At 64.0% G+C, this 54,164-nt stretch carries 60 protein-coding genes and 1 pseudogene; 34 read left to right on the plus strand and 27 right to left on the minus strand.

The features are described from left to right. Positions 1-91, minus strand: a pseudogene (locus tag NKH06_RS28210) (glyoxalase/bleomycin resistance/extradiol dioxygenase family protein); the annotation flags it as partial. A gap of 182 nt (positions 92-273) precedes the next feature. Next, positions 274-990: a ribonuclease PH gene (gene rph / locus NKH06_RS28215; protein ID WP_352894751.1), complete on the minus strand. Its 717-nt coding sequence runs from the start codon at positions 988-990 to the stop codon at positions 274-276. Between the two features lie 198 nt (positions 991-1,188). Here rph and hrcA point away from each other — a divergent pair, with 198 nt between their 5' ends. From hrcA to NKH06_RS28245, 6 genes are all read left to right on the plus strand, one after another. Next, positions 1,189-2,271 carry a heat-inducible transcriptional repressor HrcA gene (gene hrcA, locus NKH06_RS28220; RefSeq protein WP_023814157.1) on the plus strand — a complete coding sequence of 361 codons (1,083 nt, stop codon included), beginning with the start codon at positions 1,189-1,191 and terminating at the stop codon, positions 2,269-2,271. A gap of 24 nt (positions 2,272-2,295) precedes the next feature. After that, on the plus strand, positions 2,296-2,493 hold the full coding sequence (locus NKH06_RS28225; RefSeq protein ID WP_023814156.1) for a hypothetical protein: 198 nt from the start codon (positions 2,296-2,298) through the stop codon (positions 2,491-2,493). Positions 2,494-2,591: 98 nt separating this feature from the next. Continuing rightward, the gene (locus tag NKH06_RS28230) at positions 2,592-3,944 is read left to right on the plus strand and encodes a PQQ-dependent sugar dehydrogenase (protein ID WP_352894752.1); all 1,353 of its coding nucleotides are present in this window, start codon (positions 2,592-2,594) and stop codon (positions 3,942-3,944) included. A gap of 111 nt (positions 3,945-4,055) precedes the next feature. Beyond that, positions 4,056-4,673, plus strand: coding sequence for a LysE family translocator (locus NKH06_RS28235; protein ID WP_352554338.1), 618 nt, complete (start codon positions 4,056-4,058; stop codon positions 4,671-4,673). Between the two features lie 177 nt (positions 4,674-4,850). Beyond that, positions 4,851-5,831 carry a cysteine synthase A gene (gene cysK / locus NKH06_RS28240; RefSeq protein WP_352774376.1) on the plus strand — a complete coding sequence of 327 codons (981 nt, stop codon included), beginning with the start codon at positions 4,851-4,853 and terminating at the stop codon, positions 5,829-5,831. A 130-nt stretch (positions 5,832-5,961) separates the two neighbouring features. After that, complete coding sequence (locus tag NKH06_RS28245) at positions 5,962-6,588, plus strand: glutathione S-transferase family protein (protein ID WP_128305291.1); 627 nt, start codon at positions 5,962-5,964, stop codon at positions 6,586-6,588. Positions 6,589-6,591: 3 nt separating this feature from the next. Here the strand turns inward: NKH06_RS28245 and NKH06_RS28250 are convergent, their stop codons facing one another. Beyond that, on the minus strand, positions 6,592-7,836 hold the full coding sequence (locus NKH06_RS28250) for an RNA polymerase sigma factor (RefSeq protein ID WP_352894753.1): 1,245 nt from the start codon (positions 7,834-7,836) through the stop codon (positions 6,592-6,594). 5 nt (positions 7,837-7,841) lie between these two features. Further along, positions 7,842-8,210, minus strand: a complete 369-nt coding sequence (locus NKH06_RS28255) for a YciI family protein (protein WP_031213674.1) — start codon at positions 8,208-8,210, stop codon at positions 7,842-7,844. Positions 8,211-8,470: 260 nt separating this feature from the next. On the opposite strand from NKH06_RS28255, the gene NKH06_RS28260 reads away from it, so the two are divergent. From NKH06_RS28260 to NKH06_RS28270, 3 genes are all read left to right on the plus strand, one after another. Beyond that, complete coding sequence (locus NKH06_RS28260) at positions 8,471-9,430, plus strand: TAXI family TRAP transporter solute-binding subunit (protein WP_023813505.1); 960 nt, start codon at positions 8,471-8,473, stop codon at positions 9,428-9,430. A 227-nt stretch (positions 9,431-9,657) separates the two neighbouring features. Next, entirely contained in the window at positions 9,658-11,775 is a 2,118-nt protein-coding gene (locus NKH06_RS28265; RefSeq protein ID WP_352894755.1) for a TRAP transporter permease, read from the plus strand. Continuing rightward, positions 11,772-12,155 (plus strand): DUF1850 domain-containing protein, encoded by a 384-nt coding sequence (locus tag NKH06_RS28270; RefSeq protein WP_352894756.1) that lies wholly within the window; start codon positions 11,772-11,774, stop codon positions 12,153-12,155. Before NKH06_RS28265 ends, NKH06_RS28270 begins: the two co-directional genes overlap by 4 nt. A gap of 152 nt (positions 12,156-12,307) precedes the next feature. On the opposite strand, the gene NKH06_RS28275 is transcribed toward NKH06_RS28270, so the two are convergent. Both NKH06_RS28275 and NKH06_RS28280 read right to left on the minus strand, forming a co-directional pair. Continuing rightward, positions 12,308-12,694, minus strand: a complete 387-nt coding sequence (locus NKH06_RS28275; protein WP_281040490.1) for a thiol-disulfide oxidoreductase DCC family protein — start codon at positions 12,692-12,694, stop codon at positions 12,308-12,310. Positions 12,695-12,949: 255 nt separating this feature from the next. Next, a complete protein-coding gene (locus NKH06_RS28280) occupies positions 12,950-13,090 on the minus strand; it encodes a hypothetical protein (protein ID WP_023813501.1) in 141 nt (46 codons plus the stop codon). 150 nt (positions 13,091-13,240) lie between these two features. On the opposite strand from NKH06_RS28280, the gene NKH06_RS28285 reads away from it, so the two are divergent. From NKH06_RS28285 to ligD, 3 genes are all read left to right on the plus strand, one after another. Beyond that, the gene (locus tag NKH06_RS28285) at positions 13,241-13,405 is read left to right on the plus strand and encodes a hypothetical protein (RefSeq protein ID WP_352894757.1); all 165 of its coding nucleotides are present in this window, start codon (positions 13,241-13,243) and stop codon (positions 13,403-13,405) included. 63 nt (positions 13,406-13,468) lie between these two features. Further along, complete coding sequence (gene ku, locus NKH06_RS28290) at positions 13,469-14,338, plus strand: non-homologous end joining protein Ku (RefSeq protein ID WP_128305295.1); 870 nt, start codon at positions 13,469-13,471, stop codon at positions 14,336-14,338. Between the two features lie 12 nt (positions 14,339-14,350). Then, positions 14,351-16,864 carry a DNA ligase D gene (gene ligD / locus NKH06_RS28295; RefSeq protein ID WP_352894759.1) on the plus strand — a complete coding sequence of 838 codons (2,514 nt, stop codon included), beginning with the start codon at positions 14,351-14,353 and terminating at the stop codon, positions 16,862-16,864. A 33-nt stretch (positions 16,865-16,897) separates the two neighbouring features. Here the strand turns inward: ligD and NKH06_RS28300 are convergent, their stop codons facing one another. Beyond that, complete coding sequence (locus tag NKH06_RS28300; protein WP_352894761.1) at positions 16,898-17,572, minus strand: ArsR/SmtB family transcription factor; 675 nt, start codon at positions 17,570-17,572, stop codon at positions 16,898-16,900. A gap of 68 nt (positions 17,573-17,640) precedes the next feature. Here NKH06_RS28300 and NKH06_RS28305 point away from each other — a divergent pair, with 68 nt between their 5' ends. The 3 genes from NKH06_RS28305 (at position 17,641) to NKH06_RS28315 (ending at position 18,591) form a co-directional block, all read left to right on the plus strand. Continuing rightward, complete coding sequence (locus NKH06_RS28305; protein ID WP_128305298.1) at positions 17,641-17,853, plus strand: DUF1127 domain-containing protein; 213 nt, start codon at positions 17,641-17,643, stop codon at positions 17,851-17,853. A gap of 64 nt (positions 17,854-17,917) precedes the next feature. Beyond that, the gene (locus NKH06_RS28310) at positions 17,918-18,250 is read left to right on the plus strand and encodes an NIPSNAP family protein (protein ID WP_127261220.1); all 333 of its coding nucleotides are present in this window, start codon (positions 17,918-17,920) and stop codon (positions 18,248-18,250) included. Beyond that, positions 18,247-18,591, plus strand: a complete 345-nt coding sequence (locus NKH06_RS28315; RefSeq protein ID WP_128305299.1) for an antibiotic biosynthesis monooxygenase family protein — start codon at positions 18,247-18,249, stop codon at positions 18,589-18,591. Before NKH06_RS28310 ends, NKH06_RS28315 begins: the two co-directional genes overlap by 4 nt. A gap of 10 nt (positions 18,592-18,601) precedes the next feature. Here NKH06_RS28315 and mbfA read toward each other — a convergent pair whose 3' ends face one another. Then, positions 18,602-19,585 (minus strand): iron exporter MbfA, encoded by a 984-nt coding sequence (mbfA, locus tag NKH06_RS28320; RefSeq protein ID WP_352679900.1) that lies wholly within the window; start codon positions 19,583-19,585, stop codon positions 18,602-18,604. Positions 19,586-19,755: 170 nt separating this feature from the next. Here mbfA and NKH06_RS28325 point away from each other — a divergent pair, with 170 nt between their 5' ends. The 3 genes from NKH06_RS28325 (at position 19,756) to NKH06_RS28335 (ending at position 22,063) form a co-directional block, all read left to right on the plus strand. Beyond that, complete coding sequence (locus NKH06_RS28325) at positions 19,756-20,079, plus strand: hypothetical protein (RefSeq protein ID WP_128305301.1); 324 nt, start codon at positions 19,756-19,758, stop codon at positions 20,077-20,079. Positions 20,080-20,388: 309 nt separating this feature from the next. Then, positions 20,389-21,366, plus strand: coding sequence for a threonine ammonia-lyase (locus tag NKH06_RS28330; RefSeq protein WP_352894763.1), 978 nt, complete (start codon positions 20,389-20,391; stop codon positions 21,364-21,366). Between the two features lie 97 nt (positions 21,367-21,463). Continuing rightward, positions 21,464-22,063, plus strand: coding sequence for a DNA-3-methyladenine glycosylase (locus NKH06_RS28335; RefSeq protein ID WP_352894765.1), 600 nt, complete (start codon positions 21,464-21,466; stop codon positions 22,061-22,063). A gap of 26 nt (positions 22,064-22,089) precedes the next feature. Here NKH06_RS28335 and NKH06_RS28340 read toward each other — a convergent pair whose 3' ends face one another. From NKH06_RS28340 to NKH06_RS28355, 4 genes are read right to left on the minus strand one after another with little or no spacing between them, the layout of a single operon-like run. After that, positions 22,090-23,226, minus strand: coding sequence for an ABC transporter permease (locus NKH06_RS28340; RefSeq protein WP_352613459.1), 1,137 nt, complete (start codon positions 23,224-23,226; stop codon positions 22,090-22,092). Continuing rightward, positions 23,223-24,143, minus strand: a complete 921-nt coding sequence (locus NKH06_RS28345) for an ABC transporter ATP-binding protein (RefSeq protein ID WP_352613461.1) — start codon at positions 24,141-24,143, stop codon at positions 23,223-23,225. The genes NKH06_RS28340 and NKH06_RS28345 overlap by 4 nt, the downstream gene beginning before the upstream one ends. Further along, the gene (locus tag NKH06_RS28350) at positions 24,140-25,093 is read right to left on the minus strand and encodes an HlyD family secretion protein (RefSeq protein WP_023813487.1); all 954 of its coding nucleotides are present in this window, start codon (positions 25,091-25,093) and stop codon (positions 24,140-24,142) included. The genes NKH06_RS28345 and NKH06_RS28350 overlap by 4 nt, the downstream gene beginning before the upstream one ends. Before the next feature lie 13 nt (positions 25,094-25,106). Further along, on the minus strand, positions 25,107-25,799 hold the full coding sequence (locus NKH06_RS28355; protein ID WP_352443167.1) for a CerR family C-terminal domain-containing protein: 693 nt from the start codon (positions 25,797-25,799) through the stop codon (positions 25,107-25,109). A gap of 104 nt (positions 25,800-25,903) precedes the next feature. Between NKH06_RS28355 and NKH06_RS28360 the strand changes: the two genes are divergently transcribed. The 3 genes from NKH06_RS28360 to NKH06_RS28370 all read left to right on the plus strand — a co-directional run bounded on the left by NKH06_RS28360 (position 25,904) and on the right by NKH06_RS28370 (position 28,205). Further along, positions 25,904-26,377 carry a CYTH domain-containing protein gene (locus tag NKH06_RS28360; RefSeq protein ID WP_352776358.1) on the plus strand — a complete coding sequence of 158 codons (474 nt, stop codon included), beginning with the start codon at positions 25,904-25,906 and terminating at the stop codon, positions 26,375-26,377. Next, complete coding sequence (locus NKH06_RS28365; RefSeq protein WP_023813484.1) at positions 26,374-27,312, plus strand: CHAD domain-containing protein; 939 nt, start codon at positions 26,374-26,376, stop codon at positions 27,310-27,312. The genes NKH06_RS28360 and NKH06_RS28365 overlap by 4 nt, the downstream gene beginning before the upstream one ends. Before the next feature lie 86 nt (positions 27,313-27,398). Further along, positions 27,399-28,205 (plus strand): C40 family peptidase, encoded by an 807-nt coding sequence (locus NKH06_RS28370; RefSeq protein WP_352894768.1) that lies wholly within the window; start codon positions 27,399-27,401, stop codon positions 28,203-28,205. 58 nt (positions 28,206-28,263) lie between these two features. Here the strand turns inward: NKH06_RS28370 and NKH06_RS28375 are convergent, their stop codons facing one another. Continuing rightward, positions 28,264-29,265 (minus strand): helix-turn-helix transcriptional regulator, encoded by a 1,002-nt coding sequence (locus tag NKH06_RS28375; protein WP_245486339.1) that lies wholly within the window; start codon positions 29,263-29,265, stop codon positions 28,264-28,266. Between the two features lie 146 nt (positions 29,266-29,411). Here NKH06_RS28375 and NKH06_RS28380 point away from each other — a divergent pair, with 146 nt between their 5' ends. The 4 genes from NKH06_RS28380 to NKH06_RS28395 are packed head-to-tail and all read left to right on the plus strand — an operon-like array spanning position 29,412 to position 30,885. Then, positions 29,412-29,555, plus strand: a complete 144-nt coding sequence (locus NKH06_RS28380; protein WP_023813481.1) for a hypothetical protein — start codon at positions 29,412-29,414, stop codon at positions 29,553-29,555. Between the two features lie 11 nt (positions 29,556-29,566). Beyond that, the gene (locus NKH06_RS28385) at positions 29,567-29,911 is read left to right on the plus strand and encodes a hypothetical protein (protein WP_128305307.1); all 345 of its coding nucleotides are present in this window, start codon (positions 29,567-29,569) and stop codon (positions 29,909-29,911) included. Further along, positions 29,904-30,422: a hypothetical protein gene (locus NKH06_RS28390; protein WP_023813479.1), complete on the plus strand. Its 519-nt coding sequence runs from the start codon at positions 29,904-29,906 to the stop codon at positions 30,420-30,422. The genes NKH06_RS28385 and NKH06_RS28390 overlap by 8 nt, the downstream gene beginning before the upstream one ends. A 22-nt stretch (positions 30,423-30,444) precedes the next feature. Then, the gene (locus NKH06_RS28395) at positions 30,445-30,885 is read left to right on the plus strand and encodes a hypothetical protein (protein ID WP_164893054.1); all 441 of its coding nucleotides are present in this window, start codon (positions 30,445-30,447) and stop codon (positions 30,883-30,885) included. Between the two features lie 13 nt (positions 30,886-30,898). Here NKH06_RS28395 and NKH06_RS28400 read toward each other — a convergent pair whose 3' ends face one another. Next, positions 30,899-31,696, minus strand: coding sequence for a helix-turn-helix domain-containing protein (locus NKH06_RS28400; RefSeq protein ID WP_128305308.1), 798 nt, complete (start codon positions 31,694-31,696; stop codon positions 30,899-30,901). A 113-nt stretch (positions 31,697-31,809) separates the two neighbouring features. Here NKH06_RS28400 and NKH06_RS28405 point away from each other — a divergent pair, with 113 nt between their 5' ends. After that, the gene (locus NKH06_RS28405; protein WP_352894772.1) at positions 31,810-32,670 is read left to right on the plus strand and encodes an SMP-30/gluconolactonase/LRE family protein; all 861 of its coding nucleotides are present in this window, start codon (positions 31,810-31,812) and stop codon (positions 32,668-32,670) included. Between the two features lie 354 nt (positions 32,671-33,024). On the opposite strand, the gene NKH06_RS28410 is transcribed toward NKH06_RS28405, so the two are convergent. Then, on the minus strand, positions 33,025-33,918 hold the full coding sequence (locus NKH06_RS28410; RefSeq protein ID WP_352554361.1) for an NAD(P)/FAD-dependent oxidoreductase: 894 nt from the start codon (positions 33,916-33,918) through the stop codon (positions 33,025-33,027). A 106-nt stretch (positions 33,919-34,024) separates the two neighbouring features. On the opposite strand from NKH06_RS28410, the gene NKH06_RS28415 reads away from it, so the two are divergent. Further along, a complete protein-coding gene (locus tag NKH06_RS28415) occupies positions 34,025-34,696 on the plus strand; it encodes a TetR/AcrR family transcriptional regulator (protein ID WP_502902033.1) in 672 nt (223 codons plus the stop codon). A 270-nt stretch (positions 34,697-34,966) separates the two neighbouring features. Here the strand turns inward: NKH06_RS28415 and NKH06_RS28420 are convergent, their stop codons facing one another. The 4 genes from NKH06_RS28420 to NKH06_RS28435 form a co-directional block, all read right to left on the minus strand. Then, positions 34,967-36,688 (minus strand): SulP family inorganic anion transporter, encoded by a 1,722-nt coding sequence (locus NKH06_RS28420; protein WP_023813473.1) that lies wholly within the window; start codon positions 36,686-36,688, stop codon positions 34,967-34,969. A 69-nt stretch (positions 36,689-36,757) separates the two neighbouring features. Beyond that, positions 36,758-37,036 (minus strand): helix-turn-helix domain-containing protein, encoded by a 279-nt coding sequence (locus tag NKH06_RS28425; RefSeq protein WP_023813472.1) that lies wholly within the window; start codon positions 37,034-37,036, stop codon positions 36,758-36,760. Positions 37,037-37,187: 151 nt separating this feature from the next. Beyond that, a complete protein-coding gene (locus NKH06_RS28430; protein ID WP_023813471.1) occupies positions 37,188-37,901 on the minus strand; it encodes a phosphatase PAP2 family protein in 714 nt (237 codons plus the stop codon). Between the two features lie 14 nt (positions 37,902-37,915). After that, positions 37,916-38,257, minus strand: coding sequence for a hypothetical protein (locus NKH06_RS28435; protein WP_013528672.1), 342 nt, complete (start codon positions 38,255-38,257; stop codon positions 37,916-37,918). A 172-nt stretch (positions 38,258-38,429) separates the two neighbouring features. Here NKH06_RS28435 and NKH06_RS28440 point away from each other — a divergent pair, with 172 nt between their 5' ends. After that, on the plus strand, positions 38,430-39,824 hold the full coding sequence (locus NKH06_RS28440) for a sensor histidine kinase (RefSeq protein ID WP_023813469.1): 1,395 nt from the start codon (positions 38,430-38,432) through the stop codon (positions 39,822-39,824). Then, positions 39,821-40,480, plus strand: coding sequence for a response regulator (locus tag NKH06_RS28445; RefSeq protein ID WP_023813468.1), 660 nt, complete (start codon positions 39,821-39,823; stop codon positions 40,478-40,480). The genes NKH06_RS28440 and NKH06_RS28445 overlap by 4 nt, the downstream gene beginning before the upstream one ends. A gap of 279 nt (positions 40,481-40,759) precedes the next feature. On the opposite strand, the gene NKH06_RS28450 is transcribed toward NKH06_RS28445, so the two are convergent. Continuing rightward, the gene (locus NKH06_RS28450; protein WP_023813467.1) at positions 40,760-41,245 is read right to left on the minus strand and encodes a hypothetical protein; all 486 of its coding nucleotides are present in this window, start codon (positions 41,243-41,245) and stop codon (positions 40,760-40,762) included. A gap of 555 nt (positions 41,246-41,800) precedes the next feature. On the opposite strand from NKH06_RS28450, the gene NKH06_RS28455 reads away from it, so the two are divergent. Then, the gene (locus NKH06_RS28455) at positions 41,801-43,804 is read left to right on the plus strand and encodes a PhoX family protein (protein ID WP_023813466.1); all 2,004 of its coding nucleotides are present in this window, start codon (positions 41,801-41,803) and stop codon (positions 43,802-43,804) included. Between the two features lie 225 nt (positions 43,805-44,029). Continuing rightward, entirely contained in the window at positions 44,030-44,254 is a 225-nt protein-coding gene (locus NKH06_RS28460) for a hypothetical protein (protein WP_013528677.1), read from the plus strand. Here NKH06_RS28460 and NKH06_RS28465 read toward each other — a convergent pair. Continuing rightward, positions 44,246-45,436 carry a flavin-containing monooxygenase gene (locus tag NKH06_RS28465; protein WP_352894776.1) on the minus strand — a complete coding sequence of 397 codons (1,191 nt, stop codon included), beginning with the start codon at positions 45,434-45,436 and terminating at the stop codon, positions 44,246-44,248. The two genes, NKH06_RS28460 and NKH06_RS28465, sit on opposite strands and share 9 nt — an antisense overlap. Before the next feature lie 350 nt (positions 45,437-45,786). On the opposite strand from NKH06_RS28465, the gene NKH06_RS28470 reads away from it, so the two are divergent. Continuing rightward, a complete protein-coding gene (locus NKH06_RS28470) occupies positions 45,787-46,824 on the plus strand; it encodes a phosphatidylglycerol lysyltransferase domain-containing protein (RefSeq protein ID WP_127296923.1) in 1,038 nt (345 codons plus the stop codon). Positions 46,825-46,977: 153 nt separating this feature from the next. Here the strand turns inward: NKH06_RS28470 and NKH06_RS28475 are convergent, their stop codons facing one another. Continuing rightward, positions 46,978-47,739: an ABC transporter permease gene (locus NKH06_RS28475; protein WP_128305642.1), complete on the minus strand. Its 762-nt coding sequence runs from the start codon at positions 47,737-47,739 to the stop codon at positions 46,978-46,980. Positions 47,740-47,753: 14 nt separating this feature from the next. Continuing rightward, positions 47,754-48,680: an ABC transporter ATP-binding protein gene (locus tag NKH06_RS28480; protein ID WP_352442945.1), complete on the minus strand. Its 927-nt coding sequence runs from the start codon at positions 48,678-48,680 to the stop codon at positions 47,754-47,756. 260 nt (positions 48,681-48,940) lie between these two features. Between NKH06_RS28480 and NKH06_RS28485 the strand changes: the two genes are divergently transcribed. Together NKH06_RS28485 and NKH06_RS28490 are read left to right on the plus strand one after the other, a co-directional pair. Next, positions 48,941-50,302: a cytochrome ubiquinol oxidase subunit I gene (locus NKH06_RS28485; protein WP_352442944.1), complete on the plus strand. Its 1,362-nt coding sequence runs from the start codon at positions 48,941-48,943 to the stop codon at positions 50,300-50,302. Between the two features lie 9 nt (positions 50,303-50,311). Next, complete coding sequence (locus NKH06_RS28490) at positions 50,312-51,316, plus strand: cytochrome d ubiquinol oxidase subunit II (protein ID WP_352868904.1); 1,005 nt, start codon at positions 50,312-50,314, stop codon at positions 51,314-51,316. A gap of 147 nt (positions 51,317-51,463) precedes the next feature. On the opposite strand, the gene NKH06_RS28495 is transcribed toward NKH06_RS28490, so the two are convergent. The 4 genes from NKH06_RS28495 to NKH06_RS28510 all read right to left on the minus strand — a co-directional run bounded on the left by NKH06_RS28495 (position 51,464) and on the right by NKH06_RS28510 (position 53,877). After that, the gene (locus tag NKH06_RS28495; RefSeq protein ID WP_031213667.1) at positions 51,464-51,751 is read right to left on the minus strand and encodes a GIY-YIG nuclease family protein; all 288 of its coding nucleotides are present in this window, start codon (positions 51,749-51,751) and stop codon (positions 51,464-51,466) included. A gap of 185 nt (positions 51,752-51,936) precedes the next feature. After that, entirely contained in the window at positions 51,937-52,674 is a 738-nt protein-coding gene (gene msrA / locus NKH06_RS28500; RefSeq protein ID WP_352809098.1) for a peptide-methionine (S)-S-oxide reductase MsrA, read from the minus strand. A 142-nt stretch (positions 52,675-52,816) separates the two neighbouring features. After that, positions 52,817-53,074, minus strand: a complete 258-nt coding sequence (locus tag NKH06_RS28505) for a hypothetical protein (protein ID WP_352442941.1) — start codon at positions 53,072-53,074, stop codon at positions 52,817-52,819. A 104-nt stretch (positions 53,075-53,178) separates the two neighbouring features. Further along, positions 53,179-53,877 carry a DUF1223 domain-containing protein gene (locus NKH06_RS28510; RefSeq protein WP_352894779.1) on the minus strand — a complete coding sequence of 233 codons (699 nt, stop codon included), beginning with the start codon at positions 53,875-53,877 and terminating at the stop codon, positions 53,179-53,181. Between the last annotated feature and the right edge of the window lie 287 nt (positions 53,878-54,164).

Consider the following 54,164-nt stretch of genomic DNA (forward strand, 5'->3'; position numbering starts at 1 on the left):
GGGGGAGGCCGAGGATGTCGGTGTAGAAGGTTTCCGCTGCGGTCAGGTCGCTGACGTAGAGAGCTGATTCAAGGATGGCAGAGGGCATCACGAGGCACCCCCCTCTGCCCTGCCGGGCATCTCCCCCGCAAGGGGGGAGATTGGCAGCCTCCGCATCGCCGCGCCCTTTGCAACGTTAGAGATTAGCGAAGCCCGAAACGACATCCGATCTCCCCCCTTGCGGGGGAGATGCCCGGCAGGGCAGAGGGGGGTGTTCAAGCTCGGCATTTAATCCTAAGCCACTGCCATCTGCTGCAAACTCACCAACCGCTGGATGCCTTTCTTGGCCAGGCCCATCAAGTCCGCGAACTGCTCTTCGGAGAAAGGCTCGCCCTCGGCGGTGCCTTGGATCTCGACGATGCCACCCTTGCCGGTCATGACGAAATTGGCGTCGGTGCCGGCCGCGGAATCCTCGATATAGTCGAGGTCGATAACCGGCTGACCGTCATGGATGCCGCAGGAGATCGCAGCGACATGGTCCTTCAGCACCTTGGCGACGCTGGCCATCTGGCGCGCTTCCATCCAGCGCAGGCAGTCATACAGCGCCACCCAGCCGCCGGTGATCGATGCGGTGCGGGTGCCGCCATCGGCCTGGATGACGTCGCAGTCGACGGTGATCTGCTGCTCGCCCAGCGCCTGCAAATCGACCACGGCGCGCAGGGAGCGGCCGATCAGCCGCTGGATTTCCAGCGTGCGGCCGCCCTGCTTGCCGGCCGAAGCCTCGCGGCGCATGCGCTCGCCGGTCGAGCGCGGCAGCATGCCGTATTCGGCCGTCACCCAGCCCTTGCCGGAATTGCGCATCCAGCCAGGCACTTTTTCCTCAAGGCTGGCCGTGCACAGGACATGCGTGTCGCCGAACTTCACCAGGCACGAGCCTTCGGCATGCTTGGAGACGCCGCGCTCGAAGGAGATGGCACGCATTTCGTCCAATTGGCGTTTGGAAGGGCGCATTCAGGCTGCTTTCTTGTCATTTTTCGGAATCTTGGCCGGCTTGTAACCGCATGGGACGCGTGGCGCAAAGGAAAATGGCCTGACGATCTGACGCAGACACCGGGTGATCTCACACAGACACCGGGTGATCTCACAAAGACACCGGGTTGCGCGGGTGCAGTGTAAGTCTATATCGTTGGGCCGGAGGTTTTTGGCCGTATGACCAAGGCAGTCGATCCCGCTTCGCAGTCGCCCGCGCTTCAGTCGCTCGATATGCGTTCCCGCGACATCTTCCGGCGCATTGTCGATTCCTACCTCAGGGACGGTGAACCGGTGGGCTCGCGCAGCCTGTCGCGTATCCTGCCGTCCTCGCTGTCGCCGGCGACCATCCGCAACGTGATGAGCGATCTCGAGCATCTCGGCCTGATCTACGCGCCGCACATCTCGGCCGGCCGGTTGCCGACGCAGGCCGGCCTGCGTTTCTTTGTCGATGCCTTCATGGAGCTTGGCGACCTTTCCGACGAGGAGCGCCGCGCCATCGAGGCACAGGTTCGGGCGTCCGGCTCGGGCGCGACGCTGGAGCACATGCTGACCGAGGCCAGCCAGATGCTGTCGGGCATGTCGCGCGGCGCCGGCCTGGTTCTGGCCGCCAAGAACGAGGTGGCGCTGAAGCACATCGAATTCATCCAGCTCGAACCGACCAAGGCGCTGGCGGTGCTGGTGTCGCAGAATGGCGACGTCGAGAACCGCGTCGTCGAGCTGCCTGCCGGCATCACCGTCTCGCAACTGCACGAGGCCTCAAATTTCCTCAACGCCCATATACGCGGCCGAACGCTTGCCGAGGCGCGGATCGAGATCGCCCGCATCAAGGAAGAGACCAGGGCCGCGCTCGACACGCTGTCGCAGGACCTGGTCGAGAAGGGGCTGGCGGTGTGGGCCGGCGCCGACAGTGGCCTGCCGGCACGGCTCATCGTGCGCGGGCGCGCCAATCTGCTCGAAAACGTCACCGCCCAGGCCGACATCGAACTGCTGCGCCATTTGTTCGAGGACATGGAGACGCAGGACGGGCTTATCCAGTTGCTTGACCTCGCCGAGCAGGGCTCGGGCGTGCGCATCTTCATCGGCTCGGAAAACAAGCTGTTTTCGCTGTCGGGCTCGTCGCTGGTTGTCGCGCCCTATCGCGACAAGGATGCCCGCGTCGTCGGCGCGCTCGGCGTCATCGGCCCGACCCGGCTGAACTACGCGCGCATCGTCCCAATGGTCGACTATACGGCGCAGCTGATTTCCCGCATGCTGCGCTGAGCTGATCCAACCGAGGAGACGACGATGGCGCTCGAAGAATTCAAGGCCCGGATCAGCCTGCTGCTGGAGGAGATGGTCAACCAGCCGGAGGACCAGCACGAGATCCAGGAGCAGTTGCGTGAAAAACTGCAGGAAATGCGCGCCATGGGATTGCCGCTGCCGGCTGACCTCGTCGAGTTGGAAAAACGCCTCGACGACGATTTTTACGCCGCCGGGACCTGAGCCGGGAAACCGGAAGCTTCCTCCACCTCATCGTGTGCCGTGGAACGATCGACGAGACCGCTCGTTCCTGTTCTCACGCCCAAACATTGGAGGACCGAATGATGCGTTTTACCGGCCCCGCAATTTCCGCCGCACTGTTTCTCTCGACCGCTTCATTCGCCCAGCAGGCGGACGATCCGGTGCTCAAAGGCGCGGCCGCATTCGGCGACTGGCGAGCGGACAAGCCGGGCACACGCCGCCTGATCAGACCGGACGATCTGCCTAAGCCCTATGCCACCCGGTCGACCTCGAACAGCGCCGGCGTTGCGGACATGCCGGCAGACGCGAAGCTGCAACTGCCGCCGGGGTTCTCGGCCGAGCTGGTTGCATCGGGCATCGACAATCCACGCGTCGTGCGCGTCGCGCCGAATGGCGACCTGTTCGTCGCCGACAGCGAGGCCAACCAAGTCCGCATCTACCGTCTGGCCGAAGGCAGTGCGAAGCCTGCGCAGGACGGCATCTTTGCCGGCAATCTCAACCAGCCCTATGGTATTGCCTTCTATCCGCCAGGCGCTGACCCGCAATGGGTCTATGTCGCCAATAGCGACAGCATCGTGCGTTTTGCCTACCGCAATGGCGACCTGAAGGCCTCCGGCGATCCGGAAACCATGGTCGGCAACATCCCCGCCAATCATCACTGGACCCGCGACATCGCCTTTTCGCCGGATGGCAAGACGCTTTATCTGTCGGTCGGCTCGGGATCGAATGTCGCCGAGCGCATGGGCAACGAACCGAAGGGCGGCCTCGACGCCTGGGCGAAGTCGCAGCCGCTCGGCGCCACATGGGGATCCGAGGACGGCCGCGCCGGCGTCCTGGCCTTCGATCCCAATGGCAAGAATGGCCGCATCCTTGCCACCGGCCTGCGCAACTGCTCGGGCATGACCGTGCAGCCGGCGACCGGCGCGCTGTGGTGCGTCGTCAACGAACGGGATGCGCTTGGCGACAATGTGCCGCCCGAATACGCGACCGTGATCAAGGACGGCGCCTTCTATGGCTGGCCGTGGTATTATATCGGCGACAATGAGGATCCTCGCCACAAGGGTGAGCGCCCCGATCTTGCCGGCAAAACGACCGTTCCCGATGTGCTGATGCAGGCGCATTCGGCGCCGCTCAACATTGCCTTCTACGAGGGGAAGAGCTTTCCGGCTGAATACAAGGGCGATGCTTTCGTCGCTCTGCACGGTTCATGGAACCGCGGCAACCGGACCGGCTACAAGGTGGTGCGGTTGCTGTTCAAGGACGGCAAGCCAACCGGCGAATATGAGGATTTCATCACCGGTTTCGTCGTCTCAAACGGCGAGGTGTGGGGGCGGCCGGTCGGCGTGGCGGTGGCCCTGGATGGTGCGCTGATCGTCACCGAGGACGGTAACGGCACCATCTGGCGTGTCACCCATGGCGACGGTCGTTCCTGAGCGCAACTCGCACAGGCGTGGTGCAATCGAATCCGAGTTCCAGGGAATTCACGCCCGCCGGGCTTTGTGCGATAGGATGCCGTGATAGCAGCGTCGCGCAAGGCCGCAACCATGACCCTCACCGGATTCCTCGCCTACAGCGCCGCTCTCGGCATCGCCGCCGCGATTCCTGGTCCCGGCATCACCGCGCTGGTCGCCCGTGCGCTCGGCTCCGGCTTCCGCTCGTCGCTGGCGATGTCTTTTGGCCTGATGGTTGGCGACATCACCTATCTGACCGCTGTGGTGCTCGGCCTCGCCATCGTTGCACAGAGTTTCGGCATGGTTTTCCTGGCCATCAAATGGCTCGGCGTCGCCTATCTCGCCTTCCTCGGCTGGCGCTTCTGGAACAGCGGCATCACGCCCGAGACCGTCGAGGCCAGAAAAGGCAAGGGCGGCTTGCTGTCGAGCTTTGCCGCCGGCCTGACTGTCACGCTCGGCAATCCGAAGACGATGATCTTCTATCTCGCCATCACGCCGACCATCGTCGACCTGAAAACCATTACGCTGGCCGACTACGGCATTCTCGTCGCGCTGACGGTCGTCGTGCTTCTGGTGGTGCTGGTGCCGTATCTGGCGCTGGCCGCCAAGGCGCGCTGGTTCCTGAAGTCGCCGCGCGCGCTCAAGGCGCTGAACCGTACGGCTGCCGGCTTCATGGTCGGTGCCGCTGCAGCGATTGCCGCCCGCCAATAGCGGGCTTTCGGCCAAAGCATTTCGCAAACAGGCCTTTGCGGGAAATGCTTTTCCGAGACGGCACTGTTTTAGACACAGGTCCCACTCGGATATTTTCAATCGACAGTCTATCTTGCGCGGTCGAAGGTCCTATGTTGCCCGCAAATCCACTTGCCTGAAATTCTGGGAGCGAAACCAATGAACAAGCCCGTTACATCAGCCCGCGTGCCCGGCCGCGGCCGCGTCTACGATTCCATCACCGACACGATCGGCGACACGCCGCTGGTGCGGCTCGACAAATTCGCTCGGGAAAAGGGCATCGTCGCCAATCTCATCGCCAAGCTCGAATTCTTCAATCCGATCGCCTCGGTCAAGGACCGCATCGGCGTGGCGATGATCGAGGCGCTGGAGGCGTCGGGCAAGATCTCTCCCGGCAAGACCACGCTGATCGAACCGACGTCTGGCAACACCGGCATCGCGCTTGCCTTCGCCGCTGCCGCCAAGGGCTACAAATTGATCCTGACGATGCCCGAAACGATGTCGATCGAGCGCCGGAAAATGCTGGCGCTGCTCGGCGCGGAGCTGGTGCTGACAGAAGGCCCGAAAGGTATGAAGGGCGCCATCGCCAAGGCCGACGAACTGGCAGCGACGATCCCCAACGCGATCATCCCGCAGCAGTTCGAGAATCCGGCCAATCCGGAAATCCACCGCACGACGACAGCCGAGGAAATCTGGAACGATACGCACGGCGAAGTCGATATCTTCGTCGCCGGCATCGGCACCGGCGGCACCATCACCGGCGTCGGCCAGGTGCTGAAGAAGCGCAAGCCCTCCGTGTATGTCGTCGCCGTCGAGCCGGACTCCTCGCCGGTTCTGTCGGGCGGCCAGCCCGGCCCGCACAAGATCCAGGGCATCGGCGCCGGCTTTGCGCCCAAAATCCTCGACACGACGATCTATGACGAGATCGTCAAAGTGTCGAACGAGGATTCCGTGGCCAATGCCCGCCTCGTCGCCCGCCTCGAAGGCGTGCCGGTCGGCATCTCGTCGGGCGCCGCCTTGCAGGCAGCCATCGTCGTCGGCTCGCGGCCGGAGAACAAGGGCAAGAACCTTGTGGTGATCATCCCGTCCTTCGCCGAGCGCTATCTGTCGACGATCCTGTTCGAAGGGTTGGGATCGTAGTCCGACGCTTCTCCGTGACTGAGCTGGCCCGCTGAAAAAATCCCCGTGGCGTCAGCCACCGGCTTGAGCAGCGCCCTGCTTCCGGTGCATACCGCCCACGGCCCGTCTGCGCGGGCCGGGGGAGGATTTCATGTACAAGCTCTACACCCGTCCTGGCAGCGGCGGCTTCGTCGTCGAGGCGGCGCTGGTGCTGGCGAATGCACCGTTCGAGCAGATCGACGTGCCGAAGACCGACCGGCCCGATCCCGCCTTCCTCGACATCAGTCCGTTGAACCAGGTGCCGGTGCTGACCTTGCCAAACGGAAGCTCGATGACCGAGTCGGCGGCGATCTGCATCCTGCTTGCCGAGCGTCATCCCAATGGCAATTTGGCGCCGGCAGTAGATTCGCCTGCCCGCGCCGATTTCCTGCGCTGGATGGCATTCATGTCGTCGGTGCTCTATTCGGCGGTGCTGCGTTTCTACTACGCATACCGCTACACGGCCGATCCCGAAGGCACCAAGGCGGTCAAGCAGGCGGCCGTGGCCGAGATGGACCGCGGCTTTGCCGTTCTCGATGCCGCGCTCGAGGGCCGTGACTGGCTGGTCGGTGACCGGATGTCGCTGGCCGACATCTATCTGGTCATGCTGGTGGCCTGGCATCCCGACATCGACAGCGCGCGGACGGCATGGCCGAACATCGAACGCCTGTGGGCGCGGCTGCGCGACCATCCGCTGATGAAGACGCTCAACACCTCGCACGAGATGTGGCCGGGCTGAAGCTCAATTTCTGAGCACCGCCCGTTTTCCCTGCAGGAACCGGCGCACCGCCGGGTCTCGCTCGAGGCCGATCGCCCGGTCGTAGGCTTCGCAGGCTTGCGGTACCTGACCAAGCCTGGCTAGGAGACCGGCGCGTGCGGCCCAATAGGGCTGGTACTCGTCAAGCCGCTTGTCGTCGCCCAGCACGTAAAGGGCCGCCAATCCGGCCACTGCGCCCTCGGCCTCGGCGATCGCCACCGCGCGGTTTATCGCCACCACCGGCGATCCTGCGATCGAAAGCAGCGCGTCGTAGAGTTCCTGGATCGCCACCCAGTCGGTGCGGCCGGTGAACCTTCGTGCCGCATGCGCGGACTGCACGGCCGCCTCAAGCTGGTAACGGCCGATGACGCCCTTGGACGCGGCGTGGGAAAGCAGCGCCTCCGCCTCATCGATGAGGGCGCGGTCCCATAGAAGGCAATCCTGTTCCGCCAGCGGCACGAAGTCGCCTTCGGCACTGCGCCGTGCGGCGCGGCGGGACTCAGCAAACAGCATCAGCGACAAGAGGCCCAGTGCCTCCGGCTCCTCCGGCAACAGCGAAGCCACCAGCCGGCCGAGCCAGATGCCTTCGGTCGCCAGGTTGCGGCGCCGCGTTTCGGTGCCCGCCGGGTCGGTCCAGCCTTCGGCGAAGGCGGCGTAGATCGCTTCCAGCACCGCATCCAGCCGTTCCCCGAGTTCGGCCCGCTCCGGCACGCGGAACGGAATGCCGGTTTCACGGATGCGGGACTTGGCCCGCACCAGGCGCTGGCCCATGGTTGCGGGCGAGACCAGGAAGGCGGAGGCGATCGTCGCGGCGTCGAACCCCAGCACCGTCTGCAGGATAAGTGGCGAGCGTACGCTCGATTCGATCGCCGGATGGGCGCAAGCGAACATCAGCCGCAGCCGATCGTCGGGCAGATCTTCCTCGGTCATGCGTGCCTCCGCCTCCTGCGCAATCAGCTTGAGATGCTGGCGGCCGGCCTCGCTGGTGAGCCGCCGCCGCACCGCATCGACACGGCGCCGCCGCGCCACCGCCAGCAGCCAGGCTTCCGGCTTTTCCGGCACGCCGGTTCGCGGCCAGCGCTCGAGGGCGGCCGCAAAGGCATCGGCCAGCGCGTCCTCGGCGGCGGCCACGTCGCGCGTGCGCGCCGCGAGCCAGGCGACCAGCTTGCCGTAGCTCTCCCGCGCGGCCGCCTCGGCGCCCGCCCGGGCGATGTCCGGGCGACTGTCCATCACCGTCATTTCTTGGGCATGTAGTCGGCCATTTCCCAGATCGGCCGCAATTCGACCGTGCCGGTGCTGGCTGCCGGACAGCGTGCCGCCCATTCGATGGCTGTATCGATGTCAGCCGCCTCGATCATGTAGAAGCCGGCAAGCTGCTCCTTGGTGTCGGCGTAGGGGCCGTCGATCACGTTGGTCTTGCCGTCAGCGATCCGCACCGAGGTGGTGGCCTGGGTCGGGCGCAGCCTTTCGCCAGCCAGCCACGCACCGGATTTCTTCAACGCTTCGGTATAGGCGCCATAGGCCGCGCTCATCTGCTGGGCCTTCTCGATCGGCGTGTTCGCCAATGCGGCTTCGTCGCTATTGATCAAAATCATGTATCGCATGGTCTTCTCCCGTTTTGCGAAGGCCGCGTCCTTGCGAGGCCGGACGTATGTCGCGCGGCAGTGGCCGATTTCGACAGGCTGCTCAAAAAACTTTCGGCCCCGATGGCTTTTTGTGCAAGCCGCCATCTGTTTCCTGATCCCTCAACCGTTCGTCTAACGAGCACAATTGCGGGTTGGCATTTGCGGCTCGCTGTCTAAACTCGCCCCGGTTCGCATCTAGGAGGCGGTGCGGTCGTCGATATTTTCAGGGAGGAGATCCGATGTTCAATTTCAGAACGAAATTCGTTGCAGCCGGCGCCGTGGCGCTCTCGCTTGGCTTGGGCACCATCTCAGCCAGGGCGCAGGAATTCATCAATGTGCTGACCGGCGGCACATCCGGCGTCTATTATCCGCTCGGCGTGGCGCTGTCGGAAATCTACGGCAAGGGCATCGAAGGCGCCCGCACCCAGGTACAGGCGACAAAGGCTTCGGTCGAAAACCTCAATCTGTTGCAGCAAGGCAAGGGCGAGATCGCCTTTGCGCTGGGCGATTCCGTCAAGCTGGCCGCCGAAGGCAATGCCGAGGCCGGTTTCCCCGGCAAGCTCGATAAATTGCGCGGCATCGCCGCCATCTATCCCAATTATATCCAGATCGTCGCCAGCCAGGAGTCCGGCATCAAGACGCTGGCCGACCTCAAGGGCAAGAGCCTGTCGGTCGGCGCGCCTGCCTCCGGCACCGAGCTCAACGCCCGCGCCATCTTCGCCGCCGCCGGGCTGAAATATGAGGATCTCGGCCGGGTCGAATACCTGCCCTTCGCCGAATCGGTCGAACTGATCAAAAACCGGCAGCTCGACGCCACGCTGCAATCGGCCGGGCTCGGCGTCGCCTCGATCCGCGACCTCGCCACCTCGGTGCCGATCAATGTCGTGGCGGTGCCGGCCGAGGATGTCGCCAAAATCGGCTCGCCCTATCTTTCGGTGGTCATTCCCAAGGGCACCTATGAGGGCCAGAGCGAGGATGTCGCGACCGCCGCCGTCGGCAATTTCCTCATCACCCGCGCCGATGTCTCCGACGAAACCGCCTACCAGATGACCAAGCTTTTGTTCGAGCATCTCGACCAGCTTGCCGCGGCCCACGCCGCCGCCAAGGCGATCGACCCGGCCAAGGCGCTCGACGGCATGCCGGTGCCGCTGCACCCCGGTGCCGAGCGTTATTACAAGGAGAAGGGGCTGTTGAAGTAAGACGCGTGGCAACCTGACATGTCTTCGCCAGGCGCCCCCCTCTGCCCTGCCGGGCATCTCCCCCTCAAGGGGGGAGATTGGACGTCACCACACCCTTCGCCAATCGCTAACGTTGCAGGACGTGCGCAGACACCAACGCTGCTGATCTCCTCCCTTGAGGGGGAGATGCCCGGCAGGGCAGAGGGGGGCGCCACGCACTACACTTCGCTCCTTTTGGAGACCGTCGGATGAGCGAAGCAACGTCTGGAACAATACCCGACGGCAAATCCGCCACCTTCCATCTTCCTGTCGTCGAAGAGCAGGTCGAAGGCCTGCCGCCAGGCTTCGGCGACGGCATCGCCGGCAAGGCCGCCTTTCTCATCGCCGTCGCCTTTTCCGTGTTCCAGATTTATGTCGCCGCCTATGGCAGCATTCCGAGCCAGGTGGTGCGGGCCATGCATGTCGGCTTCCTGCTGCTGCTTGGCTTTGGCCTGATTGCCAATCTGCGCGCCAAGAGCCTGCCGGCGAAAGCCGCGTTCTGGACGCTCGGGGCGCTCGGCTTCGGCACCGGCCTGTACAATTGGGTGTTCTACACCGACCTCATCCGGCGCTCCGGCTTCCTGACCACGCCCGATCTGATCGTCGGCGCGGTGCTGGTGGTGCTTGTCTTCGAAGCCGCGCGGCGGCTGATGGGCCTGCCGCTGGCGGTCATCGCCTTCATCTTCCTCGCCTATTGCTTCGTCGGCAACCATTTGCCGCCGCCGCTCATCCATCGCGGCTATGATTTCGCCCAGCTCGTCGACACCTTCGCCTACGGCACCGAAGGCATCTACGGCACGCCGATCTATGTCTCGGCCGCCTACATCTTCATCTTCGTCGTCTTTGCCGCCTTCCTCGAACGTGCCGGCATGATCGCGCTGTTCAACGATTTCGCGCTCGGCCTTGTCGGCACATGGCGCGGCGGCCCGGCGCAGGTCTGCGTGCTGTCGTCGGCGCTGATGGGCACCATTTCCGGCTCGGGCGTCGCCAATGTGGTGGCCAGCGGCCAGTTCACCATCCCGCTGATGAAGCGCTTCGGCTTCCGCTCGGCCTTTGCCGGCGCCGTCGAGGCGACCTCCTCGATGGGCGGCCAGATCATGCCGCCGGTGATGGGCGCGGTCGCCTTCATCATGGCCGAGACGCTGAACGTGCCTTATGCCGAAGTGGTCAAGGCGGCGATCATCCCGGCGCTGCTCTATTTCGGCGCCTGCTTCTGGCAGGTGCATCTGGAAGCCGGCAAGGCCGGCCTGCACGGCATGGCCAAGGCCGAGCTGCCCAACCCGTGGGACGCGGTGCGGCAACACTGGCCGCTGGTGCTGCCGCTGGCAGCGCTGATCTATCTGCTGTTGGCCGGCTACACGCCGATCTTCGCCGGCACGATGGGCCTGGCGCTGACCATCGTGCTCATCCTCGGCACGCCGCTGGCGGCGGCGATCGGACCGCTCGCCTTCCGCATCGTCTTCTGGATCGCGCTCGGGCTTGCCGCCGCTTCGTTCATGAAGTTCGGCGTCAACCTCCTCGGCCTGGTGATCGCCGCACTGGTCGTCGCCTGCTTCACGTTCAAGGGCGGCCGCGAGACGTTGCAAATCTGCGTCGACTCGCTTGCCGAAGGCGCCAAGAACGCGCTGCCGGTCGGCATTGCCTGCGCCATCGTCGGCATCGTCATCGGCACGCTGACGCTCACCGGCATCGCCTCGACCTTCATCGGCTGGATCATCTCGATCGGCCAGGACAATCTGTTCCTGTCGCTGGTGTTGACCATGGTCACCTGCCTGGTGCTCGGCATGGGCATCCCGACCATCCCCAACTACATCATCACCTCGTCGCTGGCCGGGCCGGCGCTGCTGGAACTCGGCGTGCCGCTGCTGGTCAGCCACATGTTCGTGTTCTATTTCGGCATCATGGCCGATTTGACGCCGCCCGTGGCGCTGGCCGCGTTTGCCGCCGCACCGATGGCTAGGGAAAGCGGCCTCAAGATCGGCATCCAGGCGACCAAGCTGGCTATTGCCGGCTTCGTCGTGCCGTTCATGGCGGTCTATACGCCGGCGCTGATGCTGCAGGACGCCGGGCCAATCGCCGCCCAGTTCGGCTATCCCGCCGAGGTCGCATACATCGTCGCCAAGGCGTGCATGGGCATCGTGTTGTGGGGTGCCGCCGCCGTCGGCTTTCTCGCCCGCCGCATGGCGTTGTGGGAACGGCTCATCGCCTTCGCGGCCGGCGTGCTTCTGGTCGCTGCGGTGCCGCTCACCGACGAGGCCGGCTGGGTGCTGGCGCTGGCCTGGATCGGCTGGCACTGTTTTCGCTCACGGCAGGCCGCTAAAGCATGAGCCTGTGCATCCTGGCCGCCGGCAAGACGGTGACGCTCTCCGTTGCCGCCTTCACCCTGTCCTGGACGCATTCGGTGGAACGGACGCGGTGGGAGGAAGACTGGAAGGTCACGCCTACCGGCCTGCAGTTGGTCGAAGCCCGGATCGAGGGCTCGGGCGCCGGCATGGAGCCACCGGAAGGCGCTCTGCTGAAGGAGGGTTGGTGGAGCTATGCGCCAGAGATCGACCCACAACGACGCGTTGTGCTCGCCGCTTCCGGCGCGACCGGCGACGGCTGGACACTGTGCACGGTTCAGGGCTGCAGGGAACTGGGCATGGCTGCAGGCGGACCGATCGTGCTGGAGCCGTGCGGGCCGGATGGCACGAGCCGACCACGATAATGCGTGATCGGCCTTCAGAGCAGATGAGAAATCTCGCCGGGAACGCGGAAGCGGCTTCCTCGGCGGCTTCGAACGAATGGACGATGCGGGCGCCAGAAGCGTCAACGTCGACGATGAGACGCTTCAAGCGCTGCTCCCCATAGCCACGTTTTCTAGCCAAGGAACCGTTCCCGCAGCTCGGGTGCGGGGATTTCGCAGCTGTCCTTCTTGCCGAACAGGGCGTAGCGGTTCTTGGCGATGCGATCGTAGAGCCAACCACGCAGCGGGCGCGGCAGCAGCAGCAGTGTTTTTGCCGCCCGCCAGGGCCAGCCGAGTTCCGCCATGACGGCGACGAAGCTGTCCAGCCGCGTGAAGGCGACGCCGTCGATCAGGACGAGATTGGTTTCGTAAGAGTCCGTGCGCAGTCCATGCTTCCGAAACAGCGTTTCACCGAAGGGCGACTGCGCGGTGGCGAAGCGGAAACGGCCTTGGCGATCGAGCCTGACCACCATGCGCACGAAGCCTGAGCAGAGCACGCAGACGCCATCGAAAACGATCAATGGATGGCGTGCGTCGAGAGTTGTTCCGGAGGGACGGTTTGACTGGGGTCGACTGGGTTGGGAATGGTCGGTCACGCTGGCCTCGGCTGCTCGTGTCCCTATGACACTAAGCCGGCCAGCGTCGGTATCAAAGCCCTGGCGTTGTCGCACGGCGCCTGTCGGCGAGAGCGGGACGCTCGGCGCGATAGGTGGTGGCCCGGGTAGAGGCGGCCGGCCTGCAGATCCGGCTGTCGTGGCGATTTTCGAAAGCCATGATCAGTGCGCGCCCAGCGAGTTGCCGCGGCGGGCGCAGGCCGGGCCGGGGCCGCGCATGTAATAGCGCTCGGGCCGATAAGTCGGCGCGATGAATTCGCGGATTGCGGCGGCATAGCCGATGAGGTGCGCGAGGAAGTTCATTACCCTGGTCCCTGTCCCGATTTTCGGATGTCCCTTCCGAATTGCGGTCATCATAGCGTCGAGGCGTGAATAGTCGGTGAACGTGATGTTAATATCTGGTCGAAAATGCCTCGCTTCGTGGCTGGAATGCGGCTGATTCGGGGTCTTTCGGTGCAGTTGGTCGGCATTCCGGCCAATGTGACTTTTGCATCACATATGTTTCGTTTGAATGTCGCCCGTGCGCGGTTCTGTTTCAACTTTTGCCGCGCTCGCGAAATTTCCGTGCTGGCGGCCAGAACGCCACGGGTGGCCCTCGGCATCCAGATCGGCGCGTGAGCGCGGAACTGGAGCGCGGTCTGTCCGTTCTCACCTTCATCTCGTTCTGGAAGGGAAGAGCTCATGGCGCCGCGTCCGGCCTGGAAGGGCTATCTGAAGCTATCGCTGGTCACCTGTGCCGTCGAACTGACCAATGTCGTCACCCACACGGAGCGGGTCTCGTTTCGCATTCTCAACCGCAAGACCGGCAACACGGTGAAGCGGCTCTATGTCGATGCCGAAACCGGCAAGCCGCTGGAGGAGGATGAGGAGGTCAAGGGCTATGAACTCGACGATGGCGATTTCATCCATATCGAGGAGGACGAGATCGAGGCGGTACAGATCGAATCCTCGCACACGATGGCGCTGGACGGTTTCGTCGACAAAGCTTCGATCCAGCAGATCTATCTCGATACGCCCTATTATGTCGCCCCGGCCGACAAGGTGTCGGAAGAGGCGTTCGCCGTCATCCGGGATGCGATGGCGGGCAAGAAGATGGCCGGGTTGGCGCGTATCGTGCTCTACCGACGCGAACGGCCGGTGGTTATCGAGCCGCTCGGCAAAGGGATGGTGCTGACGACCTTGCGCTACGACAACACGGTGCGCCAACCGGAAACCGTGTTCGGCGACATCGAGTCCGTGAAGACCGATCAGGAGATGACCGACCTCGCCGAGTTGATCATCGACAAGAAGAAGACGAAGTTCGACCCCTCGAAATTCGACGACAAATACGAGGAGGCGCTGCTGGAGCTGATCCGCGCCAAGAAGGCCGGCCACAGGGCGCCGAAGGCCAAAGCGGCGCCCAAACCTTCCAATGTCGTCAATCTGTTCGACGCGCTGAAGAAGAGCCTGTCGGACTCCGGGTCATCGAAAAAGCCCTCGTCGGCGAAAGCCAAGCCGGCGGCCAAACGCGCCAAGCCGAAAGGCAGCGCGCCCAAACGCAAATCGGCCTGAGGAACCCAACGGATGGCCAGCCTCGAACAATACCATTCCAAGCGCGATTTCAAGAAGACCGCCGAACCGGCCGGCAAGGTTGCCCTGGCCAAGAAGGGCGAGGCCGGCGGCATCTTCGTCATCCACAAGCATGCCGCGACGCGGCTGCATTACGACCTGCGGCTCGAGCATGACGGCGTGCTATGGAGCTGGGCGGTGACGCGCGGCCCAAGCCTCGACCCGCATGAGAAGCGGCTCGCCGTGCATGTCGAGGACCACCCGATCGACTATGCGCCGTTCGAGGGCACCATTCCCAAGGGCGAATATGGCGGCGGTTCGGTTATCGTCTGGGACGAGGGCACCTGGACCCCCGAGATCGACCCGGCCAAGGCGATGAAGAAGGGCCATATCAGCTTTGAGCTTGAGGGCCACAAGCTGCATGGGGCATGGCATCTGGTGCGACTGAAGCCGCGTGCGGGTGAAAAACGCGACAACTGGCTGCTGATCAAGTCGGACGATGCCGCAGCGCGTCCTGGCGAGGATATTCTCAAGGAGGCGCCAGAATCGGTGAAGTCCGGCCTGACCATCGAGGAGGTCGGCGAGGGCAAGTCCGCAAAGGGTGAGAAGCCGAAAGTATGGCATTCCAACAAGCCGGCCGCCGGCAAAGCGAAACCCGGCAAACGCCTCGACTTCATCGAGCCGCAGCTGGCCACGCTTGAGCGCGATGCACCGCCGGGCAAGGACTGGCTGCATGAGGTGAAGTTCGACGGCTACCGCATGCAGGCGCAGATCGCCGGCACCGATGTGCGGCTGCTGACCCGGACCGGCCTCGACTGGACAAAGAAATTCGGCAGCGAGATCGTCGCGGAGCTGGCCGGGCTGAAGTGCAGCGACGCCATCATCGATGGCGAGGTGGTCGTGCTCGCCGACAGCGGCGTCTCGTCTTTCGCGCTGCTGCAGCAGGACCTGTCGGCGAAGCGGACGCATCGGTTCGTCTATTACGTGTTCGACCTGATGCGCCTCGACGGAAGGGATTTGCGCCGCGAGCCGCTGGTCGAGCGCAAGCAGGCCTTGCAGGAGCTGCTCGGCGAACAGTCCGACAATCCCGCGGTCCGCTTCAGCGACCATTTCTCCGAACCTGGCAAGATCATGCTGGAGCATGCCTGCCGCATGGGCCTGGAAGGCGTCGTCTCAAAGCGTGCCGATGCCCCCTATCGCAGCGGCCGAGGCCCGACCTGGGTGAAGTCGAAATGCACGGCGCGGCAGGAATTCGTCATCGGCGGCTATCTGCCGTCGGACAAGACCGGGCGCGGATTGCGCTCGATCCTCGTCGGCTTCCATGAGGGCGGCAAGCTGCATTATGCCGGCCGCGTCGGCACCGGTTTTTCGGGCAAGGGCGCCAATGAGCTGAAGGCAAAACTCGATGCATTGACGGCAAAAACATCGCCCTTCGCAACCGCCGTGCCGAAGGGAAAGGGCCTGGTCTGGGTCAAGCCCGAGCTTGTCGGCGAAGTGGAGTTTCGCAGCTGGACCTCGGACCGTATAATACGCCACGCCTCGTTCCAGGGATTGCGCGAGGACAAGGCGGCGGAGGAAGTCGTGCAGGAAAAGCCCAAAGCGTCGACAGGCAAGCCATCGACAGGCGAGAGCACGGCCAAGCCGGCACCGGGTGGCAAAGCCGCTAGATCGATGACGACCACGGTAAAACTCTCGCACCCCGACAAGCTGCTGTGGCCGGACGAAAACATCTCAAAGCGGGGCCTGCTCGACCATTACGCGCAGGTTTGGCCGCGCATGGAACAGTTTGTCGTCAACCGGCCGCTCAGCCTGGTGCGGGCGCCGGACGGTGTCGGCGGCCAGCGTTTCTTCCAGAAACATGCCTCGGCCGGCATGAGCGACAAGATCGCCCGCATGAAGGACCCTAGTGACGGCGAGGAGATCCTGTACATCCGGGATTTCGATGGTGTTGCCGCACTGGTCCAGTATGGCGTGGTCGAGATCCACATTTGGGGGTGCACGATCGATGAGATCGAAAAGCCCGACCAGATCATCTTCGATCTCGATCCCGATGAAGGTGTGGACGTGAAGGCGGTGCGCGAGGCGGCACTCGATATCAGAGGCAAGCTCGACGAGCTGTCGCTGCCGAATTTCGTCAAGACGTCGGGCGGCAAGGGTTTTCACGTCATGGTGCCGCTGAGACCAGCGGCGGATTGGGAGGAGGTCAAAACCTTCGCCCATGATTTCGCCAGGGCGCTGGAGCAGGGTGCCCCCGACCGCTACACGGCGACGCTGTCGAAAAAAGCGCGCACCGGAAAGATCTTCGTCGACTATCTGCGCAACGGCAGGGGCTCGACGACGGTCGCGCCCTATTCGTCGCGCGCCAAGAAGGGCGCCACCGTGTCGATGCCGGTGAGCTGGCCAGAGATCGAGGCCGGCTTGGCGCCGAACGCTTTCCCGATCGGCGACAAGACGACGCTGAAGCAATTGGCGAAAGCCGATCCGTGGAAGGAGTTTTTCAAGCAGGGGAAGGTGTTGAAGCGGGGGTAGTTCTCCGGGCGCCCCCTCTGGCCTGCCAACACCTCAGCTCAAAAACACCCTCTCAAACGCCTGCTTGCCCGGCGGCGAGAAGATCACCGCGCGGCTGTTCTTTTCGCGGCGCGCCCATTTCTCGGCAAGGATCTTGTCGAGGATGGCGGCGCCCAGTGTGCCGGCGAGGTGTGAGCGCCGCACGCTCCAGTCGAGGCAAGCGCGGCACACCGGCCGTCGCGGCTTGGTGTAGACGTCGATGCCTATCGCTGCGAAATGCGATGCGGCCGAAGGACCGAGCCTGATCTCCTGTTCGTCGCGGACCAGCACGTTTTTGGCGACGAGCCGATCGAGCATCGTCACCGCCTGCTCGCCAGCGAGGTGATCGTAGCAGACGCGCGCCACGCGCATGGCGCCATCGCGCGGACCCGGGCGCACACGCTTTGGACCGACGGCTTCCGCGACACCTGTGATGGCTTCGATCATGCCCGCCACCTGCGGTCCGGCGAGGCCGTAATAGCGATGCCGGCCTTGGCTCGCCACCGTGAGCAGCCCACCTTCCATCAGTTTGCCCAGGTGCGAGCTGGCGGTCGGCAGCGAAACGCCGGCCTCGAGCGCCAGTTCGCTCGCCGTCAGCGCCGTGCCGCCCATCAGGGCATTCAGCATGTTTGCCCGTGCCGGGTCGCCGACCAGGCTGGCGATGCGGGCGATGTCGGGGCCTTCTCGCATAGTTCGTTCCTCATCGAAGCATCCCTGTCAGATAACCACTATTCTCCGGTGAGATCAAGGAGACGACGATGACCGCACGAACCGCTTTCCCCTCGGCGCTCCCCAGCCGACAATCGTTCCCGTTCGTCACCTGGTTGCGTTCGCGGCTGCTGGCCCGCTGGTATGACCGTCATCTGCAGCGCCTCGACCTTGCCGAGATCGACGATCATCAGCTGCGCGATCTTGGCCTTACACGGCAAGACGTGCGCCGCGAATGCGCGAAATCCTTCTGGCAGCCCTAGCAGGCCGGGCGGCAGGACGTTTCGATGCGGCTCGAACTATTGACGCAATCCCGAGGAGACCACAATGACCATCACTTGCTTCATCCGCTATGAGATCGACCCGTTCGGCAAGGCGGCCTTCGAGGAGTACGCCCGCAACTGGGGCCAGGCCATTCCACGCTGCGGCGCCGATTTGATCGGTTATTACGCGCCTCATGAAGGCTCGGCGACAACGGCCTATGCCGCCTACAACATCGACAGCCTGGCGGCCTATGAGGCCTACCGCGCGCGACTTGCCGCCGATCCCGCCGGCAAGGCAAACTACGAGTTTGCCAAGCGTGAAAGATTCATCCTCAAGGAGGACCGCATGTTCCTGAAGCACGTCTCGGGCCCGCACGCGAAACTGGTGCTGCCGTGATTGCCGTCATCTTCGAGGTCGAGCCGGCGGCGGGCAGGCGCGATGCATATCTGAGCATCGCCGCCGATCTGCGGCCGCTGCTCGACGGCATCGACGGCTTTCTGTCGATCGAGCGCTTCCAGAGCCTGGCCGATCCGAACCGCGTCCTGTCGCTGTCGTTCTGGCGCGACGAGGAAGCGGTCAAGGCCTGGCGCAGCACCGAAGAACACCGGCAGGCGCAGCAGGCCGGTCGTGGCGGCATCTTTGCCGGCTACCGACTGCGCATCGCCCATGTGGTGAGGGATTATGGGCTGACGGAGAGGGATGAGGCGCCAGCGGATAGCCGGGCGGTGAATGGGTGACTGAGGCTACTCAAGCATTGCCGATCAGCACGCCGGCCGCGAATACCAGCGCGCCGCCCAGCACCACCTGGAAGGCGGCACGCAGGAAGGGCGTCTGCATGTAGCGGTTCTGCACGAAGGCAATCGCCCACAGTTCGAAGAACACCACCACCGCGGCGACGGCCGTCGCCGTCCAGAAATCCGGGATGAGATAGGGCAGTGCGTGGCCAAGGCCACCCGCCGACGTCATGACACCGGTGGTGATGCCGCGCTTGATCGGCGAGCCGCGGCCCGAGAGCTTACCGTCGTCTGAGGCCACTTCGGTGAAGCCCATCGAAATGCCGGCGCCGATCGAGGCGGCAAGCCCGACCAAAAGTGTCTGCCAGGTGTCATGCGTGGCGAAGGCGGCGGCAAAGATCGGCGCCAGAGTGGACACCGACCCGTCCATCAGCCCGGCCAGCCCCGGCTGCACATAGGTGAGGATGAACTGGCGCTGCTCGGCGGCGGTCTCTTCATCCTTCACTTCGCCCGGCACATGTTTCTGCTCCAGACGCTGCGCCAGGGTCTCATGGCCCAGTTCGGCCACCGCCAGATCGTCGAGCAGTTTTCGCGTCGAGGCATCTGCCGTGCGCTTGGCCGCCTCGACATAGAAAAGGTAGGCTTGCCGCTCCATCGCCTCGGCCTGGCTGCGGACGTGCTCGATGCCGAGCGGCCGGACCAGCCAGTCGGGCTTGCGCTCGTAATAACCCTTCACATGTTCGCGCCGGATCAGCGGTATGCGCTCGCCGAACCGCTTGCGGAAAAGCTCGATCAGCGCATCGCGATGGCCATCCTCTTCCCCGGCCATCTCCTCGAACACTTTTGCCGATTGCGGGAAGTTTTCCGTCAGGCCGTCGGCATAGGCGCGGTAGATGCGTCCATCATCCTCCTCGGACGAAATGGCCAGCGCCAGGATCTCCTGTTCGGACAGCGATTCGAAGGGACGGCGGCCGAAGCCGAAAACACGGGAAAGCATGAGGAATTCACCCTAGTTTAGAATAGTTCTAAACTAGGGTTTTGAGCGCCTCCGGTCAATTGCGCTCGGTCGCGGTCAAGAATTGTTGAAGCTCGTAAGCCGGGCTGGCCCTTCATTATCAGTGAATGTTCACCTATATAATTTACCTAACCAGAACAAGGAACCGGCAGATGACGGCAAAACAGCCTCCGCATCACTATGACCCAAAGCCCGTTCTCGATCTCATCGCCAGCATCGAGGCCGACCTGCAGCGCCTGAAGGGCCTGGTCGAACAGCAGGTCGAGAAATTCGACCCCGCCAATCCGCACAACAAGGGGCCGGATGGCAAACTGACCGAGGAAGGCGCCGAGTGCTGCTACCGCATGTTCGACGAGGGCAAGTCGCGCTACTCGGTCGCCCAGCAGATGAAAATCTCCTTTGCCGCCGCCAGCCACCGGTTCAACAACTGGCGCAAGCTGGGTGGGAGCAAGAGGCAGAGGACGTTGCTTGGATAAGTAGGGAGTTAACTGCCCATCTCGGCGCCGCCCCTCATTGCCCTGCCGGGCATTTCTCCCCGTAGAACGGGGAGAAAGACGCCGGCCGCAACCTCGGCACTCTTCCTGCAACGCTAGTGATTGGCGAAACCGTTGATGAAGGCCCCTCTCCCCGTCACTATACGGGGAGAGGATGCCGGCAGGCAGGTGAGGGGCGGCGCAAGCGCCGTTCATGACCCGCCAAACTTTGTAACGGTCACATTTTTTCATTGGTGCGCCGCCTCCCTTTGCGGGCATCATGAAGGGCAACATGTTTCCGCAGGACCCGCCATGACCACCCCTCCCGGCATCGCCGACATCCACGCCGCCGCCGCGCGTCTCTCCGGCCTGATCGTCGAAACCCCGTTGCTCGAATCGCAGGAGCTGAACAAGCGCTTCGGCGGCCGCATCCTGTTCAAGCCGGAGACGCTGCAGCGTACCGGCTCGTTCAAATTCCGTGGCGCCTACAACAAGCTGTCGTCGCTCAGCGAGGAGGAGCGCAGCCGAGGCGTCGTCGCCTTCTCGTCGGGCAATCATGCGCAGGGCGTCGCGGCGTCGGCGGCGATGTTCGGTGTCAAGGCGGTCATCGCCATGCCTTCAGACGCGCCGGCGATGAAGATCGCTAACGTCCGCAAGATGGGGGCGGAGGTGGTGCCGTTCGACCGCTTTCGCGACGACCGCATGACCGTGGTTCGCCCTTACCTCGAAAAGGGCATGGCGCTGGTGCCGCCTTTCGATGACCCGGCCATCATTGCCGGCCAGGGCACGATCGGCCTCGAATTGATGCGTCAGGCAAAAGCGCTTGGCGTCAGCCTCGACGCGGTCGTCATTCCCTGCGGCGGCGGCGGCCTGACCAGCGGCATTTCGGTAGCCGTCAAGGACGCCTCGCCCGACACTGCGGTCTGGGCGGTGGAGCCCGAGCATTTCGACGACACCCGACGCTCGCTGGCCGCAGGCGCCAGGGTTTCGAACGAGCCCGGCCATAGCTCCATCTGCGACGCGCTCCTGACCGCCGAGCCCGGCCTGATCACCTTCGAGATCAACCGCAGGAACCTCAGTGGGGCCATCGCCGTCTCGGACCAGGCGGCGGCGCAGGCGGTGCGCGACGCCATGGCCTATATCAAGCTGGTGGTCGAGCCCGGCGGCTGCGTGGCGCTGGCGGCACTGTCATCGGGCGATATCGAACTAACAGGCAAATGCGTTGTCGTGGTGCTGTCCGGCGGCAATGTCGATTTCGGCACCTATGCCGAGATCATGGCGGCGGCTTGAGACGGCGATGTCCAAGGGGACCTGATATGGAGTATCTGGCGACACGTTCCGCCTTGGATCACTCCTCTCCCGCCGCCAAATCATCGCCGCGCTGAGCATGGTCATCTACCGCCCGCTCACGCGTTCCGAGCTGCCCCACGATACGGCATCCCTTGCCCGCGCCCTCATCGGCAAGATCGTGGTGCGCGAACTGCCCGAAGGCATCGCCTGCGGCCGCATCGTCGAGACAGAGGCCTACGTCGTCGGCGATGCCGCCGGGCACGGCTACCGGGGCCAGACGCCGCGCAATCGTTCGCTGTTTCTCGAGCCCGGGCACGCCTATGTCTATCTCGCCTACGGCATCTCCTACATGCTCAATGTCTCGAGCGAGATGCCGGGGGTCGGAACCGGCGTGCTGATCAGGGCGCTGGAGCCGCTCGAAGGCATCGCGATCATGCGGCTCAATCGCGGCATCGAGCGTTTGCGCGACCTGGCGCGGGGACCGGGAAGGCTCGCCCAGGCGTTGCGGATCGATCGTTCGCTCGACGGGCTCGATCTCTGCCGCGAAGGCCCGCTATGGCTCGGACATGATGGTGGCGAACCCGGCGAAATCGGGAAGAGTGTCAGGATCGGCATCTCGAAGGATGCGGACCGCCTGCTGCGGTTCTATGTCAAAGGGAACCCGTTCGTCAGCGGTCCAGCTTCGCTCAACGGTTAAGCGATGGCCGCTGATTGGCCTTGACCCTAATCCAGCGTCCGCCTGAACCGCACCAATGCCACACCGGCAAACAAGGCCACGAACACCACCAGCCAGCCGATCTCGCCTGCCACTGCGGGCAGTTCAGCGCCCTTCAGCATCACGGCGCGGGTGATGCGCAGGAAATGCGTCAGCGGGAATATCTCGCCGAAGATTTGCGCCCAGTCCGGCATGCCGCGATAGGGGAACATGAAACCCGACAGCATGATCGACGGCAGGAAGAAGAAGAAGGTGAGCTGGAGCGCCTGCATCTGCGTGCGGGCGACGGTCGAAATCGTGTAGCCGAGCAGCACCAGCGCCAGCACGAAGATCAGCACGGCGGTCAACAGCAGCGACATCGACCCGGTGAAGGGGATTGCGAACAGCAGCTTCGCCGCCGCCAGCACCACCACCACCTGCACGCCGCCGACCGCCAGATAGGGCAGCACCTTGCCCATCATGATCTCGAGCGGGCTCGACGGCATGGCCAGAAGGTTCTCCATCGTGCCGCGCTCGGTCTCGCGCGTCAGCGCGATCGAGGTCATCATCACCATGGTCATCTGCAGGATGACGCCGAGCAGGCCGGGCACGATGTTGTATTGCGAGATGCCTTCGGGATTGTAGCGCCGGTGTACGACGACATCGAGCTGACCCTTGGCGGCCTCGGCGGCGGCTTCCTGCGTGCCTTGCGCCCTCAGCAGCGCCTGGCTGGCGACGGTGCCAAGCGTCGAGATGGCGCCGCTGGCCACAGCCGGGTCGGTGGCATCCGCTTCGATGAGTATCTGCGGGTTGTTGCCGCTCTCCACCCTCCTGGCGAAATCGGCGGGGATGGTGACGACGAAGGCGACGTCGCCGCGCGATATCAGGAACTCGGCCTCGGCGGCACTTTGCGCGACATGGTCGAAACGATAGTAGCCGGTGGTCTGCAGCGCCGCGACAATGGCACGCGTGTAGGGATCGTTGCTCGTCGCCACGAGTGCCGCCGGCAGGCTCTTCGGGTCGTTGTTGATGGCGTAACCGAAAAGCACCAACTGTATCAGCGGCACGCCCAGCATCATGGCGAAGGTGATGCGGTCGCGCCGCATCTGGATGAATTCCTTGATCAGCAGCGCGCCAAGCCGGGCGAAGGAAAAGACGCTGTTCATGCCATGTTGTCCTTCGAGCCGGACATGAACTGGATGAAGACGTCCTCGAGGCTGGTTTCGCCGGGCGAAACTTTCACGCCCTTATGTTCTTTCTCGACGTCGGCGAGTGCGGCTTCGAGCTTCTTCCTGTCGGAGCCGACGACATGCAGCGTCGCGCCGAACGGCGCCACCTGGTCGACGCCGGGGCGGCCCTGAAGCGCTTCGGCGACCTGATCGAGCCGCGGGCCCTGCAGGACAAACGTGGTCAGCCCGGCATTTTTCACCACTTCGGCGACGGTGCCGGTGGCCAGCATCTTGCCGTAGGAGATATAGCTGATGCGGTGGCAGCGCTCGGCTTCGTCCATGTAGTGGGTGGAGACCAGCACGGTCAGCCCGCCGCTGGCGAGGCGATGGATCTCGTCCCAGAATTCGCGCCGCGCCTTCGGATCGACACCGGCCGTAGGCTCGTCGAGCAGCAGCAATTTCGGCTTGTGCATGATGCAGGCGGCCAGCGCCAGCCGCTGCTTCCAGCCGCCCGACAAGGTGCCGGCCAGCTGGTTGCGGCGCGACGTCAGGCCGAGGTCCTCCAACGTGCGCGCCACATGCTCTTCGACCGGCTTCAGCCGGTAGAGCCGCGCGACGAATTCGAGATTCTCGCCGATCGTCAGATCCTCGTAGAAGGAGAATTTCTGCGTCATGTAGCCGACTTCGCGCTTGATGCGCAGGCTCTCGGTGCGGATGTTGAAGCCGAGCACCGTGCCTTCGCCTTCGTCCGGCGTCAGCAGACCGCACATGATGCGGATGGTGGTGGTCTTGCCCGAGCCGTTGGGGCCGAGAAAGCCGACGATCTCGCCCTCGGCGACCGACATCGTCACATGATCGACGACGGTCTTGTCGCCAAAACGCTTGACCAAGCCATGGACGTCGATGGCGTTCATCTTGCGCTGTCCGCCAGATCGACATCGACGATCTGGCCCGGTTGCAGCGGGCCGGCATCGCCCTCCGGCCGCGCCTCGACGAGGTAGACCAGCTTTTGCCGGTTCTCCAGGGAGTAGATCACCGGCGGGGTGAACTCGGGATCCGGCGAGACATAGCTGACGCGCGCCTTCACATCCGGGCCGCAGCCGTCGCAATGGACGCCGAGCAAGGTGCCGACCTTGACCGAGGAGAAAGCGCTCTCTGGAATGTAGACGCTGAGCTTCACCGCGCCGTCGGGCAGGATCGAGATGACCGGCGCGGTCGGACCTGATGTGTCGCCCGGATTGCGGATGACATCGTTGACGCGGCCCGGCGAAGGCGCCGCCAGCACCCGTTTCGACAGCCGCCACTGCGCCTGCTCCAACGCGGCCTGCGCCTGCTTGACCTGATTGTCGGCGGCCTTGATCGTTTCGGGCCGTGCCGGCAGGCCGCCGACGGCGAGATTGGCATTGGCCTGGCCGACCTGCGCATTGGCCGTCTCGAGCGTGGCCGACGCGGTGTCGAAATCGGCCTGCGTGCCGGCGCCGCGCTTGAACAGATCGGCGGCGCGGTCGTATTTGCGCTTGGCGTCGGCGGCCTGGGCGCTGGCCATGTCGACCTCGGCCTTCAGCACGGCGATCTCTTCCGGCCGCTTGCCGATCTGCAGGTCGGCCAACTGCGCCTGGGCCTGGGCAAGGCCGGCCTGCGCCTGCGCAACCGCGATCTTGGCATCGGCACTTTCCAGCGTCACCACGGTCGTGCCAGGCACCACACGGTCGCCGCGCTTCACCGTGACGGTCTCGACCTGCGCCACCTCGATCGGCGCCAGCAGCACATAGTCGCCTTCGACATAGCCGACGGCCAGCGGGGCAGCCGGGGCACAGGCCGAGAAGAGCTGCGCGGCGAGCGGCAGCGAACACAGAAAGCTCATGGTCTTTGCCCCTTCATGCTTTGCTCTTTCTGAAAGCCAATATGGCCTTGAGATTACCCGATGTGACCGCCACCACCTTGGCCGCCTCGGCGGCGCCGATGTCTTTCCAGCCCATGCGGCGCATCACCGCCTCGCGGCCGATGCGGAAATAGATGACCTGGCCAATCAGCGTGAACACGGTGAGCCTTGTGGCCTCGCTTTCGGCGGGCTCGCCGGTCGCCTGTTCCCAGAGCTGGCACAGCCGGCGATGCGTCGGCTCGAAGACGCCGTCATAGATGCGGTCGAGGGCTGCCGTCGGATGCGAAAGCTCACGCAACAGGAACTGCACGATCTCGCCGGCCTGCGGGCTGGCCACGACAAAGCCGACCATCCGCTCCAGCGCCGCGAAGAGCAGCGTTTGCGCCGCCTCCGGATTGGCTGGTCCCGGCGCAGGCGCCTGTACATTGCCGAGCGCCTGGCCGGCTACACCCTGGATGGTCTCCACGATAAAGTCGGCGGCAGCGGCGCGAAGACCCTCCTTGCCACCGAAATGGTAGGCGATCGAGCCGATATTGGCCCGCGCCTCGGCGGCGATCTCGCGCGTCGAGGTGCCGTCAAACCCCTGACTCCCGAACAGTTTCAGCGCCGCGCGGACAAGCGCCGCACGCGTCATCTCGGCGGGAGATGCTTCGCGGCGAAGGTTTTTGGCATCGGGCTGCTCGATCATCTCGCGAGTTTAATCAATCGATTGATTAAAGTCAATTCACGAACGTCGATCCGTGTATGTCACCGTCTTGCCATGGGCAGCGGCAACCGCTTTAGTGCGCGGCCATGGGCAAGGAAGTCGAACGAAAATTCCTGGTCACCAGCACCGCATGGCGGGAGTTGGCCGAGGCCAATATCCGCATTCTTCAGTTCTATCTCGCTGCCGGCCCCGAGCGCACGGTGCGCATTCGCATCAGCGATGGCACTTCCGCCAGGCTGACGCTCAAATTCGGCAGCAAGGCGCGCGAACGCGACGAATTCGAATATTCGATCCCGCTGTCGGAGGCGGTGGAGATGCTGGACTTCGCCATCGGACGTGTCATCGAGAAGACACGTCACCATGTTAGGCACCGTGGCTATCTCTACGAAATCGATGTCTTTGGCGGTCCGCTTGCGGGACTTGTGATCGCCGAACTTGAGACGCCGGAGGACGTGCCGGACGATATGCTGCCTGACTGGCTCGGCCGTGAAGTCACCGGCGAGTCAAAGTTCTACAACGCGTCGCTCGCCCTTGGGGGGATACCGGAGATCGCCGCATGAGCTTTCGTATCGATCCGCGCCTGCCGCTGACCGGCGAGGTCAGGCGTATCCTTGCCGAGGAAATCGGCAAGGCGCTGCATCACCTTGACGCCGCACGGAGCCGCCCGGAACAGGCGCTGCACAAATGCCGCAAGCGACTGAAGAGCGCCCGCGCCCTGCTGCGGCTTGTTCGTTCCGGCGACGAAACGTTCTGTGAGACCGAGAACCAATGCTATCGCAATGTGGCCGGCCTGCTTGCCGGTCCGCGCGAGGCGACTGCGCTGATCGAGACCATCGACCGGCTGGCGGCGAGCTTTCCCAAGGAGAGCGCCGACGATGGGCTTACTGCTGCGCGCGACAGGCTGATCGCGCGCCAGCATGAACTGCACGAAGGCAGCGGGCTCGAAGCGGCGATCGGCGCGGCGACCGCCGCTTGCGAGGATGGCCTCAAACGCATCGAAGCGCTGGCCTTGCCCGACCAGCCGGAACAGGCGGCCGACGTGCTTGCCGAAGGTGCCCGCGTCACGCTGCGCCGTGCCAGGAAGGCGCTCGACAAGGCCGGATCGCGGGGCGCGGCCGATGATTTCCACGATTTGCGCAAGGCGGCCAAGACCCACGGCATGCATCTGTCGCTGCTCGGCAGGCTGTGGCCGACACCGATCAAGGCCCGGCGCAAGGCGGTCGACGAACTGGGCGAGCGGCTGGGCGACCTGCACGATGTGCTGGTGATGCGCGCGCTGCTCGAGGCCGACGACCAGCCGCTCGGGCTGCCCGAGGACACGAAACTTCTGGGCAAGCTGTTGAAACGGTCGGAGAAGCAGCTGAAGAAGAGCTGCCTTGCTGAGGCGGCCGAACTGTTCAGCGACAGTCCCAAACGCTCGACACGCAAACTGGCCCGCAAGGCGCGTGACGATCTGGCTGCGCCGCCGGAAGAGGCCGCTGCGACGGCAAGCTGACTTGGCGCCTTTCCTCTCGGTCCGGACAGGGGGAGGAAAGGCGTGCGCTAGCCCTCATTACCCGCCCATGCTAATCGCCATGGGGCATGACCGAGCCCGGCGACACGCTTCTGGATCGACTTGGCCGCTGGCTTGCCGGCCGGCTGCAGGAAGAATCGTCCGGCTACGAGCCCTACACACCGTCCGATGCCGAAACGCTGCGCCGCACGCTTGAGCCCGGCGACATCCTGCTGATCGAGGGCAACCAGAAGATCTCGGCGGCGATCAAATACCTGACCCAGTCGACCTGGTCGCATGCGGCCTTCCATGTCGGCGACGCCTTGCCAGAGCCGCAAGACGGCTCGGAGCGGCCGCGGCTGATCGAGGTCACGATCGGCGAAGGCTGCGTCGCCGTGCCATTGTCGCGCTACCGCACCTACAACACCCGCATCTGCCGGGCGAGCGGGCTGGCGCCGGAGGATCGCGACAAGGTCGTCGCGTTCATGATCGGCAGGCTCGGCCTGAATTACGACCTCAAGAACATTTTCGACATGCTGCGTTTTTTCTTCCCGACACCGCCGGTGCCGGTGCGCTGGCGGCGCCGCATGCTGGCCTTCGGCTCCGGCGACCCGACACGGGCGATCTGCTCTACGCTGATCGCCGAGGCCTATGGCCAGATCCGCTATCCGATCCTGCCCGAGATCACCCGTGCGCCCGGCCGCGCCTCGGCGCAGTCGAATTACTCGCGCAAGGAGATCCTGCACATCCGCCACCACTCGCTCTACACGCCGCGCGATTTCGACCTGTCGCCCTATTTCCGCATCGTCAAGCCGACGCTGGAATATGGTTTCGACTACCGGGCGGTGACCTGGGATGACAAGGTTGCCGATCCCGGGGCGAAGGCCGCCGAATAAACGCGATCAAATGAGTCCAGCCGCGTGCACGGGAGCGCCGGCCGGCGGCGCTTTGGCGTCAGTGCTTGCAAGCCGCAGCGCGCACGTCCGAGGGAGTAGCGTCATAACGGCGACGGAACGCCCGGTTGAAATAGGAAAGGTCGTTGAAGCCGGCCTCGTAGGCGATCGCGGTGATGCTGCGTCCGGCATGGCGTGGATCGCCGAGCATGCGATGGGCGCGCGCCAGCCGCTGGTTCATCATGAAATCAATCAAGGATGTGCCATCGCTCTCGAACAGCTTGCGGACGTAGCGGGCCGACAGTCCGTGGCGGGCGGCGACGTCCTGCGCCGACAGGTCGACATGGCCACCATGCGCGACGATATCGGCCTTGATGGCGCGCAAGCGGGCAACGCTGACGCCGCGGCCGCGTGCGATCTGGGCCGCATCCCTGGTCGCGCCCATGGCGAGTGCGGCAAGGTCGAAGACATGCGTCGCCGCAAGGTGGCAGGCCTCCGCGGTCAACTCGTCTCCGACCTCCTGGATCGAGCTGATATAGTCGAGCAACAGCCGCATCGCCCCGCTCTGGGTCGGCAAGGGCCGCATAAGGACCGCGGCCGGATCGCCGATCAGAGGCGAAAGCTGCTTGCGCGAAAAACTGAGATTGACGAAGCGGAACCCGCCGGCGCCGATCAGGTTGAGGCCAACCTCTTCACCGCTCATCATGAGCGCCTGGCCGTTGCCGACCGCCTCCTCGCGGCCGCGATGCTTCATCACACTGCCCCCGTCGAGGGCCGCCAGAAGAACGAAGTCGTCGTTGTCGATCAGCGACGACGTATGATGCACCCGGAATTCCGATGAGCTGCCGGTGGCGATGCCGAGGCCCGGCAACGCGCGCACCCGCATGTCGATCTGCGCCGGCGCCAGCGGATCGAGGTCCACCCTCAGAACGGTGCGGCCGTAAACCTCGCGCGTAATCTCGACGCGATCCCGCTCCGGAAACATCTCCGTCGCCAGCCTGAACGAAGCTGACGGCCCCATCGTCGCAGTCATCGACACCCCCATGCCCAAGAGCGCGGTCATATGCGCCGCGGCCTGCAAAACGTCAATCCCGGGCCGTTTTGGCCGCTTTCAGTGCCGTTCTGTCCAAGCTGACCCCCTTCGATGCCCCTAGTTTGCGGCGCGATTCCAAAACCGGAACCGCATTGGCGGCAATCCAAGGGGGCACGATGTTTCATTTGCAATTGTTCAAGACGCTGTCGGCACTGGCCGCGGCGGGCTTCAATCCGCGCGTCTATCTGCTGTCGATCGCCTTGGGCAACGCGGTGACCGATCATCGCGAGGCCAAGCTGCCGCCGCGCGCTGCCCGATGATGAGCAGCACCATGAAAAGGATCATTTTCCTGGCCCTGACCCTTGCCCTGGCGGGCTGCCAAACGGGCCAGGCCGACAACAACCCGGCATCGATCGCGAGCGCGGCCGGCAGCAAGAAGGCCCAGAACGAACCGACGACGGAAACGGCCTGCGCCGATGCCGCCAAGAAGGCGGCGAAGGCGCAGACCAATGCGGCTCTGCTCGGCGGTGTCCTGTCGATGGCGGGGGGTCTTGGCGGTCTGGCTGGCAATGGTGGGGTCATTGCCGGCCAGGCCGCCTCGATCGGCGGCTCGGTTCTGCAGTCCCAGGCGACGAGCAGTGCCCGGGCCGGCATTGCGGAGGATTGTTATGGCTGAGCGGCGTTTCGCAGCCATGCGCCGGCTGGCCGGCGCGCTCGCACTTGCCGGCATGATCTTCGACAGCCCGCAGGCCTTGGCGCTGACAGCGCGGGATGCGTCGGCGGTCGTCGGCCTGATCGAGGCCTTGCAACCCGAATTCGGTCAGTTCGCCTATGACGAGGAGATCGCCGCCGACTGGTACGAGCGCGATGCCGCGGACAAGGGCTTGATCGACACAGCCGGTTTCACCGCCGACAGCTGGAAGATCGCGCTTGGCGAGACCATGCGCGGGTTCCTGGCGACGATGCCGGTCGCAGAACTCGATGCCATTTTCGCCAAGCTCAGGAATGCCATATCCGGCATGAAGGAGCTGACCGACGCGCAGAAGACAGAGACCATCGACGCCATCAACGAAGAGGTCGAAGGGTTGATGGCTTTGCGGGCCGAGGGCGGCCCCTTCGCCGATGTCGTCAGGCCGCTGACGCCAAAAATCCGCAGCCTCATCCTCGGCCCGGCGATGGGGCGATAGGATGTTGGGCAACAGGAAACGGGTGGCGGGAAAAGCAACTCCGAGCGGGAGCCTCGAGGCCGAACATCGCGGCATTTTTCCAACCACGGCACGTGTCAGGCGGGGCAGCCCGATCGCGATGCTTATCTGCCTGCTGGCGTCCAGCTGCAGCCAGACGGCCGCCAGCCCGCCGATCACGCCAGAGCAGCATGCGCAATTGGCGGAGCTGGCGGCCGGCCCGGACTCGCCGGAGGGCCTTGGCGAGGCCCTGGCTGCAGTCGAGGCGACCAGGAAAATGCAGGACTGCAGGGCCAGCATGAACGAGACGGCCGGGCAGATGAAGATGATGGGCGCGGTCAATGGCGCGGTCGGCATCGCCGGCCGCATGGCAGGCCCAGGCGGCAAGACAGCGGCGAAAATGGTGGCCATCGGCACCGCCAGGGCCGTGCGCGGCAAGCTCAGCCGCCAGATGCAATCATGCTGAGACGATTGGCCGATCAGGCCGGCAGCGGCCGCCGTGTCTTGGCGGCCGGGTCGGTTGCTCTCGCACCGGCATCTCGCGCGTGCGGCCCGATCGGCATGATCGCCGGGAATGGCGTCGCGCCAAAGGCAAACGTCCATTTGTAGCCGACCAGCCCGTCTTCCGGCGTCGTGTGCTGGTCGTGATGGGCCAGCAGTTTGGCGCGATCGGCGAGGTCCTGCGCCTCGCGTCGCACCATCTCCGCCGTCTCCGGCCGCATCCGCCTGCTAAAGCTGACGAAGGTCGCTTCCTTGTCGATATGGGTGATCGCCCAGCCGATGAAGTTCTTGTTGGTCATCTCGAACAGCGGCCGCAGCGGCCCTTCGAAATTCCACTGGATCGGCGTCTCGACAAGCAATCTCGCCGTGAGCCCGCGGCCGAGCGCGATCAGGCCGAGCTCCTCGAGATCGCGCAGATAGAGGAACATCGAGGCTTCGCTCAGGCCTTGCGAGCGCATGATGCCCTCGGGCGTGAATTTTTCCGACAGCATGACGAAAATGAACAGCAGTGCCGGCCGGCCGGCGAGCCTGCGTTCGATCTCCGGCGCGATGTGGTTGACCGGCCCTGGCCCCCGGTTCATCGAGCCGAGCACGTTCTCCAGCTCGACACCGGCGGCAGCGCAGATCTCCACCAGCCGGTCGAGCTTGCAGTTGCGCTCGTGGAAGATGCGCTTCACCGTCGGCTCGGAAACCCCCATGCGTTCGGCAAGCTCGCGATAGGTGACGCCCTTCGCCTTCAGCGTCCGCTTCAACGCGTCGAAGATAAGGCCGTTCATGGAATGCACCTCTTGCCGTGGGTTTCGTATCGACTTTCGATACTAGCGGTTATCGGCCTTTCCGGAAAGTATCGAAAATCATAGCTCTCCGCCGTCATCACAGGAGAGCAGCCATGAACACCCTCGTCACATCAGCCTTTCTCGCCGTCATCGGCATCGCAGCCGCGCCTGCCGCCGAGGCTGGAGAACTCTGGCGCGCCACCGGCCTCGAACAACCGGAATCGGCACTGTTCGACGCAGCCAACAATCGCCTTATCGTTTCCAATATCGTCGGCAATCCCGGCGACGCCGACGGCAACGGCTATCTCAGCGTGCTGTCCGTGGACGGCAGGACGGTCACCCGGCACTGGACCGACGGCATGGACGCGCCCAAGGGTATGGCGATAGCGGGCGGCAAGCTCTATGTCGCCGACATCACCAAGGTTCGCGTCGTCGACCTCGCCAGCGGCAAGCTCGTCGCCAGCATCACGGTGCCGAACGCTGTTTTCCTGAACGACATAACATCGGACCAATCAGGCAACGTCTATGTCACGGACATGCTGGCCGACACGATCTATCGCATCGACGGCGAACAACCAGAACTGTTCGCTAGGGATGCGATGCTGGCTTCGCGCAACGGCGTCTTCGCCGATGGCGACAGGCTGATCGTCGCCTCCTGGGGCAAGGACATCAAGTCCGACTTCAGCACGGCGGAGCCGGGTGGGCTGCTGTCGGTCGACATCGCCAGCAAGGTGGTTTCGCCCTTGCCGGGCGCGCAGAAATTCGCCGATCTCGATGGCGTCATCGCCATCGGCGACACCATCTACGCCACCGCCTACATGACCGGCACGCTCTACCGCTATCAAGCCGGCGGCGCGCCGGAAGCGTTGGCGCACTTCAAACCGGGCAGCGCCGACATCGGTACCGACGGCAAGTCGATCCTCTATGTGCCGTTGATGAACGAAGGCGAAGTGGCTGCGCTGAAGCTCGACTGAGAGCCATGATCGGTGCCTCAGGGGCCGATCTCCGAGACGTTCGCCAACAGCCGATGGACTGTCGTTCATCGGCGAGGATCGCCAACTCGAACTCTTATTGTGGCTAGTAAACGACGTCGCCCGGATCGGCCCGCCAAGCGCCAATAGCGGACATTGCCGAGCAGATATTTTGATGTCGCCTTTGGGCCGGTAGCAGTCCGTCAGCTTCTAGTGGAGAGGCATCGAAAGCGGACATCGGGTTGCGGGCGTACCCACGGCTCAATTGGGGCCGGCAGCAGACTGGCTGGTATTGTCGGGCAGCCGACGGTGGCGACGACGTAGGGAGGCCGGTGCGGGAGAGGGGAATCTGTGTTCTCAAACCAGCATCGACTGCTGGGCGGAGATACCCGCCGTCGCGCCTTGCGATATTGCCGTGGTGACCGAGGCCATGGCCGGGTTCGCAAGATCGCCGGCAGCATAGATGCCGGCTGTGCTGGTTTCGCGGCGCTCATCGACCTTGATGGCGATGCCGAGGGGCGTATTGACCGTGGCGAGGCCCACTAATTCATGCAGGCTTGCGGACGGCTTGTTGCGCGGATGCGCGAACAGGATGTCGACCGCGGCATTGCGGCCGCTCTCGAGATTAACGGTGGTGATATGGCCCCGGTGATGGGCGATTTCGGCGATCCGGCCATCAACGACAGGTATGTTGCGGCGCGCCAGATCGGCCCGAACATCGGGTGAAATGTCGTGACCATCGGCGAAGACCGTCAATGTTTCGGTCCAGTCGTGGTACAGCCTGACATAATTGTGCGACGGCGGGCCGGACCAGACGAGGCCCCAATGCTGGTCGGCGACTTCAAAGCCATCGCAATAGGGGCAGGGCACAATGGATGTGCCCCAGCTTTCGGCAAAGCCCGGAACATCCGGCATCTGGTCGGCGACGCCATAACTCAGGATCAGGCGGCGCGCCCCAAGGCGTTCGCCATCGCCAGTGAGGACCGAGAAATCGTCGATGGTGCCGGAGATGCTGTCGGCCCGGCCATTGACCAGCCTGATCGTGGGATAACGCGCCAGTTGCTTCCGCGCTTCGGCCAGGATGTCCAGCGGTGGCTTGTGATCGTGGCCGAGCAGACCATGCGAGTGGCCGGCGAAGCGGTTGCGCGGCAGGCCGGTATCGAGAACGGTGACCTTGCGGCGGGCACGTCCGAGCTGCAGGGCGGCGGCGAGACCGGCAAAGCTGCCGCCGATGATGATGACGTCATCCATGGTGATGGGCTCCGTGTGTGGATGAGGGATGGCTTGGCCTGGCTTGCACATTTTTGACACTGCGTGGTATCGTAATTCAAGAATTATGATACTGTCAAGGACTGGAATTGTCGTGACCGAAAACAGCCGGGGCCGGCGCGGCCGGCCCGCCAATGAGGCGCTTGGCCAAACGATAGTCGACGCCGCGTGCGAACTCTTTGAGGAATTGGGTTTTCATGCGACGACATTGGACAAGGTCGCCCAGAGAGCGAAGATATCCAAGCTCAGCATCTATCGGCACTTCGAGAACAAGGAGGCGCTGTTCAGCGCGGCCATCGCGGCCCGCTGCCATCAGTTTGCACCACAGGCCCTTTTTGAAGGCGTCGACGGTTCGGCCGAAGATCAGCTCATGGTGGTGGGATCATCCCTGCTTCGCACGCTGTTGAACCCGGACGTCCGCAGTGTCGAAGCCATGATCATGGCCGACAAGACGAATCAAAAGTCGTTAAGCAAGCTCCATTACGAAGCCGGCCCCGCCCATGTCATCGCCCAAATCGAGGCCCTGTTGCGTCAGTTGCACGCGAAGGCGGTTCTGAACGTGACCGATCCTCTCCGGTCCGCCCGCCTGTTTGCCGCGCTTATCAAAGGATCCGATCTCCTGATTATCGCACGCTTCGATGAGGCGAGAGCAGAGGACGACAACGAAATCGAATCCTATTGCCGGTCGGCCGTCGCCATGTTCATCGCCGCGCACGGTGGCACGACCACCCGGGCGGATAGCCCAGGAGTACTTGCATGATATTTGGGGCTCGCATTGACATCAACGCGACTATTATCGTTGGGCAGCGGGCTGACCGGCGGCGTAACCTGCTACCACCCCATTCGAGGCCTTAGTGCTGGCTTAGCAGACCGTCAGCTTTCGGGAAGCTGCAACGATAGTCTGAATGGCGGAAACGAGGGCGCAAAGCGGCCGTTCACGTCGCGCCGTGCGTGAGTCAACCCAGGGCCAAAACGTTTGCGTTCAACCGGCGGACACCTGTGTGGCCCGCCGACCGGCAAATCCCGATTTCTACTCTGCCTCCAGCTTCCCTTTCAGCTGCGCCCGCGCATCCTTGATCGAGGCGGCATAGGTCACCAGCGGGCGCTTGACGCCGTGGTTGATCAGCATACGCCGGATCTGCGGCGCGGCACCTGATATGATGAAGCGGACGCCGGCGCGTTTCGCCTTGTGGGCGGCGCCCTCGATGACGTTGGCCGCCGTCGAATCGAAGAACGGTACGGCCGAGCAATCGAGGATGAAGTTTTTGCGCTGGTCGGCGATGCGGTCGAGCACGGTGCCGACGGTCGACGCGGCGCCGAAGAAGAAAGCGCCGGAGATGCGGTAGACCACGGTGTCGGCGTCGGTCGCCTCGCTGGCATCGTAGGCGTTGGTGCTGTCGGCGACATCCTCCTGCACCAGCGGCTGATCGGCCTCGACCGCAATCGATTTGGCCATGCGGTCGATGAACAGGATCGACCCCAGCACGAAGCCGACGACGATGCCTTCAGTGAGATCGCGGAAGATGACGAGCAGGAAGGTCGCCATCAGCACCAGCGCGTCGCCGCGTGAGGCACGCAGCAAGGTGGCGAAGGCCTGTTTCTCGAACATGTTCCAGCACACGACCGCCAGCACGCCGGCAAGGGCAGCGAGCGGGATGTAGCTGGCGAGCGGCGCCGCCACCAGCATCAAAGCGAGCAGGATGGCTGAGTGGACGATGCCCGAAACCGGTCCGTGGGCGCCGGCCCGCACATTGGTCGCCGTGCGGGCGATGGTGCCTGTGGCGCAGATGCCGCCGAACAGGGCGGACGCGATGTTGGCGAAGCCTTGCGCCACCAGTTCGCAGTTGGAACGATGCCGTCGGCCCGTCATTCCATCGGCGACCACCGCCGACAGCAGCGATTCGATGGCGCCCAGCAAGGCGAAGGCGATGGCATCCGGCAGCACGTCAATCATCCTGTCCAGGCTGACCGGTGGCAGAGCGGGCATTTGCAGGCTGCGCTGGATGCCGCCAAAGCGGGTGCCGATCGTCTCGGCGGGCAGCGAGAGAAGCGCCACGACCAGCGATGCCAGCCCGATGGCGATGAGCATTGCGGGCGATGTCGGCCGCCAGCGTTTCAGGCCGGCGATGGTGACGATGGTCAACACCGCCACCAAGGTCGCCGCCGGGTTGATGGTGCCGGCCGCCTCGGCGACCGCGATCAGCTTCGGCACCAGCGGTCCCGGCTCCTTGCCGGCAAGCTTCAGCCCGAACAGTTCGACGATCTGTCCTGAAAAGATGATGACGGCGATGCCGGCGGTGAAGCCGACCGTCACCGGATAGGGAATGAATTTGATGTAGGTGCCGAGACGAAGATAGCCGATGGCGAGCAGGAAGACCCCTGCCATCATCGTTGCCAAAAGCAGCCCATCGATGCCGACGCGGGCAACCGTCGCTGCCACCAGCACAATGAAGGCGCCGGCCGGACCGCCGATCTGGAAGCGGCTGCCGCCGAGCGCAGAAATGATGAAGCCGCCGACGATCGAGGTGTAGAGGCCGCGCTCGGGAGCGACCCCCGAAGCGATCGCGATCGCCATCGACAATGGCAGCGCGACGATGGCGACCGTCAGCCCGGCAATGGCGTCCGCCTTGAAGTCGGCGAACGTGTAGCCCTCGCGCCAGACCGTCACCAGCTTCGGTGTGAACAATTCGGAAAATGTCGGCTTTACCGACCTGTGGGCCGGTTCATGCACTGCCCGCTGCGTCTGATCCATGGACTGCCTTTCGCACCCTGAAAGGCGGCGGGATCGTCGGCAGGGCTGTCGGCGGTCGCCGTCGCGACTTTATGCCGGCTCAGCCTTGGGACCCCGCGGCACGGCAGGCTTGAGGCGCACGCCCCGGCCGCCGCGCTCGCTGGTCTGGTTCTCGCCGATCAGCTCCACCCCGGCCTCGTCGAGAGCCTGGATGACCTTCATCAGCGTGTCGACCACGCCCCTGACCACGCCATCGCTCGCCTCCATGCGCTGGATGGTCGGAAGCGAAACGCCGGCGCGCTCGGCGAGCGTCTTCTGATCGATGCCGGCCAGCGCCCTTGCGGCACGCATCTGCGCGGCAGTGATCATCGGCCGGAATCCCCGTCTGAGTCTGCAGAAATGAGGTATAATACCATCATTGTGATGTTTCAAGCATTAGTATGAACGTCTGGGACGTAAGGCGCGGCGCATTGACTGACCATTTTTTCAGATACTTTCACGGGCTGATCAACCGGCTGATCTAGTCTCCAGTCTCGCCGTCCGGGTGCTGCCCACGCCATCGCTGCCACGCCCGGGCAGCGAGCCAGCAAAGCATCGCCCAGACGAAGCCCGCGCACCAGCCGGCAAGCACGTCCGATGGCCAGTGGACGCCAAGATAGATGCGGCTGACGCCAACCAGCAGCGTCGTCAGCACCGCCAGCGACAGCACATAGATCTTCGTCGTTCGACCGGGCAGGAAGCGTGCCGCCAGCGCGCCGAGCGTCAGATAGGTCACCGCCGACAGCATGGCGTGGCCGCTCGGAAAAGACAGCGTCGTTTCGTTGACGAGATGCGAGACGAGTTCGGGGCGCGGCCGGTCGATGCCGGCTTTCAGCAGGCTCGACAATACCTGCCCCCCGGCCACCGCCACGAAGATGAAAAGGGCGGTCGCCGGCCTGCGGATAAGCAGGAGATACACGATGACCGCCGTCACGATCAGCACCAGCACGCTGCCGCTGCCGAGGCTGGTGATGTCGCGCATCGCCCCTTGCAGCCACAGCGGGCCGACCGGGCTGTCAGGGCGGCCCGCCTGGCGGAAGGCGAGCAGGATTTCGGTATCGAAGGCGTGCGGCGTGGTGGCGCGCGCCATCTCCATCAGCTCCTCGAATCCCCACAGGCCGGCGGCGATGACCAGGCCGGCCAGCAGCACCGGGAATTCAACCCGGTTGAGCAAAGCGTTCGCGGCGTTCTTCATCGGCAATTCGCCCGTTACAGCCGGCCTTGCAGATAGGGTCCGAGCGTGATCAGCGCCACCGCTGCGATCGCCAGCATGATCCCGGTCGCCTGCAGCGCATTGACGCGCTCGCCGAAGAAGACCAGTGCCACGACGTTCACCGAGACCAGCTGGATGACGGCGGAAAGGCTGAACGACACCGACATGCCGAATTCGCGGATCAGCCGCAGCATGATCAGATTGCCCAGCGAATAGAGTGCCAGCGTCAGCGCGATCTTGCCAAGGCTCGGCGCCAGGCCCCATTGCTTGGCGGCTGTCGCCGCCAGCAGGAAAATGACCGTCGAAAAGCCGAGCTGCAGCAATCCTGAAAAACTCAACGCTCCGTCCCCTCTCGAAGCGGCTCCCGCCGCGTGTGTCGCGGACGTTGTTTCCCAAGCGCGCCGGGACGTCAAGCGACCTCGACCAAACGAAGCTCTTGGCAATGGCAAGCCGGAAGCTCAAAGTACTACCATCGCCCAATCTGTCGGTTCGAAGGGCGGTCAGGGGCTCATGATTCGCAGTTTTCAAAACCTGGTGCGGCGCTGGAGCGAGCTTTCCCTTGCCCTGCAATTCGTCATTGCCGGCGGCTTTGGCCTGCTGGCTGTCATGTTGGTGGTGGGCACCTGGGTGACGGCGCAGATCCGGGACGGCGTCATCCGCAATTCGGCCGCCACGACGGCGCTCTATGTCGACAGCGTGATTGCGCCGCTGCTTCCCGACTTGCGCAAGGAGCAGGAGCTCAGCGAGTCCGTCAAGCAGGCGCTGGACGAGACGCTTGGCCAGGGCGCGCTTGGTAAGCGCCTCGAATCGTTCGTACTCTGGCGCCGCGACGGGACGGTTCTCTACGCCAAGGAGACGGCCCTGATCGGCCGCCGCTTCGGTCCGAGCGACAATCTGCGTTCCGCCTTCGAAGGCAACGTCGTCGCTGAATTCAATACATTCGATGATGATGAACGCGAGGAGAAGGCTACCCGCTTGCCCTTGCTGGAGATCTACAATCCCGTGCGCGAGCCCTGGTCGGGCGAGGTGGTGGCGGTCACCGAGTTCTATGAGATCGCCGACGATTTCCAGGCCACCCTGGCGTCCGCCCTGTGGTCGAGCTGGCTGATCGTGGCCGGCGCGACCCTGGCGGCATTCCTGCTCCTGTCGGGCATCGTCCTGCGCGGCAGCCGCACCATCGACGATCAGCGTGGGGCGCTGCGCCGCCAAGTGTCGGAGCTGCAGGGTCTGGTGGCGCAAAACAGTGCCTTGCGACTGCGCGTGCAACGGGCCTCTCGCCGCGCCACCGCGCTCAACGAAAGATATCTGCGCCGTATCGGCGCCGACCTCCATGACGGCCCGGCCCAACTCGTGGCCCTGGCGGCGCTGCGCATGGATAGTCCGATATTTTCCAGCGATGGCCATTCGGGCGTAAGCCGTTCGACCGAGGTCGCGATGATCCGCAAGACACTGGAGGATGCGATGCGTGAAATACGCGGCATCTGCACCGGCCTTGTCCTTCCGCAGATCGAGACGGCTGCCGCAAACGACATTCTGCGGCTGGCCGTCAAGGAACACGAGCAGAGGACGGGAACGTCGGTGACGCTGACGCTGGCCGGACAGTTGCCGGAACCCGGCGCTTCCGAGAAGATCAGCATCTATCGTTTCGTTCAGGAAGGGCTGAACAACGCCTATCGCCACGGGCTAGGCAAGGATCAGGCAGTGAGCGCCGGGATGAAAGGTGGCAGGCTTTTTGTCGAAGTGTCGGACGGCGGGCCGGGTTTCGATCCGGCGGCACGGGTCGAGGGTCTCGGCCTCGCCGGCCTCAGGGAGCGGGTCGAAAGCATTGGCGGACAGTTCGAAACCTTGACCGGGCCGCAAGGTACGCGTTTGGTGATCCGTCTGTCGGTCGAGGAGCAAGCATGACTGGTACCATCCGCATCGCCATTGTCGACGATCATCCCCTCTTTCGCGAAGGTGTGACGCGCAGCCTGTCGGAGATCGGGGGCTTCGAGATGGTTGGCGAGGGCGCCACGGCGCAGGATGCCGAACGCCTCGCCACGACGGTGCGGCCCGACATCTTGCTGCTCGATATCTCCATGCCGGGCGGCGGGCTGACCGCGGTCGCAAGCATCCTCGCCAGCCATCCCGCCCAGAAGATCGTCATGCTGACCGTTTCGGAGGCCAATGCCGATGTGACAAAGGCGCTGAACGCAGGGGTGAATGGCTATGTCCTCAAAGGCGTCGGGTCGCGCGGGCTCGCCGACATCCTGCGCAATGTTGCAGCCGGCGAAAGCTATCTGTCGCCGACGCTGTCGGCCCGGCTGCTTTCGGATCTCCAGTCCCAGCAGCCGACCGACGGCATTGCGGAACGGCTGCGGCAGCTCACCGATCGGCAGACGGAAATCCTGCGGCTGGTGGCGGAGGGGCTGAGCAACAAGGAAGTCGCCTTGCGGCTTGAGCTGCAGGAGAAGACCGTCAAGCACCACATGACCGGGGTGCTGTCGAAGCTCAATGTGCGAAACCGCACCGAAGCGGCCTTGATGATGCGTGAGTTGCGCGACCGCGACAGGCCTTCTTAGAGCATTTCACCGTTTCACGGAACGGCGAGCTGCTCTAATTCTTTGTTTTGACGCGATTCTAGACGGAAAACCGCTTCACACTTTTCCTAGAATTGCTCCAGGCCAGGTACGGGGAAATGCGCAACGGTTTCCCGTCCCGGATTGCGCAAAAGCACGTCGCGCCTCGGGACTGCAGCCATTGCGGTGCCGAAAACCGGGACGCTGGCCAAAAACGAGGTCACCTCCGCCGGGGGGCGGCGGAGGTGACGTGCAAAGCTGACCGTTGCCTGTTGGCCAGCTTCACAAGGCCTTGAGACGATTGGCATCGGCCGGGGTAGCCTGGCGGTCGATGATCGTGCGACCGAGCGCGTCCTTCATGCTGAAACGACCGTTCTCGAGCTTTTCCGTTATGCCGTCGGGGTGCCGGACCGTGATCTTGTTGCCGGTCACGTCGACCTTGTCACCGGTCTTTGCATTGACATGGCTCCCGCTCTTACCCTGATTGGATCCTGATTTGCCGCTGTTGCCATTCCCATTGCCGTTGCCGCTATTGCCGCTGTTCCCGCTATTGCCTCCGCCGGAATTGCCGCCGTTGCCGCCCCCACTGTTGCCTCCGCCCCCACCACCACCGTTGCCGCCGCCACCTTTGCCGGCGTATGCGCTGGCGGTCTGGATGCCGGAAACGGAGCCGTCCAGGACAATTTGGTAGGGAGCAATCGTCAACGCCAGCGCCGCTGCCGATTTGAGCGCCAGCCGGCAACAACGGGTCGTGACCGATCTGTGCATTTTGATCTCCGACGACTGAGCCCGGCGCGCCCCACCCCAACGTTGCAGTGCAACAACATTGCCGAAAGACGCGGCGCCCGGAAGCGACCTCCGACCGTTGCGGTTGTCAACTAGGACCTTTGCAAGCGCAAGATTGGACTAAAGTCCCAAGCCTATGCTACATTAGCTTTGCATGAACGGCGCCGCGACCGCCATCGCTAAACGGGAGACTCGCTTTCCCGACGCCTGACGACGGCAGACGCCGAACATCAAGTCACCTCCGCCGGGGGCGGCGGAGGTGACTTGTCGAGCCGGCTTTGTCCGTTGATCCGTTGGCAACGACTGACGTCATGCGCCGTTGTAAGATGCGCGCGAAACATGCCGCCGAAGGTCTCCTTCCTCTCGAAAGACGATTCCGGAGCAGCTCACGGCCTCGGGAATGCTGAGCCAGCGCTGCGCGCAATGCCTGTCGCGTCTGAAACGTCTCCCAATGTCACGAAAATGTGACCCGGCGATTATAAGGGGGTCAACAGGTACCCCACGCTCCAGCCACCCGACAGCCAGAGGCAAGCCACGATGACTGACCTTCGCTCCCCCGACACCCGATTCCGCACCAGCCTGCTCGAGGAAAACGACGGCCCGGCGATCAACGCCTCCGACAACCGCACCATGGGCGAGATCATCGCCGCGCGGTTCTCGCGCCGCGGCTTCCTCAAGGGCTCGCTGGCCGTCTCGGCCATCGCCGCCACCGTCAGCCCGCTGGCGCTGATCAGCGCCGACGAGGCCAGGGCAGCGGGAGGCTCGGCCTTCGCGTTCGACGAACTCGAGGCCGGCATCGACGACAAGCACCATGTCGCGTCGGGTTACGATGCCGATGTCCTGCTGCGCTGGGGCGATCCGTTGTTTGCCGATTCGCCCGACTTCGACCCGACGAAACAGTCGGCCGAGGCCCAGGCGAAACAGTTCGGCTACAACAATGACTATGTCGGCTACATCCCGATCGACGGCTCGGCCGAACATGGCCTGCTGGTGGTCAACCACGAATACACCAATCCGCATCTGATGTTCCCGGGCATCGTGAAGATCGTCGAAAAGGACGGCAAGAAGTCGGCAGAAGTCGCACCCCTCTCGAAGGAGCAGGTCGATGTCGAGATGGCCGCCCATGGCGGCACCATCGTCGAGATCCGCAAGGACGGTGGCAAATGGCAGGTGGTGCGCGACGGCAAGCTCAACCGCCGCATCACCTCCAACACCGAAATGGCGCTGTCCGGCCCGGTTGCCGGCCATGACCGCGTCAAGACCAATGCCGATCCGTCCGGCACCAAGGTGTTCGGCACGTTCAACAATTGCGCCGGCGGCGTCACGCCCTGGGGCACCTATGTGATGGCCGAGGAGAACATCCATGGCTATTTTTCCGGCGAGCTGCCGGAAGGCCACAAGGAAGCCGCGAACTACAAGCGTCTCGGCATTCCCGAAGGCGCCTATGAATGGGCGGCGCATTACGAGCGTTTCGACCTCGCCAAGGAACCCAACGAAGCCAACCGCTTCGGCTGGATCGTTGAGGTCGATGTCAACGACCCGACCTCGACGCCGAGGAAGCGCACCGCCATGGGCCGCTTCAAGCATGAGGGCGCCGAATCGATCGTCGCCAAGGACGGCCGCGTCGTCTTCTATCTCGGTGACGACGAGCGCTTCGACTATGTCTACAAGTTCGTGACCAGGGCCGCGTTCAATCCGAACGATCGTGCCGCCAACAAGGACCTGCTCGACGATGGCACGCTGCATGTCGCCAAGTTCGCCGAAGACGGCACGGTCGAATGGCTGCCGATCGTCTTCGGCCAGGGGCCGCTGACGGCTGAAAACGGTTTTGCCAGCCAGGCCGACGTGCTGATCGAGACGCGCCGCGCCGCCGACCTGCTCGGCGCCACCAAGATGGACCGCCCGGAAGACGTCCAGCCCAATGGCGTCAACGGCAAGGTCTATGTCATGCTGACCAACAATTCGAAGCGCAAGGCCGACCAGGTCGACGCTGCCAACCCGCGCGCCGAAAACGCCTTCGGCCACATCATCGAAATCGCCGAGGACGGCGGCGATTTCACCGCCGCCAAGGGCAAGTGGGAAGTGCTGCTGAAATGCGGCGATCCGGCGGTCGCCGATGTCGGCGCCACCTTCTCGACAGCAACGACGGCCAATGGCTGGTTCGGCATGCCCGACAATTGCGCGGTCGATTCGGCCGGGCGTCTCTGGGTCGCGACCGACGGACAGGGGCCGAAAGCCACCGGCCGCACCGATGGCCTGTGGGCAGTGGACACCGAGGGGGCGGCGCGGGCGACCTCGAAACTGTTCTTCCGCGTGCCGATCGGCGCCGAGATGTGCGGTCCGCTGTTTGCGCCCGACGACCAGACCGCCTTCGTCGCCGTCCAGCATCCGGGCGACGGCGGAGAGGACTGGGAAGCGTTCGGGCGCCCCTCTTACTATGAGGACCTGTCGACGCGCTGGCCCGACTTCAAGCCCGACATGCCGGTGCGGCCGTCGGTGGTCGCCATCACCAGACAAGGCGGCGGCAAGATCGCGGTCTGATTGCCCACTCGCATGGGCAGCAGCGGAGCAGAATTTGCGCCGCTGCTGCGCCTTGAAGCCGCGGCATGTATCCCTTGGGCTGCGGAGCAGCTCCAGAGGTCTGCGCCGCGTCGCTTCGCTCCTTGCTCCGCCCCAGGATGACGAGGCGACGGGGGAAGTCGGTCAAGCCTCGGGAAAGATTGGCAATTTAAACGTGGCGCTCTAGGTCTTTATCAGGAGATCGCCATGTCGAAGTCTGTCTATGACCGTGGCTTGCTCAAGCCAGCCGATATCGCCAAGCTGCAGCGCGTGTTCGACGAGGCCTGCCGGCGGCGCGAGGCACATCCCGATTCCGCCGACGCGCGGGAAATCGCGCTTAACCTGCTCGCCCTGCACAATGCCGGCATGGTGGAAGAAGACATGCTGATGGAAGCCGTCGGTTTCCGGCGGCTGGAACCGAAATCAGCGTGATGCGCTGGATTGGTGCGGGGCCGACCTTGCAATTCGTTTGGCGATCGCCTTGGCCAGGATGCCGGCATTGGCGAAGCAGCCGCGAATGCTTGGCCGCATGCCGGTGAACCACAGACCGGGCAATTTTGGATCGGCTTGGCCACCGTTGAAGAGCGGAACGCCCTTGGCGTCGAGCACGCCGAGCTTGCCGACCATGGGCTCCAGCCCGGTGCGGTAGCCTGTCGCGGCAATGACGATGTCGGGATAGATCAGGCTGCCATTGGCCAGGATCACGCCATCGCGGGTGAATTCCCGTATGCCCGGCACGACGGTGATCTTGCCGGCCTTGATGGCGCCGACGGCGCCGTCGTCGGCGGCGATCGCGGTGTAATCCGAGCTCAGGCGGCTGGCGCCGCCCGCAGGCGCGGGCGGCAGGCCGAATTTGGTCAGGTCGCCGAAAACCAGCCGCTGCGTTGCCGCCATCACGGCATCGGCGATCCGCAAAGGCAGGCGCGCCATGAGCGGCGAAAGCCTATGCACGGCGATCTTGGCAATCCGCTTGGGCAGCAAAGCGGGGCCGTTGCGGGCCGACAGCCAGATGGCTGCCGTGTTGATGCCGGCCAGATGATTGAGCGCGTCGAAACCCGAATTGCCGGCGCCGACGACCAGCACTCTTTGGCCCGCATAGGCTTGCGCGTCACCGAAATCCGCCGAATGAATGATGCGCCCGGCGAAATCCTTCATGCCTTTCCATTCGGGGGTGAATGGCTGCCTGTCGCGGCCGGTGGCGATGACGACATTGCGGGCGAAGCGCGGTCCGGCGCTGGTGCGCAATGCCCAGTGATCGCCCTTGAAGGTGATCTCTTCGACCGCGACGCCAAACTGCACCGGCAGCCGGTTCTCCTTCTGGAAATCGTTCATGTGGCGGATGACGACCATCCTTTGCGGAAAGGCGGGCGTGCCAGGGGGAAAGGCGAGACCAGGCAGCGAAGAAAGATCGCGATGGGTGTTGAGATGCAATTGCTGGTGGCGCCGGTGCCAGGGCTCGGCCAGCCGGCTTTCCTTTTCCAGGATCGCCGTCGGCACGCCGGCGTTCATCAAGGCATGCGCGGCGGCCAGCCCGGCAGCACCGGCGCCGACGACGATTGCCGGCTCGACCATGGCCGGCAGATCCGCAACCGACCTGATTGTCGTATCAGTCATTCACTCGAATCCCATTGGACGTCCCGCCGCAAGGCTCGCAGGACGCTGTAACCGTTTGATCGCGCGCAGGATCCCTGCAGCAAACCGCGGCCGAATTTCGAGCGATGCGATTTAGCGCCACACGCGGGCCGCGGTTGCGCTCTATATGGCATATGCGCGATATCAACGGTAATCAGGTCGCGGCAATGTGATTGATTCGAGGCCTTGGGTGGCTGGCGGGTCTCGGTTATCCCCCACGCGCATGTCCGAAATCGAGTCCGATTTTCGAGTTATGCGCAGAATCAAAGTGTTACAGCACCTTGGCGCGTCCTGGACGGCCGGCGCTGTAGGCGGCACGCGGAATCTCGACCATGCCCTCCTTGCGGTTCTATTTCGACAAGATCCTTGAGGCTGCCGCGCCCGAGGTCGAGCGGCAGGCGCTGACCCATGTCGAACGCCTGGCACTGGTGCGCCGCTATGGCGACTTCTCGCTCGCCTATTCCACCGCCGTGCAAGGCAAGCTTTCCTATTTCGGCGACGCCGACGGCTACATCGCCTTCGGTACCAAGATGAAGCACCATTTCGCGCTCGGCGACCCGGTGGCGGCTCCGGCGCGTCGGGCCGATTACATCAAGCGCTTCGTCGAGACCGCCGGCAGCCCATGGTTCGTGCAGGTGGGCGAGGACACCGCACGCGTGCTGGCCGGCCTTGGCTACAAGGTCAATCGCCTCGGCATCGACACCCGCCTCGCCCTGCCCGAGCATGATTTTTCCGGGAAGCGCAACGAGACCGTGCGCTACTCCGAGCGCTGGCTGCTGAAGAAAGGCTTTTCGTTCGAAGAGGACAAGCGCACCATCTACCTCGACGAGATCGCCCGGCTTTCGGAAAACTGGCGCGGCGACCGCATCGTCAAGCGCTGGGAGATGGGCTTTCTCAACCGCCATTTCGCCGACCATCTCGGCACCGACATGCGCCGTTTCGTCCTGCACGGTCCCGATGGCGAACTGGTCGCTTTGCTCGACTTCGACCCGTTGTTTGCCGACGGCAAGGTCATCGGCTACACCACCGCCTTCAAGCGCAAGCATCTCGACGCCTCACCGCATGCCGAGGTCGGCCTGACCAAATTCGCCGTCGACCGTTTTCGCGAAGAGGGCATCTCGGTGGTCACGCTCGGCCTGTCGCCGCTCGTCGATGTGGGTCCGAGCGGATTTGCCGAAAGCGATTTCTGGCGCAATGCCTTCCAGCGCGCCTATTCTTCGCCCTGGGTCAACCGCCGCAGGTTCAACCTGCAGGGCCAGGCGGCCTTCAAGCGCCGCTTCCACGGCGTCGAAGAGCCGGTCTATATCGCCTTCCGCAAGGGAACGTATGTCGAGATGCTGGGGCTGCTGCGGCTGGTCAAGGCGATCTAGGTCTGCTGATATTCAGGTGATGCCGGCCTGCAAATGGCGGCTTCCTGCGCTTCCGGTGCTCACGTACGAAAAGTACGCTCCGCTCCGGTTCTCGGAATCCACCATTTTCGTCTCGGCCTGACCTGAATCTCAACAGACCTGTACTTTCGCCGCTCAATTCCTCAGCCGATAACCGGTCCTGAAGATCCAGGCGACGATGCTTATGCAGACCAGCAGGAAGACGACCGTCATGCCGAGGCTGACGCCGACCGAAACGTCGGACTTGCCGTAGAAGCTCCAGCGGAAGCCGCTGATCAAATAGACGACCGGGTTGAACAGCGTCACCGTGCGCCAGATCTCGGGCAGCATGTTGATCGAATAGAAGCTGCCGCCGAGGAAGGTCAGCGGCGTGATGATCAACAGCGGCACCAGCTGCAGCTGCTCGAAACTCTTCGCCCAGATGCCGATGATGAAGCCGAACAGGCTGAAGGTCACCGCCGTCAGCACCAGGAAAGCGAGCATCCAGAACGGATGCAGGATGGTGAGCGGTACGAACAGCGAGGCGGTGGCCAGGATGATCAGGCCGAGGATGATCGATTTGGTCGCGGCGCCGCCGACATAGGCGATGACGATCTCCAGATAGGAGACCGGCGCCGACAGAAGCTCGTAGATCGAGCCGACGAATTTCGGGAAATAGATGGCAAAGGAGGCGTTGGAGATCGACTGCGTCAACAGCGACAGCATGATCAGACCCGGCACGATGAAGGCACCGTAGCTGATGCCGTCGATCTCGGTGATGCGCGAGCCGATGGCCGAGCCGAAGACGACGAAATACAGCGACGTCGAGATGACCGGCGAGACGATGCTCTGCAGCACGGTGCGGAAAGCACGGGCCATTTCCATCCGGTAGATCGCCCATACTGCGCGAAGGTTCATGGCGGCGCGCAGGTTCATGGCTCCCTCCTCACCAGATTGACGAAGATCTCCTCGAGCGAAGAGTTTTGCGTGTCGATATCGCGGAACTGGATGCCGCCGGCCTCGAGATCGCGTATCAACGAGGCGACGCCGGGCCTCTCGGCCTGATTGTCATAGGTGTAGGTCAGCTGCCCGCCATCCGGCGACAATTCCAGCGCATAGCGCGAGAGCGCCTCGGGAACGGCCGTCAGCGGATTGCGCAGTTCCAGCACCAGCCGCTTGCGGCCGAGCTTGCGCATCAGTTCGGCCTTGTTCTCGACCAGGATGATCTCGCCGCGATTGATGACGCCGACGCGGTCGGCCATCGCCTCGGCTTCCTCGATATAGTGCGTGGTGAGGATGATGGTGACGCCGTCCTCGCGCAGCCGGCGCACCATCGCCCACATGTCCTGGCGCAGCTCGACGTCGACGCCGGCGGTCGGCTCGTCGAGGAACAGGATGCGCGGCTCATGCGACAGCGCCTTGGCGATCATCAGCCGGCGCTTCATGCCGCCCGACAAGGTGATCGCCTTGGCGTCCTTCTTGTCCCACAGCGACAGGTCGCGCAGCACCTTCTCGACAAAGCCGGGGTTGGCCGGCTTGCCGAACAGGCCACGGCTGTAATTGACCGTCGCCCAGACGCTCTCGAAGGCGTCGATGGTCAGTTCCTGCGGCACCAGCCCGATCAGACCGCGCGCGGCGCGATAATCCTTGTTGATGTCGTGGCCGTCGACGGTGACCGTGCCCGACGAACGGTTGACGATGCCGCAGACGATCGAGATCAGCGTCGTCTTGCCGGCGCCATTGGGTCCAAGCAGCGCGAAGATCTCGCCGCGCTGAATGTCGAGATTGACTTCCTTGAGCGCGGTGAAACCGGTTGCGTAGGTCTTGGAGACCCCGGAAATGGACAGGATGGAAGGCATGGATGAAAACGGCTGCTTGAAAGAGGTCCCCTGATATAGGACGAATGTCGGTGCTTGCAACCGCAAGTCAATGCCCTGCTGACAGTTCTCGACAATCGTGCCGGCCGGCCGTTGCAGGTGCGGCGCACAGGCCCGGAGTTGCGCGGCACGCAACCGGCAAAATTGTCCTGTGGCGTTCAGCCTCGCGGCAGGACGCCGCTTTGACGTGAACTCGCTTCGGGCCTATCCTTCGCGAGTATTTGCAGCAGCCGGAGCCCATCATGGACCCGCTCATACTTTCGCGTATCCAGTTCGGCACGAATATTTCATTCCATATTCTATTTCCGACGATCACCATTGCGCTGGGTTGGGTGCTGCTGTTCTTCAAGCTGCGCTACAACGCGACCAACGATTCCGCTTGGATGCGCGCCTATTTCACCTGGGTGAAGGTTTTCGCGCTGTCCTTTGCCATGGGCGTGGTTTCGGGCGTCACCATGAGCTTCCAGTTCGGCACCAACTGGCCGGGCTACATGGAAAAGGTCGGCAACATCGCCGGGCCGCTGCTGGCCTACGAAATCCTCACCGCCTTCTTCCTCGAAGCGGCCTTCCTCGGCATCATGCTGTTCGGCTTCCGCCGCGTCTCCAACCGCATCCACACGCTGGCGACGGTGCTGGTCGCCGGCGGCACCACCGTCTCGGCATTCTGGATCATCGCGCTCAATTCCTGGATGCAGACGCCGGCCGGCTTCGAGATGCGCGACGGCGTGGCGCATGCGGTCGACTGGTGGGCAATCATCTTCAACCCGTCAATGCCTTACAGGCTGACCCACATGCTGCTGGCGTCGGGGCTGACGGTGTCGTTCCTGATCGCTGGCCTGTCGGCGCTGCGCTATCTCACCGGCGACCGCTCGGAATCGATGTGGAAGGCGCTGCGCACCGGCGTCTTCACGGCGGCGACCCTGATCCCGATCCAGATCTTCGCCGGCGACCAGCATGGGCTGAACACGCTGGAGCATCAGCCGCAGAAGATCGCGGCCATGGAGGCCAACTGGAACACCGGCCCCAACGTGCCGCTGGTGCTCTTCGCGCTGCCCGACGAGGCAGCCAGGGAGAACAAATTCGAGATCGCCATTCCCGATGGCGCCAGCCTGGTGCTGCGGCACTCGACCAGCGGCGTGGTGCCGGGGTTGAACGACTATGCCGGCAATCATCCGCCGGTCTTTCCGGTGTTCTGGGGTTTCCGTATCATGGTCGGCACGGGCATATTGATGCTGCTCGTCTCATGGTCGGCGGCCTTCTTCCTCAAGCGTCGGCACAGCCTGCCGAAGCCGGTGGCCATGCTGATGGTGCCGATGGCGCTGTCGGGCTGGCTGGCGACGCTGGCCGGCTGGTACACCACCGAAATCGGCCGCCAGCCCTGGCTGGTGACCGGCGTGCTGAAAACTGCCGACGCGGTCGGCCCGGTGGCCGGCAGCCATGTCGCGCTGACGCTCGCCATATACCTCGTTCTCTATGTGCTGTTGCTGATCGCCTATCTCGGCGTGCTGGTGCACCTGGCGCTGAAGGCGGCGAAGGACGGCGATTCATCGCCGCTGCCGGGCGTCATGAACGCCGCCATGTCGCAGCCGGCGGCTGGCGAGTAGGAGAAGAAAATGAGCTTCGACTGGCCAACCGCGCTCCCCTTGATCTTCGCCGGCCTGATGGGCCTCGCCATCCTGATCTACGTCATTCTCGACGGTTTCGATCTCGGCATCGGCATCCTGTTCGCCGCCGCTGAAGACGCCGAACAGGATACGATGATTGCCGCGATCGGCCCGTTCTGGGACGCCAACGAAACCTGGCTGGTGCTGGCCGTCGGCCTGCTGCTGGTCGCTTTCCCGATGGCGCATGGCGTCATCCTGACGGCGCTCTACATTCCGGTCTTCGTGCTTTTGCTCGGGCTGATCCTGCGCGGCGTCGCCTTCGATTTCCGCGCCAAGGTGCCGACCGAGCGCAAGCACCGCTGGAACCGTATTTTCTTCCTGGGCTCACTCATCGCCTCGCTGGCACAGGGCTACATGCTGGGCGTCTATGTGCTCGGCCTCGATGTCGGTCTCGGCGGCATGGCGTTCGGCGTGCTGGTGGCGTTCTGCCTTGCCGCGGCCTACGCGGCGATGGGCGCCGCCTGGGTGATCTACAAGACCGAGGGCGAGCTGCAGAAGAAGGCGGTGCGCTGGCTGCGCACGACGCTGGTGCTGACCGCGCTCGGCATGGCCGCCATCTCGCTGGCGACGCCGTTCGCCAGCCCGCGCATCTTCGACAAATGGTTCGTCTGGCCGTCGATGCTCTATCTGTCGCCGCTGCCGATCCTGTCGGCGCTGCTGTTTCTGTGGCTGTGGCGGCAGACCTTCCATCTGCCGAAGCCCGACGACCGCCATTCGCTGATGCCGTTCCTGACGCTGGCCGCCATCTTCGCGCTCGGCTTTGCCGGCCTCGCCTGGTCGTTCTACCCGTTCGTGGTGCCGGATCGCCTGACCATCTGGCAGGCAGCTTCCGCGCCGGAGAGCCTGGCTATCATTCTGGCCGGCACCGTGGTCGTGCTGCCGGTCATCATCTTCTATTCGTTCTATGCCTACCGGGTGTTTGGGGGGAAGGCGACGGATTTGACTTATGATTGAGGTGGGTCAGTGGGGGGTGAAGGTGGCAGCGGCTACCGTGCCTTTGTCATCCTAGGGCGGAGCAAGGAGCGAAGCGACGCAGCGCAGACCCTAGGATCCATGCCGTAACGGTGGTGCAGTGATCCGACGGTGCAAGAAACGGTGCGCCTACCACCCCGTCCCGCGAAAAAGCTTGAACCACTCCGGATTCGCTTTTTCGATCAGGTCGATCTTCCATTGGCGAGGCCAGCGCTTCAGTGATTTCTCGCGCTGGATGGCATCAGTGATGTCGAAAAATTCCTCATACCAGACCAGCCGCTGCACGCCGTAGCGGCTGGTGAACCCTGCGCCTTGGCCGGATTTGTGTTCCGGCATGCGGCGGCCGAGGTCATTGGTGACACCGATGTAGATCGTGCCACGCTTTTGGCTAGCGGTCATGTAAACGTAGCCTGTCATCGCGCGAAGATAGCTGGCGATCTGCCGGGCAGCCATCCCGCCCCGTTGCATTCTACGCCCAACGTCGCGGCATGGATCCTAGGGTCTGCGCTGCGTCGCTTCGCTCCTTGCTCCGCCCTAGGATGACGACGGAAAGGAGGGCTTCGCCGCCCTTCGCACACCCGCCCCCGCTTCTCGCGCTCGACTCAATTGCTCGCCGACAGCACCAGCACGGGCTTTTCGCTGTAGAGCGTCGGGAACAGTGCCTTCAAGTTCGCCACCTTGGGCAGGTCGTTGTAGACGATGTAGGGATAGGTCGGGTTCAGCGTCAGGAAATCCTGATGGTAATTCTCGGCCGGATAGAAGGTCTTGCCGGTTTCCAGCGTGGTGACGATCGGCTCCGGGAACACCTTGGCCTGGTCGAGCTGGGCGATGTAGCTTTGCGCGATCTTCCTCTGTGCATCGTTTTCGGCGAAGATCGTCGAGCGGTATTGCGTGCCGGAGTCCGGACCCTGGAAATTCAGCTGGGTCGGGTTGTGGGCGACCGAAAAATACACCTGCAGCAGCTGGCCATAGGTGATTTTCGATGGATCGTAGGTGATCTCGACGGATTCGGCATGCCCGGTGCGGCCTGAGCCGACCGTCTCGTAGACGGCGGTGTCCTTGTCGCCGCCGGTGTAGCCGGAGACGGCATTGGTGACGCCCTTGACGTGCTGGAAGACGCCCTGCACGCCCCAGAAGCAGCCGCCGGCGAAGATTGCCTTTTCAGTGCCGGTGGCCGCCTTCTCGTCGATTGCCGGCGGCGGGATCTTCACCGCGTCCTCGGCCGAAACCGCCGGCGTCAGCCAGAAGGCGGCGCCCGCTGCGGCAAGTGCCAGGGCGGCGAGCGCGCTGCGGAAGACGTTCGACGATTGTCTGGTGACTGGTTTTTGAATGTCGGTCATGGCTTGAGCTCCTGTGACGTCCATCATGTGGAGTCTATTGGATAAGATACGATCATGCGACGGGCGAGTTGCGGCCGAAGCCTCACTTTCACGTGCATCCGGCTTCGGACCCGCGGGACCGAAGCCGGAAACAGCACCACCTTTACTTGGCCGGAGCCATCGCATCCGTTGCCGGCTTCATGGCGTCGGTTCCCGGCTTCATGGAATTGGTGGCCATCGGGTCGGCCGGCTTCATCGCATCGGTTGCAGGCTTCATCGCATCCGCGGCCGGTTTCATGGCATTTGCAGCCGGCTTCATCGCGTTGGTCGCGTCGTCGGCACGGGCGATGCCGCCGGCAAACAGCGCCGTCGAGCACAAAGCGAGAGCGAGCGCCGGCAGCGTCAGGCGGGAAATGGTCATGATGGTCTCCTTGGGGTTGGGTCGTTGAAGGCGCGCCCTCTTGGCGGCCGTGCTATGCGGCGCCGCTCCATGCGGCGTTGCGCAATCTCTTGCCGAAGCGCGATCTAGTCGGTCGCGGCAGCCAGGATCGGTCCGCCACCGGGCGACTGCACGAGCACGGCGGTGCTCAGGCCGCCGGATGCGGCGGGCAGCGGATACGTCGTGGCCGCGCCGGTCCAGCTGCCGAGGTTATTGAGCGCATGCACGACATTGGCGTGCGGCAAGGTGCGGCCGGTGTTTTCGCCGCGCGCCACCGGCACCTCGACGACGCCCTTGGCATAGCGCACCAGCCAGACATCGGCGTGGCCGCCAGGTGCGGCGCCGGCGCCGATGCTGATCTTGCCGCCATCGAGCGACAGTGCCGGGCCTCTTATCCGGCCGCTCGCCGAGATCAGCTTTTCGATCTCGCCGGGTGCGGCGCCGACGACATCGGCATGGCCGTTGACCACCACTTGCGGCGTGAACGGCCCGTCACGGCCGAGCGCCGGCTCGTAATTGACCTGGCGCCGGGTGAATTCCTGCTTTCCGAAAATGTCCTTCCAGCCGAGATAGTCCCAGTAGGTGACGTTGAACGACAGCGCCAGCACGCCGGGCTGATCCTTGACCTTGATCAGATTGGCGTTGGCCGGCGGGCAGGACGAGCAGCCCTGGCTGGTGAACAGCTCGACCACGGTGAGCGGCCGGGCGGCGGCTGCACCGAGCGACACTGCCAGCGCAATCGCCGAGAGGCTGGACACTTTGATGAACGTGCAGGATCGCGACATCGGCTTGCTCCGTGGGCGGCGGCGCCTGGATGCACCGCTCATCTCCCCACTTCGCCGCTGCTTGCTGCTTCGTTACAGCGCTCACTGGTTTGTGATGAAGGTTCGGGAGATCGCAGGGAAAGCCGGAGGGACAGCACCCCCCTCTGGCCTGCCGGCCATCTCCCCCCGCAAGGAGGGAGATCGACCCTCATCACGGCTTTCGCCTATCACTAGCTTCGCAACAGGAGCGCGGCCGACGAAGCTGCCAATCTCCCCCCTTGCGGGGGAGATGTCCGGCAGGACAGAGG

Origin of the sequence: Mesorhizobium sp. M1342, from assembly GCF_040317955.1 — a bacterium.
Lineage (GTDB): Bacteria > Pseudomonadota > Alphaproteobacteria > Rhizobiales > Rhizobiaceae > Mesorhizobium.

Bases quoted from the DNA above. Each gene is read 5' to 3' on its own strand.
- rph (WP_352894751.1), bottom strand. From the start codon at position 990: ATGCGCCCTTCCAAACGCCAATTGGACGAAATGCGTGCCATCTCCTTC.
- hrcA (WP_023814157.1), top strand. From the start codon at position 1,189: ATGACCAAGGCAGTCGATCCCGCTTCGCAGTCGCCCGCGCTTCAGTCG.
- NKH06_RS28225 (WP_023814156.1), top strand. From the start codon at position 2,296: ATGGCGCTCGAAGAATTCAAGGCCCGGATCAGCCTGCTGCTGGAGGAG.
- NKH06_RS28230 (WP_352894752.1), top strand. From the start codon at position 2,592: ATGATGCGTTTTACCGGCCCCGCAATTTCCGCCGCACTGTTTCTCTCG.
- NKH06_RS28235 (WP_352554338.1), top strand. From the start codon at position 4,056: ATGACCCTCACCGGATTCCTCGCCTACAGCGCCGCTCTCGGCATCGCC.
- cysK (WP_352774376.1), top strand. From the start codon at position 4,851: ATGAACAAGCCCGTTACATCAGCCCGCGTGCCCGGCCGCGGCCGCGTC.
- NKH06_RS28245 (WP_128305291.1), top strand. From the start codon at position 5,962: ATGTACAAGCTCTACACCCGTCCTGGCAGCGGCGGCTTCGTCGTCGAG.
- NKH06_RS28250 (WP_352894753.1), bottom strand. From the start codon at position 7,836: ATGGACAGTCGCCCGGACATCGCCCGGGCGGGCGCCGAGGCGGCCGCG.
- NKH06_RS28255 (WP_031213674.1), bottom strand. From the start codon at position 8,210: ATGCGATACATGATTTTGATCAATAGCGACGAAGCCGCATTGGCGAAC.
- NKH06_RS28260 (WP_023813505.1), top strand. From the start codon at position 8,471: ATGTTCAATTTCAGAACGAAATTCGTTGCAGCCGGCGCCGTGGCGCTC.
- NKH06_RS28265 (WP_352894755.1), top strand. From the start codon at position 9,658: ATGAGCGAAGCAACGTCTGGAACAATACCCGACGGCAAATCCGCCACC.
- NKH06_RS28270 (WP_352894756.1), top strand. From the start codon at position 11,772: ATGAGCCTGTGCATCCTGGCCGCCGGCAAGACGGTGACGCTCTCCGTT.
- NKH06_RS28280 (WP_023813501.1), bottom strand. From the start codon at position 13,090: ATGAACTTCCTCGCGCACCTCATCGGCTATGCCGCCGCAATCCGCGAA.
- ku (WP_128305295.1), top strand. From the start codon at position 13,469: ATGGCGCCGCGTCCGGCCTGGAAGGGCTATCTGAAGCTATCGCTGGTC.
- ligD (WP_352894759.1), top strand. From the start codon at position 14,351: ATGGCCAGCCTCGAACAATACCATTCCAAGCGCGATTTCAAGAAGACC.
- NKH06_RS28300 (WP_352894761.1), bottom strand. From the start codon at position 17,572: ATGCGAGAAGGCCCCGACATCGCCCGCATCGCCAGCCTGGTCGGCGAC.
- NKH06_RS28305 (WP_128305298.1), top strand. From the start codon at position 17,641: ATGACCGCACGAACCGCTTTCCCCTCGGCGCTCCCCAGCCGACAATCG.
- NKH06_RS28310 (WP_127261220.1), top strand. From the start codon at position 17,918: ATGACCATCACTTGCTTCATCCGCTATGAGATCGACCCGTTCGGCAAG.
- mbfA (WP_352679900.1), bottom strand. From the start codon at position 19,585: ATGCTTTCCCGTGTTTTCGGCTTCGGCCGCCGTCCCTTCGAATCGCTG.
- NKH06_RS28325 (WP_128305301.1), top strand. From the start codon at position 19,756: ATGACGGCAAAACAGCCTCCGCATCACTATGACCCAAAGCCCGTTCTC.
- NKH06_RS28330 (WP_352894763.1), top strand. From the start codon at position 20,389: ATGACCACCCCTCCCGGCATCGCCGACATCCACGCCGCCGCCGCGCGT.
- NKH06_RS28335 (WP_352894765.1), top strand. From the start codon at position 21,464: ATGGTCATCTACCGCCCGCTCACGCGTTCCGAGCTGCCCCACGATACG.
- NKH06_RS28340 (WP_352613459.1), bottom strand. From the start codon at position 23,226: ATGAACAGCGTCTTTTCCTTCGCCCGGCTTGGCGCGCTGCTGATCAAG.
- NKH06_RS28345 (WP_352613461.1), bottom strand. From the start codon at position 24,143: ATGAACGCCATCGACGTCCATGGCTTGGTCAAGCGTTTTGGCGACAAG.
- NKH06_RS28350 (WP_023813487.1), bottom strand. From the start codon at position 25,093: ATGAGCTTTCTGTGTTCGCTGCCGCTCGCCGCGCAGCTCTTCTCGGCC.
- NKH06_RS28355 (WP_352443167.1), bottom strand. From the start codon at position 25,799: ATGATCGAGCAGCCCGATGCCAAAAACCTTCGCCGCGAAGCATCTCCC.
- NKH06_RS28360 (WP_352776358.1), top strand. From the start codon at position 25,904: ATGGGCAAGGAAGTCGAACGAAAATTCCTGGTCACCAGCACCGCATGG.
- NKH06_RS28365 (WP_023813484.1), top strand. From the start codon at position 26,374: ATGAGCTTTCGTATCGATCCGCGCCTGCCGCTGACCGGCGAGGTCAGG.
- NKH06_RS28370 (WP_352894768.1), top strand. From the start codon at position 27,399: ATGACCGAGCCCGGCGACACGCTTCTGGATCGACTTGGCCGCTGGCTT.
- NKH06_RS28375 (WP_245486339.1), bottom strand. From the start codon at position 29,265: ATGACCGCGCTCTTGGGCATGGGGGTGTCGATGACTGCGACGATGGGG.
- NKH06_RS28380 (WP_023813481.1), top strand. From the start codon at position 29,412: ATGTTTCATTTGCAATTGTTCAAGACGCTGTCGGCACTGGCCGCGGCG.
- NKH06_RS28385 (WP_128305307.1), top strand. From the start codon at position 29,567: ATGAAAAGGATCATTTTCCTGGCCCTGACCCTTGCCCTGGCGGGCTGC.
- NKH06_RS28390 (WP_023813479.1), top strand. From the start codon at position 29,904: ATGGCTGAGCGGCGTTTCGCAGCCATGCGCCGGCTGGCCGGCGCGCTC.
- NKH06_RS28400 (WP_128305308.1), bottom strand. From the start codon at position 31,696: ATGAACGGCCTTATCTTCGACGCGTTGAAGCGGACGCTGAAGGCGAAG.
- NKH06_RS28405 (WP_352894772.1), top strand. From the start codon at position 31,810: ATGAACACCCTCGTCACATCAGCCTTTCTCGCCGTCATCGGCATCGCA.
- NKH06_RS28410 (WP_352554361.1), bottom strand. From the start codon at position 33,918: ATGGATGACGTCATCATCATCGGCGGCAGCTTTGCCGGTCTCGCCGCC.
- NKH06_RS28420 (WP_023813473.1), bottom strand. From the start codon at position 36,688: ATGGATCAGACGCAGCGGGCAGTGCATGAACCGGCCCACAGGTCGGTA.
- NKH06_RS28425 (WP_023813472.1), bottom strand. From the start codon at position 37,036: ATGATCACTGCCGCGCAGATGCGTGCCGCAAGGGCGCTGGCCGGCATC.
- NKH06_RS28430 (WP_023813471.1), bottom strand. From the start codon at position 37,901: ATGAAGAACGCCGCGAACGCTTTGCTCAACCGGGTTGAATTCCCGGTG.
- NKH06_RS28440 (WP_023813469.1), top strand. From the start codon at position 38,430: ATGATTCGCAGTTTTCAAAACCTGGTGCGGCGCTGGAGCGAGCTTTCC.
- NKH06_RS28445 (WP_023813468.1), top strand. From the start codon at position 39,821: ATGACTGGTACCATCCGCATCGCCATTGTCGACGATCATCCCCTCTTT.
- NKH06_RS28450 (WP_023813467.1), bottom strand. From the start codon at position 41,245: ATGCACAGATCGGTCACGACCCGTTGTTGCCGGCTGGCGCTCAAATCG.
- NKH06_RS28455 (WP_023813466.1), top strand. From the start codon at position 41,801: ATGACTGACCTTCGCTCCCCCGACACCCGATTCCGCACCAGCCTGCTC.
- NKH06_RS28460 (WP_013528677.1), top strand. From the start codon at position 44,030: ATGTCGAAGTCTGTCTATGACCGTGGCTTGCTCAAGCCAGCCGATATC.
- NKH06_RS28465 (WP_352894776.1), bottom strand. From the start codon at position 45,436: ATGACTGATACGACAATCAGGTCGGTTGCGGATCTGCCGGCCATGGTC.
- NKH06_RS28470 (WP_127296923.1), top strand. From the start codon at position 45,787: ATGCCCTCCTTGCGGTTCTATTTCGACAAGATCCTTGAGGCTGCCGCG.
- NKH06_RS28475 (WP_128305642.1), bottom strand. From the start codon at position 47,739: ATGAACCTTCGCGCAGTATGGGCGATCTACCGGATGGAAATGGCCCGT.
- NKH06_RS28480 (WP_352442945.1), bottom strand. From the start codon at position 48,680: ATGCCTTCCATCCTGTCCATTTCCGGGGTCTCCAAGACCTACGCAACC.
- NKH06_RS28485 (WP_352442944.1), top strand. From the start codon at position 48,941: ATGGACCCGCTCATACTTTCGCGTATCCAGTTCGGCACGAATATTTCA.
- NKH06_RS28490 (WP_352868904.1), top strand. From the start codon at position 50,312: ATGAGCTTCGACTGGCCAACCGCGCTCCCCTTGATCTTCGCCGGCCTG.
- NKH06_RS28495 (WP_031213667.1), bottom strand. From the start codon at position 51,751: ATGACAGGCTACGTTTACATGACCGCTAGCCAAAAGCGTGGCACGATC.
- msrA (WP_352809098.1), bottom strand. From the start codon at position 52,674: ATGACCGACATTCAAAAACCAGTCACCAGACAATCGTCGAACGTCTTC.
- NKH06_RS28505 (WP_352442941.1), bottom strand. From the start codon at position 53,074: ATGACCATTTCCCGCCTGACGCTGCCGGCGCTCGCTCTCGCTTTGTGC.
- NKH06_RS28510 (WP_352894779.1), bottom strand. From the start codon at position 53,877: ATGTCGCGATCCTGCACGTTCATCAAAGTGTCCAGCCTCTCGGCGATT.